This window comes from Rhodopseudomonas faecalis, from assembly GCF_003217325.1.
Taxonomy (GTDB): Bacteria; Pseudomonadota; Alphaproteobacteria; order Rhizobiales; family Xanthobacteraceae; genus Rhodopseudomonas; species Rhodopseudomonas faecalis.
On record NZ_QJTI01000013.1, the window covers coordinates 57,672 to 106,257 of the forward strand.

Consider the following 48,586-nt stretch of genomic DNA (forward strand, 5'->3'; position numbering starts at 1 on the left):
CCTCAGCACGATCGCGCGCCGGCTCGATACGCTCGGCGCTATCACGCGCGGGCAGCGCCAGACAGGCGGCCAGGGCCTATTCCGGCCGGAGGACAATCTGGAATCCTGCTACGCCCGCGACGCGCTACGCCAGCTCTATCTCCTGATCGTGCGCGGGAAGATCGAAGGCTGCTCGCTCCATCGCTTCGAAACCGCCACCGGCCTCAAGCTGATGGACGACAACGGCATCAAGGACGAACTGCCGCCGATCACGACATTCCTCAATCGGCTGCTGGCGCTCACGATCGAGCTGCAGAGCATCCTCTTCACCGCCTTCGAACAGCTTCTCGATGCGAAGGTGTCGGGCGCGATCGCCAGCGGCGTCTACGACGTCGGCCTCGAAACCCTGACGGCGGAGAGCTTCGTCGTCACCGATCGCACGACCATCTACACCCACCCGGCATCCGGTGCGCAGACCCGACTGCTGACCATCACCCAGCGGACCCGCAATCGTCCGCTGTCGCTCGACGACGCGCTCGGCTGGCTTGATGATCGTGGCGCAAAGCTGCTGATGAACGAACGATCCGGGCGAGCCGCCGTGCAGATCCCGGCGCCATCGCTCATGCTCGACGACGGCGAGATCGAGCGCCGCGTTCGGCTGATCCGCCCTATGGAGCATCATCATGCTTCGCTGAAGTCGATGGCGGAAAGCCATTGGCGGGAGGCCGATCGCAGCACCTTCGCCGCAGCATGGTCCAGCGAACTCGGCGATGTGCCCACCTTCAGCGAAAGCACCATCCACATCGTCGCGGGATTGCTGCTGCCGGTATGGAAGCGCCTGCCGAACGAGTCGACGCGGGTTTATCGGCTTCAGACCGACGATGGCGAGCGCATCATCGGTCGCCGCGTCTCCCCGGCCTGGGCCGCGAACGCCGCTTCGACCGGCACGACCAACCTGTCGGCCGACGACGCCTATGCGGCTTTGATCGACGGGCGGACGATTCTCGACCTCGCCGAGGGACTTCAGCTCCGTCGCGTGCGCGTCATGGGCGCCAACCGCATCGAACTGTCCGGCTTCACCGAAGCGATGCGGGACCGCCTTCGCGCCTATGGCCTCTTCACCGAGATCATCTCCTGGTCGCTGCGGTTCTTCGTGCCGATCGACAGCACGGGGCCGACCGTGCTCGCCAAGCTGCTCGACACCTATCCGGTGGCGCGCATCGGCGAGCGGGAGGCCGCGTAATGGCCCGCCACGACGCTTCCGATCTCGCATCCCGTCTCGGCCGTCAGGCCGAGGCGGTATGCAAACGCTATCTCGCTGCTGGCCGCCGACAGGGCAACTATTGGCAGGTTGGCGATGTTCGCAACACGCCGGGCAAGTCCATGTTCGTGCGCCTGAAGGACACCGCGAAAGGCCCCGCCGGCAAGTGGACGGACGCTGCGACCGGCGAGCATGGCGATCTGCTCGACGTGATCCGTGAATCGCTCGGCCTCATCGACTTCGCCGACGTTGCCGAGGAGGCCCGCCTGTTCCTCAGCATGCCGCCCGATCCCGAACCGCAACTGAGGCAGCACGCGCGCACGCCAGCACCATCGGGGTCTGCCGAGGCCGCACGGCGGCTCGTCGCCATGTGTCAGCCGATCGGCGGGACGCTCGTAGAGGCGTATTTACATGGACGCGGCATTACGGCTCTGCACGGATGCGGAAGCCTGCGCTTCCATTCCCGGTGCTACTATCGACCCGACGAGCACAGCCCGACCGAGACCTGGCCGGCCATGGTCGCCGCCGTCACCGATCTCGCCGACAGGATCACCGGCGCGCATCGGACCTGGCTCGCGCCCGACGGTTCAGGCAAGGCGCCGATCGACATCCAGCGCAAGGCGATGGGCGACCTTCTTGGGCACACGGTCCGCTTCGGGCTCTCCAGCGACGTGCTGGCGGCCGGCGAAGGGATCGAAAGCGTGCTATCGGCCCGTGAGGTCATGCCCGGCATGTCGGCGGCGGCGGCACTCTCCGCGGCGCACCTCGCTGCCATCCAGTTCCACGATGCACTGCGCCGGCTCTATGTCGTCCGCGACAATGATCGCGCCGGAGACGGTGCGAGGAACACGCTGATCGAACGGGCGAACGGCGTCGGGGTCGAAGCGATTACCCTGTCACCCATGCTCGGGGACTTCAACGAGGATCTCCGCACCTACGGTCGTGACGCGCTGATGGCGCATATCCGGGTGCAGCTCGCCCCGCAGGACGTCGCCCGCTTCATGCTGCTGGCGGCATAGATCGGCGGCTGAACGGCGGCGGCGCGCGGCCGCCATTATGCTCGCACGGATGCACGGTCCCTTGGAGAGGACCGCGCCTCGGCCTTCGAGAGGGCGATCGGCCCACAAGCGGTTCGGACAGGCAATGCCTACGGCCAGCTATTTTCCGGCGGCGGCCGAGGCCGCCTTTCCATCGCGAAACAAAATAGCCGGCCTCCGCCATCCTCCGCCTTGCTCCGGCCCGGCGCGCGCGCCGGGTGCAGGTCCGCTCCGCCCGTGGGCTCCGTCGCCATGAAGGCCGCGACGGTCGCGGTCCAACCAAGGGAGCATCCCATGAGCGAGCACGACGACTACGAACCCCACCACGAATCGTCACCCACCGATCACGTCCTCAACGAACTCCAGCTCCACGGCTACCGCCCCTTCGCCGACGAGCCGGACCAGCGTTTCCTGCCAGACGGCAATCAGGTCGCGGGCGCAATCGCCGACATCTTCGACGCCCTGATCTCGACCCTGGAAGACACCCGCCTCGAACCCGACCTCGACGATCTCCTCTGGTCGACAGTCAACGTCTTCCACCGCGCCACCGAACGGATCGCGCGCGAACTCGACGACAACGAGCAGGCGCAAAAACGCTCGCAGCGGCAGCAGGACGGCAGCGAGGTGAAGTCGGTCGAACTCGAGCGCCAGATCGCCGAGGGCAAGACTCTCATCGAACGGCAGAACGCTTTCGAGCTGATGCGCGACCAGGCCGCCGAGCACTACGAACGCCAGATCGGCAAGCCGTGGCTCCCTCGCACCGGCTCAAAGGTCAACCATCGCAACCTCACCTCGGCGATGATCGACAGCCGCGACTTCCTGATGGCCCGCAAACGCGCCGAACAGGAAGTCCTTCTTCCGCCCGGCCCGAAGATCGTCGTCACCGGCGGACTGGACTTCAATGACCATCGGCTGATCTGGGCCAAACTCGATCAGGTCCACGAAAAGCACCCCGACATGGTGCTGATCCACGGCAAATCCCCGAAGGGCGCCGAAAAGATCGCCTCTCTCTGGGCGAAGAACCGCAATGTCCCGCAGATCGGCTTTGCACCCGACTGGACGAAGCATGGCCGCGCAGCGCCGTTCAAACGTAACGACGCAATGCTCGACATCGTGCCGAAGGGCGTGGTGCACTTCCCCGGCACGGGCATCAACGACAACCTCGCCGACAAGGCGAAGAAGCTCGGCATCCCGGTTTGGAAATTCGGCGGCGCGTGAGCGCCGCCGCTTCACATCACGAGGCACTTTCCGACATAGTGATCATACGATGTATGATCTTGATTCGAGTGTAGAACTATTACTTCAACCCGCCGCAGCGTTGTCCAAAGGCGATGATAACATCTGGCGGCGGCATCATTTCGTCTGGAAGCAACCAGAGACCTGGGTGCCTCAGCTTACTGCTTGGCTGCTTCCTCACTTTCGAAGAGATGGCTTCAGGCGACTAAAGCCCGGCCGCTTTCGCGACCTATGCTGGGACGATTTCGAGTGGCGCGATGTGCTTGGACGCTGCCTGCTCGCCGATATCGATTATCATACCGATCAGCTCGCGGACGTGTTGGATCGTGCAACGCTGCGGACCTACCATGGTTGCCGAACGGATGATGCCGGCAGCTACTTCCGCGAAGGGCTTCTTGTTCACGATCGCGCTCATATGACCGCAAGACTGCGCTCGATCGTTGAGCAGAATCAGGAACTCAACTGGTTTGCTCCGCGATTGGATGCAGCAATTGCCGAGATCGACAACACGCTCGATATTGGCAGGCTCTATGTTGTCGCCGAAGACACGTTCCTCCTCAAACATGCTGCACATTATCTGATCTATGGCAGCGAGTGGATCGCTGCGGTCCTCGGCTCGACCGGGAGAAAAGTCCTCCTGAAATCCGGCGCTCCGACGCTTCTCGAAATCGACCTTCCGCTTCGTGTCGCAACGCCCGGCACGTTGCGGGAACTCTCTGCAAAGCTTCTCGCCGAATGGACACGAAGGGCCTGCAATCAGCCCGATTGGCACGCGCCGATCGACTTCTCGTTTTGTTTACGCACAGATATTCCACCGGACTGGATAGTCGATCATTCTCACCCGGCAGAACTCAACGACCCCCTGGAGCAACGGAGGCTGTACAAGGCTGCGGTCGCGGGCTGCGCATACTGCTCCCCGGCTCCTGAGTGAGGCGAACCACCCCCGCTTCATATCGCTGATCCTTGGTCCGGCCGATGGCCTGACGCCATCAACCCGTAAAGGGTCGGACTACGCATAGCGTGCCGCCGCGCCGGCTTCGCCAGCACGGTGATTGCGGCCATCGGCCGAACACATCGGGCGCCTGTCAGCGGGGGATGGTCCTCCGCCCCAGCAGGAGCCGGATCGATGTCCTTCCCCGACGCACATGCCTTCGCCTTCAGCCTCGCCGCTACCCTGATGGTCGCCATCGTGATCTTCCGCGCCGGCGACGGCACGCTCTCAGTCGTCCCCGCCACCGAATACGATGGCGATGACGCCGAGATCGTCGGCGAAATCGACCCCTTCGCCTCATGACGAGGCGAAGATCGTGTCCGCCGACGCGAAAACCTCTGCGGTTTTCGCTCCCGCCGGCACTCATCTTTTGCTATGCTCTGCGTTGCGCCGCGGTGGTGGTGGAAGGCGCAGCCGTTAGAGCTTTGCTATCGGAGACACCACCATGATTATTCTCGGCATTCTCGTCTGCATGGTAGCAATCGGCTTCCTTTGCTGGTTGCTCTTCACGCTCGCCGTTTTCGCGCTTCCATTCTTTGTCGGTGTGAACGCAGGCATGTGGGCCATGAGTTCCGGCGCAGGCTGGCTTGGCGCCATTCTCGTCGGTGCGCTGGCCGCAGGTTTCACCTTCGGAGCTGGCCAGCTTTTGCTCGGAACCGTTCGCCCGCTCTGGGCGAAGCTGGCGATCGCGCTCATCTTCGTCGCTCCAGCCGTTGTTGCCGGCTATCACGCCACCCACGGCATCGCGAAACACTTCATGCCTTCCGAGGGCTGGCAAATCGCATTCTCCATCATCGGCGCGGTTGCCGTCGGCATCGCGGCATTTCTTCGCATCGTCGGAATGGCAGGCGACGACCAATCCGGCCGAGGCCTTGCTCGGGCTTGATCGCACAGCTCGACACGGCGGATCAGACGAGGCGATTGGCACCGTCCCGTCTCAAAGGGTGTCGGCACAGTGCGGCGGTGGGCTGCATCGTCGAATAGGCCGATGACCGCAGCCATGTGGCGCTCGTAAACACCCGCAGGCCGATCGGCGCAACCCGAACGAACGGGATCGGGTGGGTCGTTTCGGGCGGAGCACAAGCGAGGAAGGCGGACGCCTGCGCCACGGACACGGAGTGAGATCTGCGGAAACCGCGTTGCGGCCGGTTTCAGGCGAGAATGGTCGCCACATCTCCGTCTGCCATCCGTTCAGCGAGCGCTCCAAACGGCCTCTCCAATGGGCTGATCTGGCCGAAGGACGGCTGACGCCTCGACCGCCTATGCCGCAACGGCGCGTCTCGACTTTCTTCCCCTGCCGGCACCCACCCCATGCAGCAAGCTGCATGGGGACCCCGGGATGGCCGTCATTCCTCGCGAGACAACAAAGTCGATCCTGTGCCGTCCTCCGCTTTGCTTCGGTCGCAAGCGATGCGTCGTCGGTCGCCTCCGGCCCACCGATCGCCATCGAGGCCGCATGGTGCGGTCTCGGGAACGGAAAACGGAGAATTACCATGGCGACCATCGGCACCTTCAAGAAGACCGGCTCGAACGAGTTCACCGGCGAAATCGTCACCCTCAGCGTCAAGGCCAAGGGCGTGCGCATCGTCCCCGACACCCGCGCCACCGGCGAAAACGCCCCCAGCCACCGGGTTCTGGTCGGCCGCGCCGAAATCGGCGCCGCCTGGTCCAAGCGCTCCAACGAGGGTCGCGACTATCTGGGCCTCAAGCTCGACGATCCGAGCTTCAACGCCCCGATCTACGCCAACCTCTTCGACGACGAGGAAGGCGACACCTTCTCCCTCATCTGGTCCCGCCCGAACAGTCGGCGGGGCGACTGAGCCCCAACCAAGGCCCCGGCCGGATCGGCCGGGGCCTTCTCGCGCTGGGCCGAATCAACCCTGCCGCTCCGAGGTCGGTGTCATGAGAATGCCGTCGAATCTCCTCGCCAGCAGCACCAAGAGCGACTATTATAGTCGTAGTTCTAGCAAGTGCGTTCGCGTCGGTGGGAGGTGATCATGCATGATCACCGCCCGACAATCGCGGGCCGCGCGCGCGTTGCTGGGTTGGACGCAGGAGACGCTCGCTGACAAGGCCCGGACATCGCTGACAGCGCTCAAGCGCCTCGAGTCCGAAAGCGGATTGGAGGTGTACGAAACGACGCGTGATCAGGTTCGCAGGGCGCTCGAGGCAGCAGGCATCGTTCTGCTTTCTACCGATAAGGGCGAAGGGGTACTGCTGCTTCATGACCGGGACGATCGGCCAGCAAGGCGGTGACTGCGATCCAGCCGCATCCGACACACTCTTGATCGCGCATTGGCACTGCAATGCCAGCGGCAAGTGTTAACGAATGCCTTACGCGCGAATATAGTCGTCTGATGGAATCCGCGATGCAGCCGTTTCTCGACGAACCCCCGATCAGCCAAACGCTCACGGCCTATGACCGTGAGCATATGGTTCTCTATCTGCGCTTGCTCGATTCCTCGCGCGACGGCGCCGATTGGCGCGAAGCCGTCCAGATTCTCTTTGGCCTCGATCCGGCACGCGAACCGCAACGTTGCCGCCAGGTCCATGACACGCACCTCGCCCGGGCGAAGTGGATGACTGAGCAGGGCTATCGCGAGTTGGTTCGCACGGCGCAGTGATCACCGCGATGCCGTTTCGGCATCACCCTTTGCCGGTGCCCTGACTTCCGCCGAACAACCCAACCGGGAATTCTGACTCTCCCACAAGTTCAAGGACTAAGGGAGGATCGCAATGACACCAGATGCTTCCGGCTGGCGCTCATTGATACGCTATACGCATGTTGCGGACATGACTGCGTCCGACGTCGCGTGGGAATGGCTGCGCCGCAACGAATCCTACGACAGGGATTTTCGAGCGCTGGCCGACGGCACAGGAGATCCACGCGCGCTGAGCGAAAAGATCGGGCAGCGGTGGGGGTTGCGATTTCCCGGTGGACCCGATGCAGGCTCCGACCGAAGCGCGGCTGATCTGGCTTCCCCAGGACGATACAAGCGTCGTCGTCCTTGGCGCGCCGCCCGATATTCTGTCCGTAGACGCTGACCAGCAGCCAGCGATCTACGCCGCGACAAGCGTTGACGCTGATGGCGGGACCTATCTGGTTTTCGACCTGGGCAACGGCCAGCGCGTGGAGCTTGTTCATCCCTCCGCGACACGACCTGCCAAACCGCTCGGCGCCTTCATCCCACTCAGCCTGGAAGGCTTCGACCGGCTTGAGTCCGTCGCCCGCCTGCTGGCCGCCCTGCATGGACGCGCCATACCTCCCGATACCCGCCTGACGCGGCAGCAACGCGCGCGATCGTGCCGGATGCTGCAAGCATTCGACGGTCATCGTGCTGGAGCCACGCAGCAGGAGATCGCGCAGGTCGTACTCCGGACCCCGGCCCTTGATCGCGACGAGTGGCAGGCGTCCTCAGCGCGCCATGCCATCAAATCCCTCCTTCGAGACGCTCGCGCCATGATTGCCGGCGGCTATCGCACGCTGCTTCGTCATCGCCGGCAATCGTAGCGAGCTTCTGTCTGGATGATGGTGGGCGAATTTAGGCCCCCCTGAATTCGCCCTGCATCTCGCCGGTCCTGCTTCGCCATCGTGGCCTTCGTCACCCGCCGCTTTCCGGCGGCCACAACGAACCCACGGAGGCCCGATCCATGCGACCCGAACTCGCCGTTTTGCCGCCGCGCTTCCTGCGCACCAAGGAAGCGGCTGAATTCCTCAGCCTCTCCGCCCGCACCCTCGAAAAGCACCGCACCTACGGCACAGGCCCGGCCTACCGGAAGCTTGGTGGCCGCGTCGTTTATGCCATCGACGACCTTCAGGCCTGGGCGGAGCGCGGCGCCGTCACCTCCACGTCCGATCCGCGCGGCAGCGTGCTCCCGGCCAAGCGCCACACGCCTCAGTCGCCGGCCCATGCCGGCCGTTACGCACGCTGACCGGATTTCAGAATGGCGGCGCGACCCCGGTCCCTTTCGGAGCGCGGACAGCTCGACCTGTTTCGAGCGCTCCCCGGCGACTTCGCGCCACGAGACGCGCAGGATCTCATGGCCTATCCGTTTTTTTCCCTCTCGAAATCCCATCGCGTCGCCCCGATCGATTTCGCCGCAGGCAACATCTCGATCCGAGTCGAGGCCGTGCCAGACCACGGCATGGCGACCATCTGGGACGCCGACATCCTCATCTGGGCTGCCAGCCAGATCGTCGAGGCTCGTGACGCCGGCCTTCGCACCTCCCGGCTGATGGCGGCCACCCCCTACGAAATCCTCATGTTCGTCGGACGCGGCACCAGCTTGCGCGACTATCAGCGCCTGAAGGCAGCGCTCGATCGCCTGCAATCGACCACCGTCTCGACATCGATCCGGCAGCCTGCCGAAGGCCGGCGACATCGCTTCTCCTGGATCAACGAATGGCAGGAGCGGACGGATCGCGACGGAAACCCGGCCGGGATCGAACTGATCGTTCCAGACTGGTTCTATCGCGCGGTTCTCGATGACGCGCTCGTGCTGACCATCGACCGGGCTTACTTCGATCTCACCGGCGGACTCGACCGCTGGCTCTATCGCCTGGTCCGCAAACACGGCGGTCGCCAGCGTAACGGCTGGCGGTTCGACTTCCGCCACCTCCATCAGAAGTCTGGCAGTCTGTCGCCATTCAAGCGCTTCGCCTTCGAGCTGCGCGACATCATCCGCCGACAGCCTCTACCCGGCTACACGCTGTTCCTAGAAACGGAGATCGGAGGCCGTGTTCTGCTCGCCTTCGAGCCGTCCCCGGCCTGTGGACCGGCTGTGGATAGCCTCGTGCTATCGGGAACCCGGACTATCGTGCCATCGGGAACCCGAGGCTCGTGCTATCGGGAACCGAAACAGGGTCTAACCCACGGAAACAAAACCCGGAATCGCGCCCTTAACTTAGAGTCTAACCAAGAATCTAACTTTGAAGAGCGCGCCCGCGATGTGCAAAAGCTCATCCGCGACACCGCCCGCAACCTCAGCACAGCCGCGAAGAAGAGCGCCGGATCAGTCAGCGCGTCAGCGCCGCACGCGCCGGAAACCGCACCTGAACTGCCGCTTCGTCCGCGGTCGGGAGGTGCGCGATGATCATTGCGCTCCTCAACCAGAAGGGCGGTGTCGGCAAGACGACGCTGGCGCTGCATCTCGCCGGCGAATGGGCCGGCCGCGGCAAGCGCATCACGCTGCTCGACGCCGACCCGCAGGGCTCCGCGCTCGACTGGTCGCAGCAGCGCAGCCGCGGTGGCCTTCCGCGCCTGTTCGGCGTTGTCGGCCTGGCGCGCGACACGCTGCATCGCGAGGCGCCCGAGCTGGCGCGCGACGTCGATCACGTCGTCATCGACGGACCGCCGCGCGTCGCCGGGCTGATGCGCTCAGCACTGCTCGCCGCTGACCTCGTGCTGATCCCGGTACAGCCATCACCGCTCGATGGCTGGGCCTCGGCCGAGATGCTGACGCTCCTGTCGGAGGCGCGCATCTACCGGCCCGAGCTGCGCGCCCGCTTCATCCTCAATCGCTGCGGCGCGCGCACCGTGATTGCCCGCGAGACGGCCGAAATCCTCGCCGATCACGATCCGCCGGTGTTGCGCAACATGATCGGCCAGCGCGTCATCTATGCCGACGCGGCGCAGTCCGGTCGCCTCGCTTTCGAGATCGACGACGACGGTCCCGCCGCGCGCGAGATCGCCGCGCTCGTCACCGAGATCGAAAGGATCGCGCCATGAGCGAGCGATCCGAACGGAGCGGCTTTGCATCCCGCCCGACCAATGCCGACGCCTGGATCAGGTCCGCCGAGGTCGAACCTGCGCGGATCGCCGACGCCGCGACGGCCCGCCTGACCATCGACATCACGCCGGAGCTGCGGGGGCGGATCAAGATCATCGCCTTCCAGCGCGGCGTCACCGTCGCCGACATGCTGCGCGAGTTGCTGGCGCGCGAATTCCCTTCAACATCAGGAGACACGCCATGACCGGCATCGCGGCCTCCGGCATGCGCGGCGGCCCGTCGCCGGCCGCGCTCCCCCACGACACGCTCACCCATGTCGAGCTGACCTGGGTCGAGAAGAAGATCGAGAACTGGATTCGCTTCGGCACGCACGCCCACGAACAAATTCTCAACCGTCGGCGGCGCGTCCTATCATTCCGCCCCGGCACAGTCTTCGCCTTCGTGCGATGGGCGTCGAACGACTTCGGCACGATCATCTCGCGCGTCGATATCGTGCGCGCCGTGGCGCGCGGCGAAGCCTACCAGACGCTGCCCTTCGTGCGGCCAGGCGGCGACATCCTGCTGAAGGTCGAGAGCTGGCCCAAGGTCGAGCGGGTGCTGCAGGCGATCGACGCCATCGAGCGCCTTGGCGTCGACCCGGAAGCGGTCTCGCCCGATCACTGGCGGCACATCCACAACCGACTCGCCGCCGGCCATGAGCCGCGCGCCTACACGCTCGAACATCATCGCGCCTTCCTGTTGCGCCGGAGGGCCGAGCCGTGAGCCGCGCCGGGCTCCTCCTTGCGACGACGCTCGCCGCGCTCGGCGTCGGCTATCCCGGCCTCACGCCGATGCCGACCAAGCTGGTCTGGAACGCATCGGCCAGCGCGCCGATCGGCCTCTACACAGTCGATTTCGACGGGCCGTTCGAAGTCACCGATCTGGTCGCCGTCGACGCGCCGGAGCCGCTTGCGTCGTTCCTCGCCGAGCGCGGCTATCTGCCCAATGGCGTGCCGCTGATGAAGCGCATCCTCGCCATATCAGGCCAGACCGTTTGCCGCTCGAACCTCACCATCACGGTGGACGGTGTCGAGGTCGGCGCCGCGCTCGACCGCGATCGCGCCGGTCGCGATCTGCCCGTCTGGCAGGGCTGCCGCCGTGTCCAGACTGGCGAAGTCTTCCTGATGAACTGGCAGATCCGCGACAGCCTCGACGGCCGCTACTTCGGCCTGATCTCGACGGACCAGATCATCGGCCGCGCCATTCCCTTGTGGACCGATGAAGACGGCACTGGCCGCTTCGAATGGCGAGCGCCGACGCGCTGACCGCTTCCCCGTCGACGGGAGCGGTGCTCGCCGATGGTTTTCCCAACCTCACCGCCAAGGAGAAAGTCATGCCCCAGATTGGCGAATTCACACGCGATGAAGCCGGTTTCATCGGAAACCTCGCGACGCTCTTACTGCATCAGGACATCATCATCATCGCGGCCGAACCGTCTGACGCGGAGAACGCGCCAGATTATCGCGTTCACCTCTTTGACGGCATGAGCAACGAGACAGGCCCGGAGATCGGCGCGGCCTGGAAGCGCACCGGCGAGAAGGCCGGCGAATACGTCGCGCTGCTGATCGACGATCCGACATTCCCGCATCCGATCCGCGCCAATCTGTTCCGCGACGACGATGCCGGCAAGGCTTGGTCGCTGCACTGGTCGCGCCCGCGCGATCGCGCCGAGAAGGATTGAGCGATGTCTGCTCGCCGTCAACCGACGAGCCGCTCGACGGCGTCCGGGCCGCGCTGCGCTGCCCGGCGCATGGCTCTCCTTCTCCTTTCCGGCCTTACCTTTGCGAACGCGATGCCGGCGGTCGTGATGGCGCAGGACGCGCCCGTCGATCGACCGACGACGCACGATACCTACGCCGATTACATCGCCGAGGCCTCGCGCCGCTTTGGCGTTCCCATCGCCTGGATCAGGGCGGTGATGCGCGCCGAAAGCGCCGGAGAATCGCGTGCGGTTTCCTCAGCCGGTGCGATGGGCCTGATGCAGATCATGCCCGCGACCTGGGCGGATTTGCGCGCGCGGCATGGCCTCGGCCGCGATCCCTACGATCCGCGCGACAACATCCTCGCGGGCACGGCGTACCTTCGCGAGCTGCACGATCGCTACGGCTCGCCGGGATTTCTCGCGGCCTATAACGCCGGACCAAGGCGCTATGAAGCGTCGCTCGCCGGCCGGCCGCTGCCGGCGGAAACACGCGCCTACGTCGCCTTGCTCGCGCTGATCATCGACGGTTCGGACGGCACGAGCCGAACCGCGATAGCTGCGATCGACCGATCGGCGTGGACACGCGCGCCGCTGTTCATCGCTCAGTCCAATCGCGCTTCAGCCACCGCTTCCGTGCCGGCCGAGCATCCTGCCGATGACACCGCGGCTGCGGCCACGGCGCGCGATGTTTCGGCTATCGTGCCGCATTCGAACGGGCTGTTCGTCGCGCGAGCCTCTTCGGAGGAGCCGCAATGATGGCAGATGGCGGCATTCGCAGCATATCGCACCCCAGCGTGTCCAAGAGGGCGCGGAGGTGGGAGGCAGGCACCACAACCGGAGGATGGCAGGATAAAAAGCCGCGAGGTGCGGCGTCGGTCGGTTGTGGTTTTTCAACAGGTTATGAGGCGATTTCGCGAGGTGCGGGATTTCCTCGCACCTCGCGGCTACGCCGATTTTCCTGCGGTTTCCTGCGCTTGGCGCGATGCGCGGGGCATCGGCCATGACCGGCGACAGTGATTTCCGCATCCGGCCAGGCCGCATACGTTCGTCTCGTGCGCAGCAGGCCCGTCCCTTCATCGCGCAGGCTCTCGCCGCGGCGAAGAAGGCCGGAGCCGGCGTCTCGCGCTCTGGCCGGATCGCATCGGGAAACCGCTCGCGCTTCGGGCGCGGACAACGTGCAAGCATCCAGGCGAACCGGCTGCTCACGGCCCGCTCGCGTGGCGCCGTCATCAAGGCGCGCGTCGTGCGTCACTCTGCTCGCGCCGCGCCTCTCGCCACCCACCTCAACTATCTGCGCCGCGAGGGCGTGACCCGTGATGGAGAGAAAGCCCATCTCTTCGGACCGGGCGGTGACGACGCCGATCCAAAGGCCTTCGCGGAGCGGTGCCAGGACGACCGCCACCATTTCCGGTTCATCGTCTCGCCCGACAATGCGACCGACATGGCCGACCTGCGGTCCTTTACCCGCGATCTCGTCACGCAGGTGGAAAAGGATCTCGACACCAGGCTCGACTGGGTGGCCGTCGATCACTGGAACACCGAGCATCCCCATGTCCACCTGATCGTGCGCGGTGTTCGCGACGATGGGCAGGACCTCGTCATCTCGCGCGACTACATCAAGGAAGGGATGCGCGATCGGGCGCGCGACCTCATCACGCAGGAGTTGGGGCCGCGCACTGATCTCGACATCCAGCGCAGCCTGGAGCGCCAGGTCGACGCCGAGCGCTTCACGCAGCTTGACCGCCAGCTCATCCGCGATGGCCATGCCGCGGGCGTCGTCGACATGGCCATCGATCCGAACGCAAGGCCCGACGAATTTCACGCACTGAAGGTCGGACGGCTCCGCAAGCTGGAGAATCTTGGCCTCGCCGAACAGGTCGGCCCCGGTCAATGGGCGATCGACGCGAAGGCTGAGGCGACCCTGCGCGAACTCGGCGAGCGCGGCGACATCATCAAACGCATGCACCGGGCTTTGACGGATCGCGGCATCGAGCGCGGCTCGGCGAGCTATGTGCTTGCCGCCGAGAGCCTCGACACGCCGATCGTCGGCCGGCTGGTCGACCGCGGTCTTGATGACGAGCTGAAGGGCACGGCCTACGCCGTGGTCGACGGCGTCGACGGCCGCACCCATCACATCAAGCTGCCCGACCTTGACGCCGCCGGCGACAGCGCGCCGGGCTCGATCGTCGAGCTGCGCAAGTTCGACGATGCGCAAGGCCAGCGCCGCGTCGCGATCGCCGTGCGCTCCGATCTCGACATTGATCGCCAGATCACGGCAACCGGCGCAACCTGGCTCGACCGGCAGAACATCGCGCGCGAGCCGGCCGCCCTGTCCGAGGGCGGCTTCGGCGCTGAGGTGCGGCAGGCGCTCGATCGGCGCGCGGATCATCTGGTCGCGCAAGGCTTCGGCGAGAGGCAGGGCCAGCGCGTCAGCTTCAATCGTGGTCTGATCGACACGCTGCGTCGTCGCGAGTTGGACGCCGTCGGCGAAAAGCTCGCGGCCGACACCGGCCAGCCATTCAATCGGGCTGGCGGCGGCGAATATGTCGCCGGCACCTACCGGCAGCGTATCGCACTCGCCTCCGGCCGCTTCGCCATGTTGGGCGACGGCCTCGGATTCCAGCTCGTGCCTTGGTCGCCCTCTCTCGAAAAGCAGCTCGGCAAACACGTCTCTGGCGTCGCCCGCGACGATGGCGGCGTCGATTGGAGCTTCGGCCGCAAGCGGGGGCTCGGCCTCTAATCTCTCTCGGAAAGGACCGTCGCCATGTCGGCAACAAAAATCCTCTGGGGCCAGATCCTCACCGTCTTCCTGATCGTGCTCGCCACCACCTGGGGCGCCACCGAATATGTCGCGTGGAATCTCGGCTTTCAGGCGCAGCTCGGCCCGGCCTGGTTCTCAATCTTGGGCTGGCCGTTCTACTATCCCCCCGCCTTTTACTGGTGGTGGTATTTCTACGACGCCTATGCGCCGTCGATTTTCATCGAGGGCGCATTCATCGCCGCGTCCGGCGGCTTCATCTCGATCGCGATCGCCATCGGCATGTCGGTCTGGCGCGCACGCGAGGCCAAGAAGGTCGAGACCTATGGTTCGGCGCGCTGGGCCGAGAAGAAAGAGGTGGAGGCGGCCAGCCTTCTCGGTCCCGATGGCGTCGTGCTGGGGCGCTACGATCACGCCTATCTCCGCCACGACGGGCCGGAGCATGTGCTATGCTTCGCGCCAACGCGCAGCGGCAAAGGCGTCGGCCTGGTCGTCCCCTCGCTGCTGACCTGGCCGGGCAGCGCTATTGTCCATGACATCAAGGGCGAGAACTGGCAGCTCACCGCCGGCTTTCGCGCCAAGCACGGCCGCGTCCTGCTGTTCGATCCGACCAACACCAAATCCGCAGCGTACAATCCACTGCTAGAGGTGCGCCGCGGCGAATGGGAAGTCCGCGACGTCCAGAACATCGCCGACATTCTGGTCGATCCCGAAGGTTCGCTTGAGAAACGGAACCATTGGGAGAAAACCAGCCATGCGCTGCTCGTCGGCGCGATCCTCCATGTCCTCTACGCCGAGGATGACAAGACACTCGCCGGCGTCGCGGCATTCCTCTCCGATCCGAAGCGCCCGATCGAGTCCACCTTGGCCGCCATGATGAAAACCGCCCACCTCGGCGAGGCCGGGCCGCACCCCGTCATCGCCAGTGCGGCGCGCGAGCTGCTCAACAAATCGGACAACGAGCGCTCGGGCGTGCTCTCCACAGCCATGTCGTTTCTCGGCCTCTATCGCGATCCCGTCGTCGCCGAGGTGACGCGGCGCTGCGATTGGCGGATCGCGGACATCGTGGGCGACAAGCGGCCGACGACGCTCTACCTCGTCGTGCCGCCCTCCGACATCAACCGCACCAAGCCGCTCATCCGTCTGATCCTCAATCAGGTCGGTCGCCGACTGACCGAGGATCTGCAGGCGAAGGCCGGACGGCACCGGCTGTTGCTGATGCTCGACGAGTTCCCCGCGCTCGGCCGTCTGGATTTCTTCGAGTCAGCGCTGGCGTTCATGGCCGGATATGGCCTGAAAAGCTTTCTCATCGCCCAGTCGCTCAACCAGATAGAAAAGGCCTACGGGGCGAACAACTCCATCCTCGACAACTGCCATGTCCGCGTCAGCTTCGCCACCAACGACGAACGCACGGCGAAGCGCGTGTCGGATGCGCTCGGCACGGCCACCGAGATGAAGGCGATGAAGAATTATGCCGGCCACCGGCTTTCACCCTGGCTCGGCCATCTGATGGTGTCGCGCTCGGAAACGGCGAGGCCTCTGCTGACCCCCGGCGAGATCATGCAGCTTCCGCCTGCGGACGAGATCGTCATGGTGGCCGGCACGCCGCCGATCCGCGCGAAGAAGGCTCGCTACTATGAGGATGCCCGCTTCAAGGAGCGCCTGCTGCCGCCGCCGTCGCTTGCCGTGCCGACTCAGGGACGACCTGACGATTGGACGACATTGCCGCGTCCAACGCGCCCGGACCTGCTCGATTCCAACTCTGCCGGCGACGCATCCGACGAAGATCCGACCGAGTCGGAACGTCGGCATCAGCCCGAGCTAAGCCGGGTGCAGCCGGTGGAGAAGAAGCCACCCGTCGAAAACGAATTCGAGATCGATGTCGAGCGCGATGAGGATGAGGACGCTGCCGCCCGTAACCGCCGCATGACGCGGATGATGCAGGGCGTGGCGCGGCAGGTTTCGCTCGACCCCAACGACGGCATGGAGCTGTGAAGCGCCGATGTCGAAATCACCGAGAAAGCAGCGCCTCTCCGTCTACCTCGACCCTGCCGTAATGGGACGATTGGCGGAACATGCTGCGCGCCGCGATCATTCGCGGTCCCTGATTGCAGAGGCCGCCATCGAGTCCTTCCTGTCACCAGATGCAGCGGAACGACAGGAGGCCGTCGTCACTAAACGTCTGGACCAGCTCGATCGTCGCATGACGCGGTTGGAGCGGGATGTCGCTATCTCGGTTGAGACGCTCGCCGTGTTCATCCGCTTCTGGCTATCCACGACGCCGGCGCTTCCCGAACCAGCCGCGCAGGCCGCGCGCGCTAAGACCGGAGAGCGTTATGACCAGTTCGTGACGGCGCTTGGCCGACGACTCGCCAAGGGGCCGAAGCTCCGGCAGGAAATTTCCGAGGATGTCAGCCCTCAAGGGGATGAAGGGTAGCTAGTTGGTCGTCGTTTCTCGAACAATTCCGAAAAGAGCAGCAGAACCACTCTGCCGGTGAGGCTTTCTGGCCCATCTTGGTCATCTTCCGTCGCCCGAGAGAACTTCGCTGCGACGCTCGGTTTATCGAGAATTTCGGATACTCCCGTGACTACGATGACTTTTCGCATGATCCGGGCAAACCTGAAGCGTCGTTCACTTGCTAAGAAGGTGTTGATCACCTCGGTTAGATTCTTTTGCGCCGATCCGACCGGCTTGCCCTCAACGAACGACAAAATCGCATTGATAAGTGCTCCGATATCGGTCTCCTCCAGCGTTGAAGCATCAATCGAGTCGTCGACGAACTTCTCTGCCAGTTCGGAAAGCAGTGTGTTTCGAGCTGGCCACGGTGTCCCTTGCGGCTTCGTCGCTCCCAACCAGCGTGCCCGAAAGTCGCGATGCCAAGGCGGAGGGGGAGCGACCGCATAAGGCAAGCCAGACGAAGGCCATTCAAGATCAGGAAGCGCCGTGGTCTTCGAGTTCCAACCAGAGCCATGCTCCCAAAAGGCGCGAACGAGGAAGGTTCCTTTTTCCCTGCTTTCAGAGACCACCGCATCGTCAAGCGAGAACAGATTCTTGTTGTGAGAGTAGAAAATATCCTCGAATGCCGTGAGCAAATGCGCCCGCTCAACGGGTACGAAATTCCAAGTCAACCAAATGAGATGCCGTCCTTCGCGCTGATAGAAATCCTCACGCGCGACGATGATCGGTATCTGGGTTGTTGCGAGTTGAATTTCGATGGCGATTGGCTTTCCATCGTAGACCGCACGCACATCAGGGCGGCGTCGACTTTCTCCGCAAACGACATATTGGTCGACTACGACAGATTCTGGTTCCGTTCGAGGATCAGCCGCCAGTAGCTCAGCAACCAGATGTTTGACGCGCAGATGCAACGGACTTTCTTGCGCGCCTTGGAACTGCGAAGCACTTACTTCGTCAGTTGAGCCGGGCTCGCCTGTCCACCACGGACAACTGCGGGGCGCACCCTTATGATGTCGCCAAAATGGCAAACGTGTCTTGGGCTCCCGCGGAGCATAAACTGCGAAGCCGCAGTGGTCGCAGACGAAGGCTGGCTGCCCTTCGTTTCGAGCCCGCGTGGCGGCACGCCTGATTTCTTGGTAGCCATCTGCATCGATCTGAAGCAGATCATCACTCGAAATCACGGTCATGTCTTGGAGGCGAACGGCGCGCTTCAATGTTCGTTGCAATCGTGCCGTCATTCAGCTCTCCGGTAACAGCGAATCAGTATGTCTCCTCAGGTGGCTGAGGATCATAGCAACGTCGCGATCTACGCTATCTCCTGTATTTGCGCGCTACACTACTACGCCACTGAATCCTTGTTGAATCGGCCCAAAATCAGGCCCTTTTAATCATCCCCGTCCGGGGAAGGTCTGTCTCAGCCCCGTTGGAATCGGGGTTGTATGGCGGCGTCTCACCAAAATTCAGAAGGCTTTGCGCGCGGCGCGCGGATGCTGCGCACCGCGCTCGGTCCCGCCATCGCGCGCTATCTCGACGACGCCAGCATCGTCGAGGTGATGCTGAATCCAGACGGACGGCTCTGGATCGACCGTCTTTCCGAGGGCCTGTCAGACACGGGCGAGCGGCTGTCGGCAGCGGACGGCGAACGCATCGTCCGCCTGGTCGCCCACCATGTCGGCGCCGAGGTTCATGCCGGGAGCCCTCGTGTCTCGGCCGAGCTGCCGGAAACAGGGGAGCGGTTCGAGGGTCTTTTGCCTCCCGTCGTGGCCGCGCCCGCCTTCGCGATCCGCAAACCTGCCGTCGCCGTTTTCACCCTCGATGACTATGTCGCGGCCGGCATCATGTCGGCCGAGCAGGCGGAAGCACTTCGCCAGGGCGTCGCCTCGCGCGCCAACATCCTCGTCGCCGGCGGAACGTCGACCGGCAAGACAACCCTCACCAACGCGCTGCTCGCCGAGGTCGCGAAAACCGCCGACCGCGTCGTCATCATCGAGGACACGCGCGAGCTGCAATGCGCCGCGCCGAACCTCGTCGCCATGCGAACGAAGGATGGCGTCGCGTCGCTCTCCGACCTCGTGCGCTCGTCGCTTCGCCTCCGCCCCGACCGTATCCCGGTCGGCGAGGTTCGCGGTGCGGAGGCGCTCGACCTGCTCAAGGCCTGGGGCACTGGCCACCCCGGCGGCATCGGGACGATCCACGCCGGCAGCGCCATCGGCGCACTGCGCCGTCTCGAACAGCTCATTCAGGAAGCCGTCGTCACCGTCCCGCGCGCCCTGATCGCCGAGACGATTGATCTCGTCGCGGTCCTGTCCGGTCGGGGCTCGCAGCGCCGGCTCGCCGAACTCGCCCGTATCGAAGGGCTCGGCCCCGACGGCGACTACCGCGTCAGCCCCATCACCCCGAAGCCCCAAGAAGGAGAATCCGCATGATCTCGCATGCCCGCAGCTTGCCTCGCCGTCTGATGATGACGGCATCGGCCATCGTCATGAGCGTGGCGATGGCGCCCGCCGCCCACGCCTCCGGCTCGTCCATGCCGTGGGAACAGCCGCTCCAGCAGATCCTCCAATCGATCGAAGGTCCGGTCGCGAAGATCATCGCAGTGATCATCATCATCGTCACCGGCCTGACGCTCGCTTTCGGCGACACGTCTGGCGGTTTCCGCCGGCTCATCCAGATCGTGTTCGGCCTGTCGATCGCGTTCGCGGCCAGCTCGTTCTTCCTCAGCTTCTTCAGCTTCGGCGGTGGAGCGCTGATCTGATGGTGGGCGTCGCCGATCAGGACGTTCCGGGCTTCACAGTCACGGTCCACCGCGCACTGACCGAGCCGATCCTGCTCGGCGGCGCCCCGCGCGCCATTGCCATCATGAACGGGACGCTCGCAGGCGCTGTCGGGCTCGGCCTGCGCCTCTGGCTCGTCGGCATCGCGATCTGGGCGATCGGGCACGTCGCGGCCGTCTGGGCAGCCAAGCGCGACCCGCTTTTCGTCGATGTCGTGCGCCGGCACCTGCGCATCCCTGCGCATCTCGCGGTTTGAGGGGAGCGTCGTCATGATGAACCTCGCCGAATACCGCAACCGCAACAGCCGGCTCGCCGATTTCCTGCCCTGGGTCGCGCTGGTCGGCTCCGGCATCGCCCTCAACAAGGACGGTAGCTTCCAGCGCACCGCGCAATTCCGCGGCCCCGATCTGGACTCGGCTGTTCCTGCCGAGCTGGTCGCGGTCGCCGGCCGTCTCAACAACGCCTTTCGTCGTCTCGGCTCCGGCTGGGCGATCTTCGTCGAGGCGCAGCGCCACCCCTCCAATCGCTATCCCGACAGCAGATTTCCCGATGCGGCCTCGGCCCTGGTCGATGCCGAGCGCAAGGCCGATTTCGAGGAAGCCGGCGCACACTTCGAGTCGAGCTATTTCCTCACCTTCGCCTGGCTGCCGCCTGCCGAAGACGCCGCGCGCGCAGAAACCTGGCTCTACGAGGGCCGCGAGAAGTCAGGAATCGACCCGCGCGAGGCGCTGACCGGCTTTGCCGACCGCACCGACCGCATCCTGCGCCTAGTCGAAGCCTTCATGCCGGAGTGCCGCTGGCTCGATGACGCCGAGACCCTGACGTACCTGCACGGCTGCGTCTCGACCAAGCGCCATCGCGTCCGCGTTCCCGAGACGCCGATCTATCTCGATGCGCTGCTCGCTGATCAGCCGCTCGCCGGCGGCCTGGAGCCCCGGCTTGGCGATCAGCATGTCCGCGTCCTCACGATCACCGGGTTTCCGACGGCGACGACACCCGGCCTGCTCGACGAGCTGAACCGGCTCGCCTTTCCCTATCGCTGGTCGACCCGCGCGATCCTGCTCGACAAGACGGACGCGACGAAGCTGCTGACCAAGATCAGGCGGCAATGGTTCGCCAAACGCAAGTCGATCGCGGCGATCCTCAAGGAGGTGATGACCAACGAGGCGTCCGTACTCGTGGACACCGACGCAGCCAACAAGGCCGCCGACGCCGATATGGCGTTGCAGGAACTCGGCGCTGACTATGCCGGCATGGCCTATGTCACCGCGACGGTGACGGTCTGGGACGCCGATCCGCGCGCCGCAGACGAGAAGCTGCGACTGGTCGAGAAGGTCATCCAGGGCCGCGACTTCACCGCCATAATGGAGACCGTCAACGCGGTCGATGCCTGGTTCGGCTCGCTGCCCGGCCATGTCTACGCCAATGTTCGGCAGCCGCCGATCTCCACGCTCAATCTCGCCCACATGATCCCGCTTTCGGCGGTATGGGCGGGACCGGAACGGGACGAGCATTTTGCAGCTCCCCCACTGCTCTTCGGCAAGACCGAAGGCTCGACCCCGTTCCGGCTTTCCATCCATGTCGGCGATGTCGGCCACACACTGATCGTCGGCCCGACCGGCGCGGGCAAGTCCGTACTGCTCGCGCTGATGGCGCTCCAGTTCCGCCGTTATGTCCGCTCTCAGGTCGTGGCCTTCGACTTCGGCGGCTCCATCCGCGCGGCCGCGCTCGCCATGGGCGGCGACTGGCACGATCTCGGCGGCGATCTCAGTGATGGCGCTTCCGATAGCGTTAGCCTTCAGCCGCTCTCGCGCATCCATGATGTGCCGGAGCGTGCCTGGGCTGCCGACTGGCTGGTCGCGATCCTGATCCGCGAAGGCGTGAGCATCACGCCGGAAGTGAAGGAGCACCTTTGGACGGCGCTTACCTCTCTCGCCAGCGCGCCGGTCGAGGAGCGGACCCTGACGGGCCTCGCCGTGCTGCTCCAATCGAACGACCTGAAGCAGGCGCTCCGACCGTATTGCGTCGGCGGTCCCTATGGCCGCCTGCTCGATGCCGAGCATGAGTATCTCGGCACGGCATCGGTCCAGGCGTTCGAGACCGAGGGGCTGATCGGCACCGGCGCGGCGCCCGCCGTCCTCGCGTACCTCTTCCATCGCATCGATGACCGGCTCGACGGCTCTCCGACACTGATCATCATCGATGAGGGCTGGCTTGCGCTCGACGACGAGGGCTTCGCCGGCCAGCTCCGCGAGTGGTTGAAGACGCTGCGCAAGAAGAACGCCAGCGTGATCTTCGCGACGCAATCGCTGTCGGACATCGACGGATCGGCGATCGCGCCGGCCATCATCGAAAGCTGCCAGACCCGGCTTCTGCTGCCGAACGAACGCGCGATCGAGCCGCAGATCACCGCGATCTATCGGCGTTTCGGTCTCAACGATCGCCAGATCGAGATCATCGCGCGGGCGATGCCGAAGCGCGACTACTACTGCCAGTCACGGCGCGGCAATCGCCTCTTCGAACTCGGCCTGTCCGACGTCGCGCTCGCGCTCTGCGCCGCGTCCGCCAAGACGGATCAGACGGCCATCGCTCGCATCGTCGCCGAGCACGGCCGCGACGGCTTCCTCACCGCCTGGCTGCACCACCGCGATGTCGGCTGGGCGGCAGATCTCGTTCCCACCCTCAACACCCAAGGAGAATTGACATGAAACTGCGCCATTCCCGCGCGGCGCGCTTTGCTGCCGCGCTGCTGACCGCTCCCATCGCGCTCGCGCCCATGCTGGCGACGCCGGCTCACGCCATCATCGTCTACGACCCGACGAACTACGCACAGAACGTCCTTCAGGCCGCCCGCGCTCTGCAGCAGATCACCAATCAGATCACCTCGCTTCAGAACGAAGCGCAGATGCTGATCAATCAGGCACGCAACCTGACGAGCCTGCCGTTCTCCGCGCTCCAGCAGTTGCAGCAGTCGGTTCAGAAGACTCAAACGCTCCTCAGCCAGGCGCAGAACATCGCCTACGACGTCCAGAAGATCGACCAGATGTTCCAGCAGAAATATGGGAGCGTCTCGATGTCGGCGAGCGACCAGCAGCTCGTCTCCGATGCGCGCTCGCGATGGCAGAACACCGTCGGCGGCTTGCAGGACGCAATGCGCGTGCAAGCCGGTGTCGTGGGCAACATCGACACCAACCGCGCGCAGATGTCGGCGCTCGTCGGCCAGAGCCAGGGCGCGACCGGCGCGCTGCAAGCGACGCAGGCCGGCAACCAGCTCCTCGCGCTTCAGGCCCAGCAGCTCGCCGATCTCACCGCCGTCGTCGCGGCGAATGGGCGCGCGCAGATGCTGACCGAGGCCGAACGCGCGGCCGCGGCCGAACAGGGCCGCGAACAGCGTCGCCGCTTCCTGACGCCGGGCACGGGCTACCAGCCCGGCAACGCCCAGATGTTCAACAGCCGGAACTGAGCGGGGGGCGATCGCCATGGACGGCAAAATGTTCGCCCGGCTCGGCGCCATCGTCTTCGTCGGCGTCGCCATCACCGCCACCGTCATCGAGCTGACCCGGAAAGAGGAGGAGCCGGAGGTTCGCTCGCTGGCCCTCCGGCCGGGCGTCGATGTCGAGGCTATCCAGCGTCAGCTTCGTGGTTGCCGGGATATGGGCGAGGCCGCGATCCGTGATCCGGCCTGCCTCAAGCTTTGGGCCGCCAACCGCGACCGCTTCCTAGGCCAGAACCCGGAAACGCCGCGGACGCCTGCGCCGGATGCGCCGACCCCGACCGCGACGATCGCGCCAACGCCGGCGCCGGACTCGGCACTCAAGGAAACCGCGCCGGTCATGCAGCCGGAGCCCGCGCGTCCGAGGACGCACTGACATGGGCGGCACCGGCGTCATCGACAACTTCCTGGGCGTCTTCACCCGCTACATCGATTCAGGCTTCGGCCTGCTCGGCGGGGAAGTCGCTTTCATCGCCACGACGCTCATCGTCATCGATGTGACGCTGGCCGCCCTGTTCTGGAGCTGGGGCGTCGATGACGACATCGTTGCTCGCCTCGTGAAGAAGACATTGTTCGTCGGCGTCTTCGCCTATCTGATCTCCAACTGGAATAATCTCGCCCGCATCGTCTTCGAGAGCTTCGCGGGCCTCGGCCTGAAAGCCTCGGGCACCGGCTTCTCCGTCACCGATCTCCTGCGCCCCGGCAAGGTCGCGCAGACCGGCCTCGATGCCGGACGACCGCTGCTCGAATCCATCTCGAACCTGATGGGCTGGGTCGCATTCTTCGAGAACTTCATCCAGATCGTGTGCCTGCTGTTCGCCTGGGCTCTGATCCTGCTCGCCTTCTTCATCCTGGCGGTCCAGCTCTTCGTCACCTTGATCGAGTTCAAACTGACGACGCTCGCCGGCTTCGTGCTGATCCCGTTCGGCCTCTTCGGCAAATCTGCCTTCATGGCCGAGCGCGTTCTCGGCAACGTCATTTCTTCCGGCATCAAGGTGCTGGTGCTCACCGTCATCATCGGCATCGGCTCCACCTTGTTCTCGCAGTTCACGCAAGGCTTCGGCGGCCAGACCCCGACGATCGACGACGCCATGGCGATCGTGCTCGCCGCGCTCTCGCTTCTCGGTCTCGGCATCTTCGGTCCCGGCATCGCCAACGGCCTGGTCTCCGGCGGCCCGCAGCTCGGCGCTGGCGCCGCAGTTGGTGCAGGCGTGGCGGCTGGTGGCATGGTCGCGGCCGGCGCTGCGGCTGTCGGAGCGGTCGCCTCCGGTGGCGCGGCCCTTGCCAGTGGCGCAGCCGCTGCAGCTCGTGGCGGCGCGGCCGTCGCTGGCGGCGCGTCCACCGCCTACAGCCTCGGTGCAGCCGGCCAGTCCGGCGCGTCGGGCGTTGCGTCCGGTCTCGGCCATGTCGCGAGCACCGGCGCGAAGGCCGCTGCCTCGCCGCTGAAGCGCGCCGTGTCCCGCGCGTCCGACAGCCTCAAATCCAGCTTCGATGCCGGCTCCCGCGCCGCGTCCGAGATCTCCGGCGGCGCATCCAGCGACGGCGGCGCGACGGAAGCCTCGCCCGCTGCTGCCGCGACTGCCACCCGCGACGGTCCGCCGGCCTGGGCCAAGCGCATGAAACGCTCGCAGCAACTCGCCCACGGCGTCCAGGCCGCGGCCCATGCCGTCAAGTCTGGCGACAGCCATGGCGGCGGCTCTTCCGTCAATCTTTCCGAAAGCGACTGACCATGAACTTCTTCAAACGACCATCGACTCATTACGGGAAAGCACCACAGCCAGAAACTGGGACGACCGGATTGGCTCCGCCCGCGTGCAGGCTCGCAACTGGCGCTATATGGCCTTCGGCTGCCTGGCCCTTTCGGCCGGCCTGTCGGGCGGCCTCGTCTGGCAGTCGGCCAGCGGCACCATCGTTCCCTGGGTGGTGCAGGTCGACAAGCTCGGCCAGGCGCAGGCGATTGCGCCCGCCGTCGCAGACTATCGGCCGTCCGATCCGCAGATCGCGTTCCATCTCGCCCGCTTCATCGAGCAGGTCCGCTCGATTCCTGCCGACGCGATCATCGTGCGGCAAAACTGGCTGCGCGCCTACGAGTTCACCACGCAGGGCGGCGCGCTCGCGCTCAACGACTATGCCCGCGCCAACGACCCCTTCACCAAGGTCGGCAAGCAACAGGTCGCCGTGGAGGTGTCAAGCGTCATCAGGGCCTCCCCGGACTCGTTCCGCGTGGCCTGGATCGAGCGTCGGTATCAGGACGGTTCTCTCGCCGCCACCGAGCGCTGGTCCGCCATCCTCACCATCGTCGTGCAAACGCCGCGCGACGCCGAAAAGCTTCGAGCCAATCCGCTCGGAATCTACGTCAACGCCATCAACTGGTCGAAGGAGCTTGGACAATGACGCCTGCCTTCCGCACAGCCGGAAAGCCGGCTCACCGTAAATCCTCGCTTGCGCTTCTGCTGGCCTGCACGTCGGCTCTCGCCGGCTGCGCGACCAACACGCCGCCGCCCGAGATCAGCTATGACAACGCCGCGCCCGCCGTTCAGACGGTCGACCCTCCGTCGCCGGTGCGCATCGTCGAACTGCCGAGGCCCTTGCCGCTTCCCGGCCAGATGAAGCCCGTGGACGGAGCGCGCCAGCCGGCCGAGGCGACGGATCCCGCCGCTCGCGTCAATCAGGCCAATGCGCAGGCGCGCGTTCAGCCGGTGCGCAACGGCTTCATCAACTCCATGCAGGTCTATCCCTTCACCCAAGGGGCGCTCTATCAGGTCTACACGGCGGTCGGGCAGATCACAGACATCGCGCTCCAGCCCGGCGAGCAGCTTGTCGGCGCCGGTCCCGTGGCGGCCGGCGACACCGTGCGTTGGATCATCGGCGACACCGAGAGCGGCACCGGCGCGGCGAAGCAGGTCCACATCCTGGTCAAGCCGACGCGGCCTGATCTGATGACGAACCTCGTCATCAACACCAATCTGCGCACGTATTATATGGAGCTGCGCTCGACGTCCTCGACCTACATGGCGTCGGTCTCCTGGCAATATCCGCAGGACCAGCTCATCGCCCTGCGCCGGCAGAATGCGCAGGCGGAGGCCGCGCAGCCCGTCTCGACCGGCGTCGACCTCTCCCGCGTCAACTTCCGCTACGAGGTGACGGGCGACCGTGCGCCGTGGCGGCCATTGCGCGCCTTTGACGACGGCCGGCAGGTGTTCATCGAATTCCCGCGCGGCATCGGCCAGGGCGAGATGCCGCCGCTGTTCGTCGTCGGCCCCGAGGGCGCGACCTCCGAACTCGTAAACTACCGCGTGCGTGGCAACTACATGGTCGTCGACCGGCTGTTCGCCGCCGCCGAACTGCGCTTCGGCGCCGGTCGCAACCAGAAGCGCGTGCGGATCTCGCGCACCGATGGAAGGCCGGCGTCATGAGCGAGATCGAACCCGGAAATGAGAAAGGGCCGGAGCCGTCCAGCGAGGACGGCGCCATGCCGCTGACCGGCGAGCCGGCCGCGCCGATGCGCCTGCGCCCGGAGCCGCCGCGCGTGACGCGGCTATCGCGCAAAGTGCTGGCCGGTCTCGGCCTGGTCGCCAGCGTCGGCATCGGTGGCGCGCTGATCTACGCCCTGCAAATTCAGGGCGGGCGCAAGGGCAACGAGGAGCTTTACGCGACCGACAACCGGGCGACCCCGGACGGCCTGAACAGCCTCCCGCGCGACTACACCGGGCCGGTGCTCGGCCCGCCGCTGCCGGGCGATCTCGGCCGGCCGATCCTCAACGCACAGAATGCCGTGCCGCCGCCGGCGATCGCGACGCCCAACCCCGGCATCAGCGCCGAGGAACAACGACGGCTTCAGGAGCTGGAATCAGCCCGGACGGCCCGACTGTTCGCATCGACCGAGACGCGCAGCGTCTCGACGCAACCTGCGGCGACCGCAACGCCGACCACCACTCCCACCCCCGATCTCACAAATCTCGGCCTGGCTCCGCAGCCGGCGACGCCGACCGCGCAGGACCGTCAGCTTGCGTTCCTCAACCAGGCGCCGGACAAGCGCACGTTTTCTCCCGACCGGGTGGCCGCACCGGCGTCGGCGAACGTGCTGCAGGCCGGCGCGGTCATCGCCGCGGCGCTCATCACCGGCATTCGCTCCGATCTTCCCGGCCAGATCACCGCCCAGGTAACGGAGAACATTTACGACAGTCCGACCGGCAAGATTCTGCTCGTTCCGCAGGGCACGCGCATCATCGGCCAGTACGACAACGGCGTCGGCTTCGGGCAGCGCCGTGTCCTGCTTGTCTGGAACAGGCTGATCCTCCCGAACGGTCGCTCGATCGTGCTGGAGCGACAACCCGGCGCGGACGCGGAAGGGTACGCCGGCCTCGAGGATGGCGTCGACTATCACTGGGGCGAACTGTTCAAGGCGGCTGCCTTGTCGACCCTGCTCAGCATCGGTGCGCAGACCGGATCATCGGGTGACGAGAGCGACATCGTCCGGGCTCTGCGTCAGGGCGCGGGCGACAGCATCAGCCAGACAGGACAGCAGATCGTCAGCCGGCAGCTCAACATCGCGCCGACACTGACGATCCGACCAGGCTTCCCCGTCCGCGTGATCGTCACGCGCGACCTCGTGCTCGAACCCTACGGAGGCTGACGTGGCAAAGCTGAAACTCGGGCCGCTAGCGGACGACAAGCCGGTGAAGGTGACGGTGGAGCTGCCGGCAGGCCTTCACCGCGACCTGATTGCTTATGCTGAGATTCTGGGGTGGGAGTCCGGCCGAACGGCTGACCCAGTCCGTCTCATTGCCCCGATGCTGGAGCGGTTTATAGCCACGGATCGGGGATTTGCGAAAGCGAGGAAATCAAAAGAACCGCTGAAGTCGTCCGGATGATCGCCGCGGCTGAACGTGACATCGAGCGTGCAAGACTTAACAAGCGGCGGCAGGCCGGATTATCGTTCCGAGACGACCACACCGCGCTAAAGGGCAGCACTTCGTTCACGACCGGCCGATAGTTGATCCCTGGAAACTGTGCAACCGTGGTTGCCTCGCTCGTCAGCGTTAGACCTCGACCGACCGCTACAAGCGAGAGAAGATTGTCTCGTCCAACATATTGTGTGTGAATTTCCGGATGGCGCCCAAGATCAGCGAGACGCTGCACCAAGTAGTCGTGAATCTCCGGTCCAGGCGCTCCATCGCTTACAATGAACCGCTCGCCGACGAGATCGTGCCAGTTGAGTTCATCCTTGCCGCAGAGTGGGTGGTTAGCGGGAAGGACGACAAATACCCGCTCCGACCAAAGCTGATCGACTTCGCAATCTGGCCACTGTGAAGTACCGGTGATGAATGCAACGTCAAGCCGCAACTGGCGAATCGCCGAAACATGATCGGCCGGATCACCGTCTATCAGCTCGATTCGAACTTGCGCGTGACCTTGGCCATAGGCACGCAGCAACTCCGGCAGGAAGCCCGAGGCGAGTGAGGAGAATATTCCGATCTTGATTCGACCGTCTTCGGAGCGTCCGATCGTGGCGACGTCCTTAGCACCAGACTCGATCTGCCGAAGTGCCTTTCGGGTGTGCCGCACGAAGCGCTGCCCGGCCAGCGTCAGGATGACACCGCCATTGTGCCGCTGAAAGAGCGATGCACCCAGATGATCCTCGAGGTCACGGATTCGACGGCTGACCGCTGATTCTTGGATGCCGAGCGCCGCCGCAGCTTTGCGAAAACTGCCATGTTCCGCCGCGGCAACGAAATATCGGAGGTGGCGTAGCTCCACTTATATCCCGCTGAGTTCATGACGTAACCGGCCCCTCCCACAGGGAGAAAGCAGGCGCCCTCGTTTCCATTCACATAGGATCGACCAGTACCGGGCGACCGGGATAACGGCCTTGCTGTCGATGACAATTACCCCCTCGCGGTTCCCTCTTGTGGTATGCACCCATAGCAGATAGATAGTAATAAATTACTTTCTTTTGCGAGTGCAAGCCATGAGTGGACATCCCAAGCATCTTCCCGCTGACGAGCGACGGGCGGCAACCGTGGAGGCTGTGGTCGATCTGGCTGCAGAACAGAATCCGAGCGACATCACAACGACGGCCATCGCGCAGCGAATGGGGCTGACCCAGGGGGCGCTGTTCCGCCACTTCCCGACCAAGGATGCCATCCTGGAGGCAGTCATGTCCTGGGTGGCCGAGCGCTTGCTCGCCCGTGTGGATGAGGCCGCAGAAGGAGCCACGTCTCCAATCGCAGCCCTTGAGGCGGTCTTCGTGACGCATATCGATTTCGTGTCTGAACACCCGGGGGTGCCAAGAATGCTCTTTGGGGAGTTGCAACGTCCGGGGGAGACTCTTCCGAAGCGGATGGCCCAGACGTTGATCCGCCACAACGGCGAGCGGCTTCGTGGCTTGCTCGAAGCAGGGAAGACACGGAGCGAACTGCATGCAGATCTCGATCCAGACGCCGCAGCTACCCTGTTCATCGGCACGGTCCAGGGACTCGTCATGCGATCCATGCTGGCGGGCGATGTCACACGCATCCGTGGCGATGCGCCCGGCGTATTTGCCATTTATCTGCGCGGTATCGGAACGGTGCAATGAAGAGTATCCGCCTATCCAGCGTCGCAAAGCGGGTCATCATTGTTGCCGCCGTCATCACGATAATTGGTGCTGGATGGCTGTGGATGCAGAGCGGCGACCGCGACGACAATGCACTGCGCCTGTATGGCAATGTCGACATTCGGGAAGTTCAATTGGCCTTCCGTCAGTCGGGCCGTGTAGTGCGGATGCACTTCGATGAAGGAGATCACGTCGAAGCGGGCGCGCGCTTGGCAAGCCTCGACGCACAGCCATTCGAGGAAGCACTCGCGGCTGCAGACGCGTCTGTGGATGTTTCACAGGCGGAACTCGACAAATTGCGCCGCGGCCTGCGGCCGCAAGAGATCGCACAGACGCAAGAGGTCCTCAATCAGGCATTGGCCGTCGCCAGGGAGGCGGAGCGCAATTTCGATCGTCAGAGCCAGTTGCTCACGTCGGGGGCCACGAGTCAAAAAGCGGCCGATACTGCTCGCGCCGCGCGCGATCAGGCCGTGGCCAGTGTCAATGCGGCCCGGGCAGCCCATTCGCAAGCTGCAGAGGGCTTCCGCAAAGAAGATATCGCAGCGGGGCAAGCCCGCCTGGCCGCCACACAAGCGGCACGAGCACAAGCTGCCACCGCCCTTGCAGACACCGTGCTGCTTGCGCCAAGCACTGGCACGATAATCGCCCGGGTGCGCGAACCCGGCAGCATGGTTGTCAGCCAGAGCCCGGTCTACAGTGTCAGTCTTGACGCACCGGTTTATGTGCGCGCTTACATCGGTGAACCGGATCTGGGGCGCATTGCGCCCGGGATGCGAGTGCGCGTTCGCAGCGACTCCTCCGACAAACTCTATCAAGGTCAGATCGGGTTCATTTCCCCGCGCGCCGAGTTCACGCCAAAAACGGTAGAGACCGCGGATCTGCGCACGGATCTCGTCTATCGCCTGCGGATCGTGGTGATCAATGCAGATGCAGCGCTGCGCCAGGGCATGCCGGTGACCATTGAGGTCGATGCCGGGAAAGCCTCCAACGCGCGCACCACAGGCCATTAACGTGTCGGGTAGCGTAACATCGGACCCGCCTCGCGACCCTAATAGTGAGGTCGCGGTCGTCATCGACGGGGTGAACAAGCATTTTGGCAGCGTGCATGCATTGCAGGGCTTGAACGCACATATCCGGTACGGCTGCCTTACCGGGCTGGTTGGACCGGACGGCGCAGGCAAGACCACCTTGATGCGCATCCTGACAGGTCTGCTGACACCGGACAGTGGCCACGCCACGGTGGCGGGTTTCGATGTGGTGGGCGACAATGACGCCATCCACGTCGCAACCGGCTACATGCCGCAGCGCTTTGGTCTCTACGAAGACTTGTCGGTCATGGAGAATATGCGGCTCTATGCGCAGTTGCGCGGCATGGATGCCGACAGGAACGCTGATCTTTTCGCGGAATTGCTCGACTTCACGCGCCTTGCCCCCTTTACCGAACGCCTGGCGGGCAAGCTCTCCGGCGGCATGAAGCAAAAGCTGGGTCTCGCCTGCGCCCTGATGGCCCGGCCTGCCGTACTGTTGCTTGATGAACCCGGCGTCGGCGTCGACCCGGTCAGCCGTCAGGACCTGTGGCGCATGGTGCAGGCGTTGACCGACGAAGGAATGGCTGTGGTCTGGTCGACCGCCTACCTCGACGAAGCCGAGCGCTGCGACAGCGTATTGCTGCTCAACGAAGGGCAACTCGCTTATGACGGACCGCCCGGAGAGTTGACGGCGCGCCTTACAGACCGAAGCTTTCGCCTGGAGCAGGTCGGCGATAGCCGCCGGGCCGTGCTTGCCGAAGCACTGAATCTGGAAAGCGTCAGCGATGGGGTAATCCAGGGTGCCGGCGTACGCATGGTGTTGCGTGCGCATTCGGGAACCGAACAGATAACCGCGCTTGCCGATCGGGTCGAGGCGCAGCTCAGGGCGGTGCCCGCCCGCTTCGAAGACGCCTTCATCGACCTTCTTGGCGGCGGCCCCGGCGGCACATCGGCGCTCGCCGAGGGGTTGCCTCCTGTCGAGCTTGCTTCGGACGTCGCCGTTTCCTGCCGCGATCTGACGAAGCGCTTTGGTGCTTTCACAGCCACCGACACTGTGAGCTTCGAGGTCCGCAAGGGAGAAATCTTTGGTCTGCTCGGGCCGAACGGCGCTGGCAAATCGACGACGTTCAAAATGCTGTGCGGCCTGCTCAAACCCACCAGCGGAGAGGCGCATGTGGTGGGCCTCGATCTGCGCCGGGCGACCGGCGCGGCCAAGGGCCAGCTTGGCTATATGGCGCAGAAGTTCTCGCTCTATGGTTTGCTATCCGTGCGGCAAAATCTGGAGTTCTCCGCAGGCGTATATGGCCTGGAAGGCGCAGCGCGGCAGGCGCGGATCGCGGAGATGGTCGAAATCTTCGGTCTGCAGACCTGGTTGTCGGCGGCGCCGGATTCGCTGCCGCTCGGATATAAGCAACGCCTAGCACTGGCCTGCGCGGTGATGCATCGCCCGCCCGTGCTGTTCCTGGATGAGCCGACTTCAGGCGTCGATCCCATCACTAGGCGCGAATTCTGGACCCATATCAACGGTCTTGCCCGCAAGGGCGTGACGGTGATGGTCACCACCCATTTCATGGACGAGGCAGAATATTGCGATCGGGTTGCGATGCTTTATCGCGCCCGGCTGATCGCGCTCGATACGCCGGACGCTCTCAAGCGCGGCGCTGTCAGTGATCTTCGGCCGGACCCGACCATGGAAGACGCGTTCATTCATCTGGTCGAAGCCGAAGATCTCGCTGACGACCCTCGCAGCGGGACGACCGCATGAACGGCGTGAACGAACCGCGCCCGCATCACCGGGTGCCTCTTGAGGCCATGCGCCGCTTCGACCCAAAGCGTCTTTGGGCGCTGGTGCTCAAGGAAAGCCTGCAGGCGATGCGCGATCCATCCACGCTGTTGATCGCCTTCGTCCTTCCGGTCGTACTGTTATTTCTGTTTGCCTATGCCGTGTCGCTGGACGTGCGTGCGGTGCGCATTGGCGTCGTGCAGGAATCCGAATCCGCGTCAGCTCAATCACTGGCCGCCGCATTCGCCGGCACACGCTATCTGGACGTTACCTTCGCCCATGACCGGCGCGAGGTCGCTGACCGGGTCGTCTCCGGCAGCCTGCGCGGCTTTGTCGTGATTCCGCAGGATTTCGAGCAACGGCTGGCCAATCGTGGAGCTCAGCCTCTCGTGCAGATCATCACCGATGGCTCGCAACCCAATACCGCCAACTATGTCACGAACTATGCGCAGGGCGTCGTGCAGACCTGGCGGAACGGCCTTGGTGTCGAGGCATCCCCGGCAGGCGTAACACTGGAACCCCGCTACTGGTTCAACGCAGAGCTGGAAAGCCGCCGTTCGCTCGTACCCGGCGCCATCGCCATCGTCATGACCATCATTGGCACCATGCTGACCGCCCTCGTGGTCGCACGCGAATGGGAACGGGGCACGATGGAAGCGGTGCTTTCAACGCCCGCTTCTGTCGTTGAAATCCTCATTGGAAAGCTCTTGCCCTATTTTGCGCTTGGTATGTTGTCCACGCTTGGCGCCACGGTGCTGGCGGTCTTCGTGTTCGACGTGCCACTGCGCGGATCGCTGGCTGCTCTTCTTTTGCTTTCGGCCACGTTCATGGTTCCTGCGCTCGGCCAAGGGTTGCTGATCTCCTCTGTTACGCGCAATCAGTTTCTGGCTGCACAGATTGCACTGTTCTCCGGCTTTCTTCCGGCATTCATGCTGTCGGGCTTTCTCTATGAGATCGACGCCATGCCAGCGCCGATCCGGGCCATCACCTGGCTGATCCCGGCACGTTATTTCGTGTCTTCGCTGAAGACCATCTTTCTGGCCGGAGACATCTGGGCGGTCTTTGTGCCAAACCTCTTGGCGATGGCCGGAATCGGAATCCTGTTTTTCCTCCTGGCGAAACGCGCCACGCGCAAGAATCTGGAGTGAGAGGCCGTGGCGCAACACAATAGCTATTTCGCTTTCACCCGACTGCGGGCGCAGTTCATCAAGGAAGTCCTGAGCATCCTGCGCGACCCGCGCAGCCGGATGGTCGTGTTCGTGCCGCCACTGTTGCAATTGCTGGTGTTTGCTTTCGCCGCCACGCTTGAAGTGCGCAATGTCGATATCGCCGTGCACAATCAGGATGCGGGCCGCTGGTCGTATGAACTGATCACACGGCTGGACCGGGCCGAGTTCATTGCCAAAGTCCATCACGTGACCGACAGCCAGGCGTTGCGCCAGCTTATCGACCAGGGCAAGGTGATCGCGGCGCTCGATATCCAGCCAGACTTTTCGCGCTCCATTGCTGCCGGCGACAACGGTCGCATCCAGGTGCTGATCGATGGCCGGCGGAGCAATTCAGGGCAGATCACCACCGGTTATCTCTCTGCCATCGCTGCCGAGGTTGGAGCGGAGGCCAACGCCGACGCCGGTCCCGCAACGCCAGCGGCGGTGCGCAACTGGTTCAATCCCAATCTGACGTACCGCTGGTTCATCGTACCGGGTCTCTCCGGCATATTGGCCTTCTTCAGCGCGCTGCTTATTACCTCGCTGTCGATCGCCCGCGAACGCGAACTGGGTACGTTCGACCAGTTGCTGGTGTCACCGACCTCCACGCCGGAAATCATCGTGTCCAAGTCGCTGCCGGCGCTGGTCATCGGCACCATGCTCGGACTTCTGATGATGGCGGCAGCGGCCGGGCCGTTCCAGATTCCGTTTAACGGCTCGTTTGGGTTGCTTTTTGTCAGCCTGGTCCTGTTCATCCTGTCGGTGGTGGGCATCGGCTTGATGATTTCCGCGATCAGCGCGACCCAGCAGCAGGCCATCCTTGGCGCCTTCGCCATCGGCGTGCCCGCCGTTCTGATGTCGGGCTTCGCCACGCCGGTCGAGAACATGCCCACAGTGCTGCAATGGCTGGCGCAGGCGATTCCACTCACCCATTTCCTGATCATCGTGGAAGGCAGCTTTCTCAAGGCAATGTCGCCCGGCGATATTCTTGCCAGCCTTTGGCCATTGGCGCTGATCGCCCTGGTGTCGCTGACCATGGCCATCATCTTCGTTCGAGGACGTCTGCAATGAGTTTGATCCACTATCGCCAGTCAGAATCTTTGGCGGATCCGGGCGGACCTTCCTCTCGATGGCCGAATTTCATAGTATTGATCTTCGGCTGCACCTCGTTGACCGCCTGCGTCGTCGGTCCCGACTATCGCGTGCCACCTTCCATTGATACGGGCAGCGGCTGGACCCGGCCCGTTCCGAAGGCGCCTGCGCCAACGGACCTTACGCGCTGGTGGACAACACTTGGCGATCCTGAATTGGAGCGATTGGTCGACACCGCCCTCGCTGAAAACCTGGATATCCGCCAGGCGGCGGCGCGTATCGACGAAGCGCGCGCGCTGCGGGATCGGGCCGCTGGTCAGCAACTGCCCGCTGTTTCCGCGGGCGCTAGCGTGAACCGGCGTCGGCAAAGTGAAAATGGCCCGCTGCCCATTGGCGTCATTCCCGGCCTCGAAGCGTCGCAGACAATCTACGATGCCGGTTTTGACGCGGCCTGGGAACTCGACCTGTTCGGCGCCAACCGGCGGGCGTTGGAAGGCGCAAGCGCCCGCTTGCAGGCAACGGAAGCCGAAGCGCTGGGCGTTCGCATGCGGATCGCGGCCGAAGTCGCCCGCACGTGGTTCGAGGCGACCGGCGCCAGAGAGGAATTGCGTACGCAGCAGGCGACGGTCGTAACCCTGCAACAGACGCTGGACCTCATGCGCAGCCGTGCCGCCCTCGGCGACGTTTCCGGTGCCGACGTGGATGCAGCCTATGAGCGATGGGCCGCGGCCAGTGCCATGCTACCAGGCATCGAGGCTCGACAGCGCGGGGCGGTGCTCGGTCTTGGTGTCCTGCTCGGCTCGCCTCCGGAACGGGAACTGAAGCTGCTCGAGGCCGCCGCGTCGAACGTCATGCTGCCGGCGCTGCCCGTGGGCGAGCGTGCAGACATTTTGCGTCGTCGCCCCGATGTTCTGGCTGCTGAACGGCGACTCGCTGCCAGCACCGCCGATATCGGCGTGACTACCGCGGAGCTGTTTCCCAAGCTGTCCATTGGCGCTGGGGGCGGATTCCAGGCGCTCAGTCCCAGCGACTGGTTCGACTCATCCAGCAGCCGCTTCTCCATCCTCCCACTCATTTCGTGGCGATTGTTCGATGGAGGCCGTGTGCGCGCAGAGATCCGTGCCCGGGAGGCTGCTCAGCGGCAGGCCGCGCTGGGCTATGAGCAGGCCGTGCTGACAGCGCTGGGCGATGCGGAGCGTACTTTGGGCGACTATGAAGCGGGACTGGATGCGCTTGTACTTCGTCAAGCGGCGCTGGAGGCGTCACGCCGCAGCTTTCGTCATGCTGAAGCGCGCTTTACTGCCGGCGACATCGCGCGAGTTGAATGGCTTGCGGCCCAGCGTCTCCTGCACGAGGCGGAAATTGCAAATGTACGCGCGCAGACGACAGCTGCCGTTCAGTTGGTAGCATTGTACAAAGCGATCGGAGGCGGCTGGAGCGCGGCCGAAGTAACCTCATCCACCCCCATTTCGTAACAGGTTCGGTGGCCGACCTTTGGGCAGCGATGTGTTGTCGGCTACCATTCTACAGTATATTGTCATCGCCGTGACGCGGCATCTCCTTCCCAGGACACTCGGGATTATTTGATCTCGAACCAGTTTCCGTAATTGGCGAAGTTGAATAAGCACTGCGCGCGACCAATGCGACAATGCTCACGATGCACCAAAATGTGGTCCGCAGGCTCATGGCAACGAGAGTTCGCATTTCGTAAGCGCCACCCTGGAAGATCCACACACCAAAGCCAGCAAAGACAATGACAGTAGCAACAGCTACAGCGACCGCGGATGCAGGCGCCCATCTGCTTCGCAAAATCAAACCAATCCCGATGATGATGTATGTAAATCCAGCAAGAAAATTAAAATACAAGACGAATGGTACAATTTTCTCGCTAGATTCGAGTATCCCGTGAAGACCGAGAATAGCGTTTCCACCCGAAACGACCGTGGCTATTCCAAATAGGATTGCCGCTATACCGGAGGCTTTTATAGCCACATTTAGTCTATGTTTAGACATCGACCTCGCCCCATTCGCTCTTGTGAAGCGTAGCCTATCGTTCCAACTTGAAGAGCTGCTCGCCAGCCCTCATGCCGATATATCCATTGTTGGATCGCACCAATTGCACGCACCGCTCGGGAAGCAGGGTGCCGGGTTTGAGGCATAGGCCATCTGGCGTCGCTCTCCATTTCGGAGACAATTCCACAGGCCCGCCGGTCATCTTGCCTTTGCCGTTTTCAAAAAGGACAAGGGTGGTAACGCGGCCATCGTCCATCGTCATCTTCCACGGACGCCCGTCCGTAATATTGTAGGCAGGCGACATCTGCTCTGCCATTATAGGGGCAACCGAAATCCCCATCACAAATGTTGTGAACACTGAAATTAGTAGCACGAAGCGATTTACTTGATCGCTTCGGCGATAATTAATCAGGGTGTCCTTCATTTATATCTACTCCAGAGGTTGCAGAGGCACATGTCAACATGGCGCTACTACACTCACGCCGACCCACGATTCCTGGGGCGGTCGATCAAAGCGTCCTTGGATAACTCCCAACCGTTTGGCGACAGCTTCGGTCGTGAGGTCCGTAGAATCTTGTTTGCGGGCAAGGTCAACGACGGTTTGGACCGTCGCTTCACGTCGGTCACCCGGGCGAAGACGAGCTTGCCGACGGACCATATATGCCGTCATTAGAAAGTAACTTATTACTATCTAATGACGGCGCGATTTGTCAAGTATGTCCAGTCCGGAACAGGAAAGCTCTCGTGCCCTAGCCTTCTATGGCAGTAGCAAAGAGAGGATCAGCGGCAGCCCGAGACCGGACGCAAAGGGCGTTGCCGAGCAAAGGTTGACGCTGGTGCGCCTTAACCCCGGAAGCAGAGAGCTTTCATTGCGCAGCTTCAATGCCACGGCGATAGATGGCATACACGGCTGGGGCGTCACGGCGAATCCGACTAACCTTGCCGGCCAACAATGACTGCATGACCAATCCCTGAATGGTGCCGATGAACAACACGGCCGCGGCATCCACATTCAGTTCCGCATTCAGTTCGCCTTGCGCCTTGCCTGCTTCCATCAGGCGACGCAGCCGCTGTTCGTACTGACGGATCAAGGTCTGGACCATTCGCTTCGGAAGGGTCTCGCCCGGTCGTTGCAACTCCCCGAACAGCATTCTTGGCACACCCGGGTGCCTTGCCACGAAATCGATGTGCGTCATGAACATGGCTTCGAGGGCCGCCGCTGGGGTCGCCGCGCCTTCGGCCGCCTTGTCCACGCGGGCCAGCAGGCGTTCACTGACCCAGGACATGGTTGCTTCCAGGATCGCGTCCTTGGTGGGGAAGTGGCGAAACAGCGCGCCCTGCGTCAAGCCCATTCGATCCGCAATTGCGGTGGTCGTAATCTCGGCCGGGTTTTGCTCGGCCGCCAGATCCACAACGGCCTGTACGGTGGCGGCTCGCCGTTCTTCGGCGCGCAGGTATTGAGGGCGTTCGTTCACTGTTCAGATCTCCGCATAGTGAGTGATGTATTACTTCAATAATCGTCAAATGTCTTCCCGGAAGAAGGTCAATCTGACGATTCGGGACAGAACGAGCGAGGCCGTGATCATAGGTAACGGTGGTCTGGTTCGGCTTGGTTCGATGCGTTGCGACGTCACTTGCGTGGGGAGTCGCTGAGCGCGACTCGGCGGCGTCAGCCAGAAACCCGCGCGTGCCGATGTCCCAGAAGAACTGTCGTCGGCGACGTGGGTTGCACATTCGCGCAAAGACGATTAGATAGTAATATGTCACTTACTAAACGGGGCTGGCGATGACCACTACTGCCATGATTGACAAGCCCGCGTCGGCATCAACTGAAAATACACCACCCGACGCCTTGGATGCGCTTGCTAACGCCTTGCGGGCACGTGGCACTGGTGGGTTATCGCCCGCGGCGGCCCTGCTGGCGTGGTATGATTGGGCCTTGCACCTGAGTCTTTCGCCGGGCAAGCAGCGCCATCTGCTGGAAAAGGGACTGCACAAACAGCAGCGACTCGCGCGTTATGTACTGCGCGCGGCATGTGCGCGCGACTGCCCGACTTGTATTGAGCCGCTGGAGCAGGATCGGCGCTTCGCCGATCCTGCTTGGCAGCAATGGCCTTTCAACGCGATCCACCAGGGCTTCTTGCTGCAGCAGCAGTGGTGGCACAATGCCACCACTGGCGTACGGGGCGTGTCCCACCATCACGAGAGATTGGTCACTTTCGCCGGGCGGCAGTGGCTCGACATGTGGTCTCCGGCCAATTTCATCTGGACCAACCCCGAGGTACTGCGCGCCATTACGGACAGCGGTGGCGCCAATCTGTGGCGCGGTGCAATGAACTTTCTCGACGACGCGCGGCGTCTTGCGCTGAACGATCTACCAGCAGGGGTCGAAGGGTTCGAGGTTGGCAAAGACGTGGCGGTCACGCCTGGAAAGGTGGTGTACCGTAACCACCTGATCGAACTGATCCAATACACACCCACGACGCCCGATGTGTATGCCGAGCCGGTCCTGATCGTGCCGTCCTGGATCATGAAGTACTACATCCTCGACCTGTCGCCGCACAACTCGATGGTGAAGTACCTGGTCGACCAAGGGCATACGGTTTTCATTATTTCATGGAAGAACCCGACCGCAGCCGATCGTGACCTCAGCCTGGAGGACTACCGGCGGTTGGGGGTCATGGACGCGTTGGACGCGGTCACGGCCATCGTGCCCGAGCGTAAGGTGCAAGCGGTCGGCTATTGCCTGGGCGGCACCTTGCTGGCGATCGCCGCTGCTGCGATGGCCCGCGATGGTGACGAGCGTCTGCAAAGTTTGACGCTGCTGGCGTCTGAGACTGACTTTCGTGAATCAGGCGAGATTGCGCTTTTCATCGACGAAAGCCAACTGGCGTGGCTCGAGGCCGGCATGTGGGACAAGGGCTATCTTGACGGCAGGCAGATGGCCGGCGCGTTCCAGATGCTCAACTCGCGTGACCTGATCTGGTCGCGACAGGTTCGCGAATACCTGTTGGGTGAGCGGCAAGCCTTCAACGATCTGATGGCCTGGAATGCCGACGTGACCCGCATGCCGTATCGCATGCACAGCGAGTACCTGCGGCAACTGTATCTGGACAACGATCTGGCGGAGGGACGCTATCAGGTCCGCGGGAGGCCGGTGGCGCTCGCCGATATCGACGTGCCCATGTTCATCGTCGGCACGGTGCGCGATCACGTCGCTCCTTGGCCTTCTGTGTACAAGATGCACCTGCTCAGCGATGCGGAGTTGACCTTCGTGCTGACCAGCGGCGGGCACAACGCCGGCGTGGTCAGCGAGCCGGGGCATCCCCGGCGCAGCTTCCAGATTGCCGCCCGTGCCACCCGCGAGCGCTACGTCGATCCGCAGATGTGGCGCGCCGAGGCGCCTTTACACGAGGGTTCCTGGTGGCCGGCCTGGCAGCAGTGGTTGGCGCAGCGCTCGACCGAGCGCGTAGCGCCGCCTGCCATGGGCGGCAGCGCGTACACACCACTCGGCGACGCGCCCGGAGCCTACGTGGCAATGAAGTGACATGCCCCCGCGGCGGAGAGAGAGCCGCCGCGGTTCGATCGGGCCACATCACAAGGAATGGCCCACCTGCCCCCATGGGGCACAACATGACCGTGGAGCACTGCAATGAACAACGAACTGCCCATCCAACTCTACAAAGCCAATGCCGAGCTACAGCTACAGCTCACCCGTTTGCTGCAAGAGAGCGGACATCGCTGGCTAGAAGCCATGCAACAGCTCAGCGCTGGCGGCGTACAGGAGACCACCGCGCGCATCCAGGGTCTTCAGCAGGCGGCAGACTGGCAGGCGCTCGCGACCCTGCCGTCCGAGGTATTCCGGCGGCTGTATCAGGACCGCGTTGACGATGCCCAAGCAATCACTCAAACCGCTGCCAAGAGCCAGTCCGCCTTCGTCGATGGCCTGCGCCAGGCGCTCACGACTTGGCAGAGCTCTGTATCCGAGGCATTCGGAGCCAGCGGTGACGCAGCTTCTTTTGCGCAGCTTTGTCAGCCATGGACACAGCCTTGGTCTGCGCTAGTCGCCACGCCCCAGAGCAAGGCCGAAAAGTGAGGAGGTCGCCATGAGTACCTCTCAACGAACGGCCCTGGTGACCGGAGGCAACCGGGGATTGGGCGCTGCGATCGCCCGTTCCCTGCACGATGCCGGCCACCGCGTGATCGTGACACATACGCCAGGCAACACCACGATTGGCCAATGGCAGCAGGCGCAAGCAGCACAGAATTACACATTCGCCGCCTACGGGGCGGATGTGTCCGAATACGAGTCGACGCAGCAACTGGCGCGGCGCATCCACGCCGATGGTCATCGGATCGACATTCTGGTGAACAACGCCGGCATCACCCGCGATGCCACGCTGCACAAGCTCGACAAGGCCGGCTGGGATGCCGTGCTGCGCACCAACCTGGACTCCCTGTTCAATGTCACCAAGCCGTTCATTGATCCGATGGTGGAGCGAGGTTGGGGACGCATCGTAAACATTTCTTCGATCAATGGCAGCAAGGGCCAGTTTGGCCAAACCAATTACTCGGCGGCCAAGGCCGGCGTGCATGGATTCACCAAGGCGTTGGCGCAAGAGGTGGCGCGCAAGGGCGTGACGGTCAACACCGTCTCGCCTGGCTACCTAGCCACCGAGATGGTGATGGCGGTGCGCGAGGACGTACGCCAGAAGATCATCAATGCGATCCCAATCGGCCGCCTTGGTCAGCCGGATGAGATCGCAGCGCTGGTAGCATTCATCACGAGTGATGCCGCTGGCTTCATGACCGGCAGCAACGTCGCCATGAACGGCGGTCAGCACATGTACTGACACGCCGGGAAGCAACGCTTTAACCGCAGAGCTGGCGCGCCGGGAACCTATGTTTATCAACACTGAGGCAGACTTGGATCAATCTCTACTCAGGAATCGCACCTTCGACGACCTCGCGATCGGCGAGAGCGCTTCCCTCGTGCGCGTCGTTGGCCGCGACGACATCGATCTTTTCGCCACCGTGTCCGGCGACGTAAATCCCGCTCATCTCGATCCTGTCTTCGCGTCGACAGATTTCTTCGGACATGTCGTCGCCCATGGCATGTGGACTGGCGCGCTGGTCTCGGCCGTGCTCGGCACGAAACTGCCAGGCCCCGGCACGATTTATCTCGAGCAGGACCTGCGCTTCCGCAAACCGGTCTCCCCCGGCGACACGATTACCGTCACCGTCACCGTCCGGGAGAAGCGGCCGGAGAAACGCGTCGTCATACTCGATACCCGCGGCGCAAACCAGCACGGCGAGGAGGTGTTGAACGGCTCCGCGACCGTGATCGCTCCTGACCGCGCCATCGAATGGCCGCGCACGCAGCTTCCCGACGTTGCACTGGTGCGGCATGATCGATACGAGCATTTCATCAACGAGGCTCGCGCCCTGCCGGCGCTCAGGGCGGCGATCGTCCATCCTTGCTCGCCTGATGCCATACTTACCGTGGTGGAGCTCCGTAACGAGGGTCTGCTCTCGCCGCTTCTCGTCGGCCCCGAGGTCAAAATCAGGGTCGCTGCTGAGGAGGCCGGCGTCTCGCTTGATGGAATCCCGATTGAAGCCGTCGAGCACAGCCATGCGGCGGCCGCCCGCGCCGTCGAGCTTGCCGCCGGCGGTCACGTGACCACGCTCATGAAGGGCAGTCTGCACAGCGACGAACTGCTCGGAGCCGTTGTCGCCGAGAATTCCAGACTGCGGACAGATCGCCGCGTCAGCCATGTCTATGCGATGAGCGTGCCCGCCTATTCGAAGCCGCTTGTCGTCACCGATGCGGCGATCAACATTCAGCCGACTCTCGATCATAAGCGCGACATCTGCCAGAATGCAGTCGACTTTCTGCACACGCTCGGCGTCGCCGAACCGCTCGTCGCCGTCCTTGCTGCGGTGGAGACCGTCAATCCCCGTATGCCATCGACGCTCGACGCCGCCGCGCTTACTGTCATGGCGGCTCGCGGCCAGATCACGGGCGCACGCGTCGATGGGCCGCTCGCCTTCGACAACGCCATCAACTCCGACGCAGCGCGAACCAAGGGCATAATCTCGCCGGTCGCCGGTCAGGCGGATATTCTGCTCGTACCGGATATCGAGGCCGGAAACATGCTGGCGAAGCAACTGATCTATTTCGGCGGCGCGGACGCAGCCGGGCTCGTGCTCGGCGCCCGCGTGCCGATCATCCTGACGAGCCGAGCCGATTCCCTGCGCACCCGCATCGCCTCCGCTGCGCTCGCCAAGCTCGTCGCATTCCGCTGGTCGCGGGGAGCCAAACCCGCATGAGCCAGCGCATGCTTGTCACGTTCAATGCGGGATCGTCCACGGTGAAGCTCGGCCTGTTCGCCCTCGAAGGGGATAGGGCGCGGCGCATCGGCAAAGGGATGATCGACTTCCGCAAGCCGCCGCTGAGATTTCATCTTCTCGAAGGGCCGGACACGTTCGACGTGGCGCTTGAAGCTGATCCGGGAGCTGAGCTGCACGACGTGTTCGGCGAAGCCTTCCGCCGCCTGTCGTGGCACTACGATATGGATCGACTCGCCGCTGCCGGCCATCGCATCGTCCATGGCGGTGACACTTTTGCCGGACCGATCCCGCTCAACGACGCTGCGCTTGAAACCTTGCAAGCCCTGACGCCGCTCGCGCCGCTGCATCAACCGCAAGGGTTACGGCTCGTCCGTGCGGTCAGCCGCTTACGACCCGGGCTGCTGCAAATTGCCTCTTTCGACACGGCTTTCCATCGCACCCAGACGGACCTCGTCCGTCGCTTCGCGATCCCGCGCGCCCTGCATGACGAAGGCGTGAAACGCTACGGTTTCCACGGACTCTCCTACAAGTTTATCGCGGGCGAAATCGCGAAAAGCGAACCCGAACTCGCCGGCGCGCGCGTCGTGGTCGCCCATCTTGGAAGTGGCGCTAGTTTGTGCGGACTGGCGGGCGGTCGCAGCCGCGACACCAGTATGGGCTTCTCCGCCTTGGATGGTGTTCCGATGGCGACCCGCTGCGGCGCGCTGGATCCGGGTGTCGTTCTGCATTTTATCACGCAGAAAGGCATGAACCCGGCCGCGGTCGAGGATCTGCTCTATAGCCGCTCCGGGCTTCTCGGCATCTCCGGGATCAGCGCCGACAGTCGTGAGCTGATCGAAAGTATGGCTCCTGAAGCCGCCGAAGCGCTTGAACTCTTCTGCTTTCGGATCGCCGGCGAAATCGCCCGGCTTGCGGCCACGCTTGGCGGGCTCGACGCTGTCGTCTTCACGGCGGGCGTGGGCGAAAATCAGCCGTCGGTGCGCGCCGCGGTGGCGCGTCGTCTCGGATGGCTCGGGCTCGAACTGGACGAAGCCGCGAACGCCCTCAATGCCCGGTCGATTGGTGCCGCCGGCGCGCGCATCAAAATACTGGTCGTTGCGACGGACGAAGAGAGCATCATCGCCGACGAGGCGCTGTCGGTTCTACAACATGCCACGCCCGCTGCGTGGAACTCGTAGTCCGGTGCTTCAACAGATCCCAATTTCTGTGGTCCACGCACCTGTACGGCACCTAGTTTCACGGCAGCGTCACCGTCCTATGTGCACGCCATAGCCCTCTAATTTCCGATTGATCAATCGTGAGGGCTTCCACAGTTCGCGATCTATTGTTTTCTATTTCCTCACCCGCCCATCAAGAGGAGATGCGACATGAACGCGACAGCGAACACACACATCGGAAGGACAATCAGACGACAGCAGTTGCGCGAGATGGTCCCGTTGGCTGACAGCACCATCTATGAGATGGAGCAGCGGGGAGAATTTCCGCGACGCTTCGCTTTAACTCCAAGATGTGTGGTCTGGGATCTTGGCGAGGTTCAGGCATGGCTCTCCGCGCGGCGTGCGAAACCCATTCTCCGGGCGCCAAGTCCAGACGTGAAGCAACGCCGGACCCGTCCCGTCAAAGGGCAGGATCGGGCTGCAAGATCGGCATCGACGCCGGGATGAGCGTCGGCACATACTTCTTGCCATTAACCCAGGCGTCCACGGTATCCGACCATTCCTGCATCATGTGCCGACGCTGAATTTCGTATTCGGCCTTGTTGTAGACGCCACGTGATGAGCGGCCGTCCTCATGCGCTAGGCACTTCTCGATCCAATCTCCGTTGAACCCAAGCTCGTTCAGCAACGTCGATCCCGTCCGGCGCAGATCGTGAACTGTAAACGGTTCGAGCGGCAAGCCTTCCTTCTTAGCCTGCTCGACCACAGAATAGGTCACTCGATTGAACGTCGCTCGGGACATCGGTGCATCGGCATCGTAACGGGACGGCAAAACGTAGCGCGAGTTTCCTGAGCACGTCTTGAGAGCGATGAAAATATCCAAGACCTGGCGTGACAGGTAGACATTATGCGCCTTCGAGCGCTTCATCCGCTCTTTCGGAATCGTCCAAACGGCATTCTCGAAATCCACTTCATCCCACGTCGCGTCCTGAAGTTCGCTTTTGCGAACTATCGTGAGCAGAAACAGGCGAAGACCCAAGCGGATGGTGGGCAGCGTGGCGACATGCTCAATCTGCTTCAGCATCACACGAATTTCCGATGGCGAGAGCGATCTATCCCTCGGCACGAAATTCGCGATCGAGGCCGGCCCTACATCGTCAGCAGGGTTGGCCACCTTCTCACCATGGAGGACCGCAAATCCGTAGATCTGCTTGAGAATATCACGAACGTGGATCGCGGTAGCTGGCGCACCTCGCTCGACAATTTTGCCGCAGTGTGCCCGGAGATCGTCAGGGGTAATTTCCGTGAGTAGCCGGTTGCGCCAGACCGGAAGTAACTCGCGCTCAAAGATCGAGCGTCGCATGGCCCTGGTGCTGTCCGCCATCGGGGCATTCACCAACCACTTCTCGCCAAACTCGCCGAAGCTTTTAGCCTCCTTCAAGCGGCGCTTCTCGCGCTGCTTTTCGATCGCGGGGGACTGCCCTTCCCTGACCGCACGCCTTGCGTCTAGGCACAGTTCCCGCGCACGAGCGAGCGAGATGCCATCACGCCCATACTTGCCGAGATAGACCGTTTCGCGTCGCCCGTTCAGCCGGTAATCCAGCCTGAAAGAGATCGCTCCCGATGGCATAACGCGGACATACATGCCGTCGCGATCCGCGACCTTGTACACTTTGTCTTTTGGTTTCAGCGACTTAATCGCAGCGTCCGTCAACATTTTTGCGCCACCTCCAAAAAGTACCGTCAAGCGGTTTTGGGAGGCTCACAGCGATAAAATAATCACTTTTTCAATGGCTTACGCCAAAAAAAGTACCGTCATGAGCCTCAATTCTCGTGACGGTACTTTCAAAATTGTCGGGGATCAATATGGGCTAGGTCCGTCAACGGTGACGGTACATTCAATCTCTGCCCAGCGATAGGTATCGATAGACAGTAGATAAAAAATTATTTTATTTCAGCTAGTTATATCGAATTCTGGCGTAAAGTCGGCGGTGTTCGGATAGGCCTGAATCATTCCCACTCGATCGTCCCCGGCGGTTTTGAGGTCACGTCATAGACCACGCGGTTGACGCCCTTGACCTCGTTGATGATCCGCGTCGCGGTGGCGGCGAGGAAGCTCATCTCGAACGGATAGAAGTCGGCGGTCATGCCGTCGGTCGAGGTGACGGCGCGGAGGCCCACGACGTAGTCATAGGTGCGGCCATCGCCCATCACGCCCACGGTCTTGACCGGCAGCAGCACCGCAAACGCCTGCCAGATCGTGTCATAGAGCCCGGCCTTGCGGATCTGATCGATATAGACCGCGTCGGCGTTGCGCAGGATTTCCAGTTTCTCCGCGGTGATCTCGCCGGGGCAGCGGATCGCCAGCCCGGGACCCGGGAACGGATGGCGGCCGACAAACACGTCCGGCAGACCAAGCTCACGGCCGAGCGCGCGCACCTCGTCCTTGAACAATTCGCGCAGCGGCTCGACCAGCTTCATGTTCATGCGCGCCGGCAAGCCGCCGACATTGTGATGCGACTTGATAGTCACCGACGGCCCGCCGGTGAACGACACGCTTTCGATCACGTCGGGATAGAGCGTGCCCTGCGCCAGGAAATCAGCGCCGCCGATCATCTTGGCTTCGCCCTCGAACACGTCGATGAACAGTTTGCCGATGGTCTTGCGCTTCTGTTCCGGGTCGGTGACGCCTTCGAGCTGGCCGAGGAACAGTTTTGCGGCGTCCACATGGACCAGCGGAATGTTGTAGTGGTGGCGGAACAGATCGACCACGCTCTTGGCTTCGTCCTTGCGCAGCAGGCCGTGGTCGACAAACACGCAAGTGAGCTGATCGCCGATCGCCTCGTGGATCAGCACCGCCGCCACCGCGGAATCGACGCCGCCCGACAGGCCGCAGATCACCTTGCCCTGCCCGACCTGGGCGCGGATCTTCTCGATCGCTTCCTCGCGGAACGCGCGCATGGTCCAGTCGCCGACGCAGCCGGCAATGTTGCGCACAAAATTGCGCAGCAGCTTGGCGCCGTCCGGGGTGTGCACCACCTCGGGATGGAACTGCATCGCGTAGAATCTGCGGGCGTCGTCGGCGATCACCGAGATCGGCGAACCGGGCGCCTTGGCGACCGCGCGAAAACCGTCGGGCATCTTGGTGACGCGGTCACCATGGCTCATCCAGACCTCGTACTGGCCGCCCTTGTGCCAGACGCCGTCGAACAGCGCGCAGTCGTCCGTGACTTCGATGGTGGCGCGGCCGAACTCGCGATGATGGCCGCCCTCGACCACGCCGCCGAGCTGCTTGGCCAGCGTCTGTTCGCCGTAGCAGATGCCGAGGATCGGCACCCCGGCGTGCAGGATCGCGTCTGGCGCGCGCGGCGCATTGTCGTCCAGCACCGAGGCCGGGCCGCCCGACAGGATCACCGCCTTGGGCTTCATGGCCTGGAAGGCGGCTTCGGCCTTCTGGAACGGCACGATTTCGGAATAGACGCCCTCCTCGCGCACGCGGCGCGCGATCAGCTGGGTGACCTGGGAGCCGAAATCGACGATCAGGATTTTGTCGTGCACCGCGGCCGGATGGGGCGACGGCTGGGACGGCGAAACGGGGGTTTTGCTGGGTGCTGGCATGGCAGGGAATTACGCGACCAGGGTCCGGCTCGCAACCCCGCAAAGCGGTGGAGATGGCCGCGCGGGCGCCGGCCCACAGCCGCAAGCCCCTCGCCCCGCATGCGGGCTGCTGACCGGCGAAGGGCAGCTAAGCCGGTCGTAAGGGCGCGCTTACCCTCAGGCGCGCGGTGGTGGCAGATCGAAACGCCCCCTTGTATCTGCCCATCGACGGAGATGTGCGATGGAAGCGACGAAGCGCTTTGGCCGGTGGCCACCGGCCAAAGCGCGCGGCGACGTCGCC

Annotated in this window: 51 protein-coding genes and 1 pseudogene (1 of these 52 running past the window's edge); 45 read left to right on the forward strand and 7 right to left on the reverse strand. The window is 63.6% G+C overall.

Going from position 1 to position 48,586, the window contains the following annotated elements; genetic code table 11:
* From BJ122_RS11760 to BJ122_RS11865, 22 genes are all read left to right on the forward strand, one after another.
* Positions 1-1,222, forward strand: partial view of a strawberry notch family protein gene (locus tag BJ122_RS11760; RefSeq protein WP_110781205.1) — the final stretch only. 3,107 nt of this gene lie to the left of the window's left edge; 1,222 of the gene's 4,329 nt are visible here — the last part of the coding sequence; its start codon lies beyond the left edge, outside the window; it ends in the stop codon at positions 1,220-1,222.
* Positions 1,222-2,259 carry a DUF7146 domain-containing protein gene (locus BJ122_RS11765; RefSeq protein ID WP_110781206.1) on the forward strand — a complete coding sequence of 346 codons (1,038 nt, stop codon included), beginning with the start codon at positions 1,222-1,224 and terminating at the stop codon, positions 2,257-2,259. Before BJ122_RS11760 ends, BJ122_RS11765 begins: the two co-directional genes overlap by 1 nt.
* Positions 2,260-2,571: 312 nt before the next feature.
* Positions 2,572-3,495 (forward strand): DUF2493 domain-containing protein, encoded by a 924-nt coding sequence (locus BJ122_RS11770; RefSeq protein WP_110781207.1) that lies wholly within the window; start codon positions 2,572-2,574, stop codon positions 3,493-3,495.
* A 49-nt stretch (positions 3,496-3,544) separates the two neighbouring features.
* The gene (locus BJ122_RS19025; protein ID WP_146227185.1) at positions 3,545-4,444 is read left to right on the forward strand and encodes a hypothetical protein; all 900 of its coding nucleotides are present in this window, start codon (positions 3,545-3,547) and stop codon (positions 4,442-4,444) included.
* A 195-nt stretch (positions 4,445-4,639) separates the two neighbouring features.
* The gene (locus BJ122_RS19285; protein ID WP_181418944.1) at positions 4,640-4,807 is read left to right on the forward strand and encodes a hypothetical protein; all 168 of its coding nucleotides are present in this window, start codon (positions 4,640-4,642) and stop codon (positions 4,805-4,807) included.
* A 142-nt stretch (positions 4,808-4,949) separates the two neighbouring features.
* Positions 4,950-5,390, forward strand: coding sequence for a hypothetical protein (locus tag BJ122_RS11785; RefSeq protein WP_110781210.1), 441 nt, complete (start codon positions 4,950-4,952; stop codon positions 5,388-5,390).
* A gap of 607 nt (positions 5,391-5,997) precedes the next feature.
* Positions 5,998-6,324, forward strand: coding sequence for a DUF736 domain-containing protein (locus BJ122_RS11790; protein ID WP_110781211.1), 327 nt, complete (start codon positions 5,998-6,000; stop codon positions 6,322-6,324).
* A gap of 181 nt (positions 6,325-6,505) precedes the next feature.
* A complete protein-coding gene (locus BJ122_RS11795) occupies positions 6,506-6,760 on the forward strand; it encodes a helix-turn-helix domain-containing protein (protein ID WP_110781212.1) in 255 nt (84 codons plus the stop codon).
* Between the two features lie 50 nt (positions 6,761-6,810).
* On the forward strand, positions 6,811-7,128 hold the full coding sequence (locus BJ122_RS11800; RefSeq protein ID WP_430694779.1) for a DNA -binding domain-containing protein: 318 nt from the start codon (positions 6,811-6,813) through the stop codon (positions 7,126-7,128).
* A gap of 112 nt (positions 7,129-7,240) precedes the next feature.
* On the forward strand, positions 7,241-7,549 hold the full coding sequence (locus BJ122_RS19625) for a transcriptional regulator domain-containing protein (RefSeq protein ID WP_110781252.1): 309 nt from the start codon (positions 7,241-7,243) through the stop codon (positions 7,547-7,549).
* Entirely contained in the window at positions 7,449-8,015 is a 567-nt protein-coding gene (locus BJ122_RS11810) for a DUF2285 domain-containing protein (RefSeq protein WP_110781214.1), read from the forward strand. Before BJ122_RS19625 ends, BJ122_RS11810 begins: the two co-directional genes overlap by 101 nt.
* A 140-nt stretch (positions 8,016-8,155) precedes the next feature.
* Positions 8,156-8,437, forward strand: a complete 282-nt coding sequence (locus BJ122_RS11815) for a helix-turn-helix transcriptional regulator (protein ID WP_110781215.1) — start codon at positions 8,156-8,158, stop codon at positions 8,435-8,437.
* Positions 8,438-8,449: 12 nt separating this feature from the next.
* Entirely contained in the window at positions 8,450-9,598 is a 1,149-nt protein-coding gene (locus tag BJ122_RS11820; RefSeq protein WP_110781216.1) for a replication initiator protein A, read from the forward strand.
* Entirely contained in the window at positions 9,595-10,233 is a 639-nt protein-coding gene (gene parA / locus BJ122_RS11825; RefSeq protein WP_110781217.1) for a ParA family partition ATPase, read from the forward strand. Before BJ122_RS11820 ends, parA begins: the two co-directional genes overlap by 4 nt.
* Positions 10,230-10,478 (forward strand): ribbon-helix-helix protein, encoded by a 249-nt coding sequence (locus BJ122_RS11830; protein ID WP_110781218.1) that lies wholly within the window; start codon positions 10,230-10,232, stop codon positions 10,476-10,478. Before parA ends, BJ122_RS11830 begins: the two co-directional genes overlap by 4 nt.
* The gene (locus BJ122_RS11835; protein ID WP_110781219.1) at positions 10,475-10,996 is read left to right on the forward strand and encodes a DUF2840 domain-containing protein; all 522 of its coding nucleotides are present in this window, start codon (positions 10,475-10,477) and stop codon (positions 10,994-10,996) included. The genes BJ122_RS11830 and BJ122_RS11835 overlap by 4 nt, the downstream gene beginning before the upstream one ends.
* On the forward strand, positions 10,993-11,538 hold the full coding sequence (locus BJ122_RS11840) for a S26 family signal peptidase (protein WP_110781220.1): 546 nt from the start codon (positions 10,993-10,995) through the stop codon (positions 11,536-11,538). The genes BJ122_RS11835 and BJ122_RS11840 overlap by 4 nt, the downstream gene beginning before the upstream one ends.
* Before the next feature lie 68 nt (positions 11,539-11,606).
* A complete protein-coding gene (locus BJ122_RS11845; protein ID WP_110781253.1) occupies positions 11,607-11,954 on the forward strand; it encodes a DUF736 domain-containing protein in 348 nt (115 codons plus the stop codon).
* Positions 11,955-11,957: 3 nt separating this feature from the next.
* Positions 11,958-12,731: a lytic transglycosylase domain-containing protein gene (locus BJ122_RS11850; protein WP_110781221.1), complete on the forward strand. Its 774-nt coding sequence runs from the start codon at positions 11,958-11,960 to the stop codon at positions 12,729-12,731.
* A gap of 244 nt (positions 12,732-12,975) precedes the next feature.
* Positions 12,976-14,715, forward strand: a complete 1,740-nt coding sequence (locus BJ122_RS11855; RefSeq protein WP_110781222.1) for a relaxase/mobilization nuclease domain-containing protein — start codon at positions 12,976-12,978, stop codon at positions 14,713-14,715.
* Positions 14,716-14,739: 24 nt separating this feature from the next.
* Positions 14,740-16,728: a conjugal transfer protein TraG gene (locus tag BJ122_RS11860; RefSeq protein ID WP_110781223.1), complete on the forward strand. Its 1,989-nt coding sequence runs from the start codon at positions 14,740-14,742 to the stop codon at positions 16,726-16,728.
* Positions 16,729-16,735: 7 nt separating this feature from the next.
* Complete coding sequence (locus BJ122_RS11865) at positions 16,736-17,170, forward strand: ribbon-helix-helix protein, CopG family (protein WP_110781224.1); 435 nt, start codon at positions 16,736-16,738, stop codon at positions 17,168-17,170.
* Here BJ122_RS11865 and BJ122_RS11870 read toward each other — a convergent pair.
* The gene (locus BJ122_RS11870; RefSeq protein WP_110781225.1) at positions 17,152-18,429 is read right to left on the reverse strand and encodes a DUF6035 family protein; all 1,278 of its coding nucleotides are present in this window, start codon (positions 18,427-18,429) and stop codon (positions 17,152-17,154) included. The genes BJ122_RS11865 and BJ122_RS11870 overlap by 19 nt on opposite strands.
* A 201-nt stretch (positions 18,430-18,630) precedes the next feature.
* Here BJ122_RS11870 and trbB point away from each other — a divergent pair, with 201 nt between their 5' ends.
* From trbB to BJ122_RS11925, 11 genes and pseudogenes are all read left to right on the forward strand, one after another.
* On the forward strand, positions 18,631-19,617 hold the full coding sequence (gene trbB, locus BJ122_RS11875; protein ID WP_110781226.1) for a P-type conjugative transfer ATPase TrbB: 987 nt from the start codon (positions 18,631-18,633) through the stop codon (positions 19,615-19,617).
* A complete protein-coding gene (locus tag BJ122_RS11880) occupies positions 19,614-19,946 on the forward strand; it encodes a TrbC/VirB2 family type IV secretion system protein (protein WP_110781227.1) in 333 nt (110 codons plus the stop codon). Before trbB ends, BJ122_RS11880 begins: the two co-directional genes overlap by 4 nt.
* Positions 19,946-20,221, forward strand: coding sequence for a VirB3 family type IV secretion system protein (locus BJ122_RS11885; RefSeq protein WP_110781228.1), 276 nt, complete (start codon positions 19,946-19,948; stop codon positions 20,219-20,221). The genes BJ122_RS11880 and BJ122_RS11885 overlap by 1 nt, the downstream gene beginning before the upstream one ends.
* 13 nt (positions 20,222-20,234) lie before the next feature.
* Positions 20,235-22,673 (forward strand): conjugal transfer protein TrbE, encoded by a 2,439-nt coding sequence (trbE, locus tag BJ122_RS11890; protein ID WP_110781229.1) that lies wholly within the window; start codon positions 20,235-20,237, stop codon positions 22,671-22,673.
* Complete coding sequence (trbJ, locus tag BJ122_RS11895) at positions 22,670-23,428, forward strand: P-type conjugative transfer protein TrbJ (RefSeq protein ID WP_110781230.1); 759 nt, start codon at positions 22,670-22,672, stop codon at positions 23,426-23,428. The genes trbE and trbJ overlap by 4 nt, the downstream gene beginning before the upstream one ends.
* A 16-nt stretch (positions 23,429-23,444) precedes the next feature.
* Complete coding sequence (gene trbK-alt, locus BJ122_RS11900) at positions 23,445-23,834, forward strand: putative entry exclusion protein TrbK-alt (RefSeq protein ID WP_110781231.1); 390 nt, start codon at positions 23,445-23,447, stop codon at positions 23,832-23,834.
* Position 23,835: 1 nt separating this feature from the next.
* On the forward strand, positions 23,836-25,185 hold the full coding sequence (gene trbL, locus BJ122_RS11905) for a P-type conjugative transfer protein TrbL (protein ID WP_110781232.1): 1,350 nt from the start codon (positions 23,836-23,838) through the stop codon (positions 25,183-25,185).
* 2 nt (positions 25,186-25,187) lie between these two features.
* Positions 25,188-25,852 (forward strand): annotated as a pseudogene (gene trbF / locus BJ122_RS11910) (conjugal transfer protein TrbF).
* The gene (trbG, locus tag BJ122_RS11915; protein WP_110781233.1) at positions 25,849-26,874 is read left to right on the forward strand and encodes a P-type conjugative transfer protein TrbG; all 1,026 of its coding nucleotides are present in this window, start codon (positions 25,849-25,851) and stop codon (positions 26,872-26,874) included. Before trbF ends, trbG begins: the two are co-directional and overlap by 4 nt.
* The gene (locus BJ122_RS11920) at positions 26,871-28,094 is read left to right on the forward strand and encodes a TraB/TrbI/VirB10 family type IV secretion system protein (RefSeq protein WP_110781234.1); all 1,224 of its coding nucleotides are present in this window, start codon (positions 26,871-26,873) and stop codon (positions 28,092-28,094) included. Before trbG ends, BJ122_RS11920 begins: the two co-directional genes overlap by 4 nt.
* 1 nt (position 28,095) lies before the next feature.
* Positions 28,096-28,332 (forward strand): DUF2274 domain-containing protein, encoded by a 237-nt coding sequence (locus BJ122_RS11925; RefSeq protein WP_110781235.1) that lies wholly within the window; start codon positions 28,096-28,098, stop codon positions 28,330-28,332.
* Here BJ122_RS11925 and BJ122_RS11930 read toward each other — a convergent pair.
* Complete coding sequence (locus BJ122_RS11930; RefSeq protein ID WP_110781236.1) at positions 28,265-29,218, reverse strand: LysR family transcriptional regulator; 954 nt, start codon at positions 29,216-29,218, stop codon at positions 28,265-28,267. The two genes, BJ122_RS11925 and BJ122_RS11930, sit on opposite strands and share 68 nt — an antisense overlap.
* A gap of 211 nt (positions 29,219-29,429) precedes the next feature.
* Here BJ122_RS11930 and BJ122_RS11935 point away from each other — a divergent pair, with 211 nt between their 5' ends.
* Genes BJ122_RS11935 through BJ122_RS11960 form a run of 6 tightly spaced genes read left to right on the forward strand, consistent with a single transcriptional unit; the run spans position 29,430 to position 36,642 of the window.
* The gene (locus BJ122_RS11935) at positions 29,430-30,038 is read left to right on the forward strand and encodes a TetR/AcrR family transcriptional regulator (RefSeq protein WP_029075201.1); all 609 of its coding nucleotides are present in this window, start codon (positions 29,430-29,432) and stop codon (positions 30,036-30,038) included.
* Positions 30,035-31,066, forward strand: a complete 1,032-nt coding sequence (gene hlyD, locus BJ122_RS11940) for a secretion protein HlyD (protein WP_110781237.1) — start codon at positions 30,035-30,037, stop codon at positions 31,064-31,066. The genes BJ122_RS11935 and hlyD overlap by 4 nt, the downstream gene beginning before the upstream one ends.
* Positions 31,026-32,849: an ATP-binding cassette domain-containing protein gene (locus tag BJ122_RS11945; protein WP_210205452.1), complete on the forward strand. Its 1,824-nt coding sequence runs from the start codon at positions 31,026-31,028 to the stop codon at positions 32,847-32,849. Before hlyD ends, BJ122_RS11945 begins: the two co-directional genes overlap by 41 nt.
* A 47-nt stretch (positions 32,850-32,896) precedes the next feature.
* The gene (locus BJ122_RS11950; RefSeq protein WP_245407713.1) at positions 32,897-34,015 is read left to right on the forward strand and encodes an ABC transporter permease; all 1,119 of its coding nucleotides are present in this window, start codon (positions 32,897-32,899) and stop codon (positions 34,013-34,015) included.
* Positions 34,016-34,021: 6 nt separating this feature from the next.
* Positions 34,022-35,146 carry an ABC transporter permease gene (locus tag BJ122_RS11955; RefSeq protein ID WP_029075197.1) on the forward strand — a complete coding sequence of 375 codons (1,125 nt, stop codon included), beginning with the start codon at positions 34,022-34,024 and terminating at the stop codon, positions 35,144-35,146.
* Complete coding sequence (locus BJ122_RS11960) at positions 35,143-36,642, forward strand: efflux transporter outer membrane subunit (protein WP_110781239.1); 1,500 nt, start codon at positions 35,143-35,145, stop codon at positions 36,640-36,642. Before BJ122_RS11955 ends, BJ122_RS11960 begins: the two co-directional genes overlap by 4 nt.
* A gap of 49 nt (positions 36,643-36,691) precedes the next feature.
* Here the strand turns inward: BJ122_RS11960 and BJ122_RS11965 are convergent, their stop codons facing one another.
* The 3 genes from BJ122_RS11965 to BJ122_RS11975 form a co-directional block, all read right to left on the reverse strand.
* Positions 36,692-37,180, reverse strand: a complete 489-nt coding sequence (locus BJ122_RS11965; RefSeq protein WP_181418945.1) for a hypothetical protein — start codon at positions 37,178-37,180, stop codon at positions 36,692-36,694.
* A 34-nt stretch (positions 37,181-37,214) separates the two neighbouring features.
* On the reverse strand, positions 37,215-37,604 hold the full coding sequence (locus BJ122_RS11970; RefSeq protein ID WP_110781240.1) for a hypothetical protein: 390 nt from the start codon (positions 37,602-37,604) through the stop codon (positions 37,215-37,217).
* 442 nt (positions 37,605-38,046) lie between these two features.
* Positions 38,047-38,655 carry a TetR/AcrR family transcriptional regulator gene (locus BJ122_RS11975; protein ID WP_029075195.1) on the reverse strand — a complete coding sequence of 203 codons (609 nt, stop codon included), beginning with the start codon at positions 38,653-38,655 and terminating at the stop codon, positions 38,047-38,049.
* Positions 38,656-38,966: 311 nt separating this feature from the next.
* Here BJ122_RS11975 and BJ122_RS11980 point away from each other — a divergent pair, with 311 nt between their 5' ends.
* The 6 genes from BJ122_RS11980 (at position 38,967) to BJ122_RS12005 (ending at position 45,195) form a co-directional block, all read left to right on the forward strand.
* On the forward strand, positions 38,967-40,727 hold the full coding sequence (locus BJ122_RS11980) for a PHA/PHB synthase family protein (RefSeq protein ID WP_110781241.1): 1,761 nt from the start codon (positions 38,967-38,969) through the stop codon (positions 40,725-40,727).
* A gap of 105 nt (positions 40,728-40,832) precedes the next feature.
* Positions 40,833-41,276 (forward strand): phasin family protein, encoded by a 444-nt coding sequence (locus BJ122_RS11985; RefSeq protein ID WP_110781242.1) that lies wholly within the window; start codon positions 40,833-40,835, stop codon positions 41,274-41,276.
* Positions 41,277-41,286: 10 nt separating this feature from the next.
* Positions 41,287-42,033 carry an acetoacetyl-CoA reductase gene (phbB, locus tag BJ122_RS11990; RefSeq protein WP_110781243.1) on the forward strand — a complete coding sequence of 249 codons (747 nt, stop codon included), beginning with the start codon at positions 41,287-41,289 and terminating at the stop codon, positions 42,031-42,033.
* A gap of 49 nt (positions 42,034-42,082) precedes the next feature.
* Positions 42,083-43,510: a bifunctional enoyl-CoA hydratase/phosphate acetyltransferase gene (locus tag BJ122_RS11995; protein WP_110781244.1), complete on the forward strand. Its 1,428-nt coding sequence runs from the start codon at positions 42,083-42,085 to the stop codon at positions 43,508-43,510.
* Complete coding sequence (locus BJ122_RS12000) at positions 43,507-44,709, forward strand: acetate/propionate family kinase (protein WP_110781245.1); 1,203 nt, start codon at positions 43,507-43,509, stop codon at positions 44,707-44,709. The genes BJ122_RS11995 and BJ122_RS12000 overlap by 4 nt, the downstream gene beginning before the upstream one ends.
* Before the next feature lie 189 nt (positions 44,710-44,898).
* Positions 44,899-45,195, forward strand: a complete 297-nt coding sequence (locus tag BJ122_RS12005; protein WP_110781246.1) for a helix-turn-helix transcriptional regulator — start codon at positions 44,899-44,901, stop codon at positions 45,193-45,195.
* Here the strand turns inward: BJ122_RS12005 and BJ122_RS12010 are convergent.
* Together BJ122_RS12010 and guaA are read right to left on the reverse strand one after the other, a co-directional pair.
* Positions 45,149-46,405 (reverse strand): tyrosine-type recombinase/integrase, encoded by a 1,257-nt coding sequence (locus tag BJ122_RS12010; protein ID WP_110781247.1) that lies wholly within the window; start codon positions 46,403-46,405, stop codon positions 45,149-45,151. The genes BJ122_RS12005 and BJ122_RS12010 overlap by 47 nt on opposite strands.
* A gap of 293 nt (positions 46,406-46,698) precedes the next feature.
* Entirely contained in the window at positions 46,699-48,306 is a 1,608-nt protein-coding gene (guaA, locus tag BJ122_RS12015) for a glutamine-hydrolyzing GMP synthase (RefSeq protein WP_110781248.1), read from the reverse strand.
* Positions 48,307-48,586 lie beyond the last annotated feature (280 nt).

What these genes read in the sequence shown, in the direction of transcription:
- phbB (WP_110781243.1), top strand. Translation starts at nt 41,287, where the DNA reads ATGAGTACCTCTCAACGAACGGCCCTGGTGACCGGAGGCAACCGGGGA.
- BJ122_RS11985 (WP_110781242.1), top strand. Translation starts at nt 40,833, where the DNA reads ATGAACAACGAACTGCCCATCCAACTCTACAAAGCCAATGCCGAGCTA.
- BJ122_RS12010 (WP_110781247.1), bottom strand. Translation starts at nt 46,405, where the DNA reads ATGTTGACGGACGCTGCGATTAAGTCGCTGAAACCAAAAGACAAAGTG.
- BJ122_RS11795 (WP_110781212.1), top strand. Translation starts at nt 6,506, where the DNA reads ATGATCACCGCCCGACAATCGCGGGCCGCGCGCGCGTTGCTGGGTTGG.
- BJ122_RS11885 (WP_110781228.1), top strand. Translation starts at nt 19,946, where the DNA reads ATGGTGGGCGTCGCCGATCAGGACGTTCCGGGCTTCACAGTCACGGTC.
- BJ122_RS11785 (WP_110781210.1), top strand. Translation starts at nt 4,950, where the DNA reads ATGATTATTCTCGGCATTCTCGTCTGCATGGTAGCAATCGGCTTCCTT.
- BJ122_RS11920 (WP_110781234.1), top strand. Translation starts at nt 26,871, where the DNA reads ATGAGCGAGATCGAACCCGGAAATGAGAAAGGGCCGGAGCCGTCCAGC.
- BJ122_RS11965 (WP_181418945.1), bottom strand. Translation starts at nt 37,180, where the DNA reads ATGTCTAAACATAGACTAAATGTGGCTATAAAAGCCTCCGGTATAGCG.
- BJ122_RS11880 (WP_110781227.1), top strand. Translation starts at nt 19,614, where the DNA reads ATGATCTCGCATGCCCGCAGCTTGCCTCGCCGTCTGATGATGACGGCA.
- trbJ (WP_110781230.1), top strand. Translation starts at nt 22,670, where the DNA reads ATGAAACTGCGCCATTCCCGCGCGGCGCGCTTTGCTGCCGCGCTGCTG.
- BJ122_RS11810 (WP_110781214.1), top strand. Translation starts at nt 7,449, where the DNA reads ATGCAGGCTCCGACCGAAGCGCGGCTGATCTGGCTTCCCCAGGACGAT.
- BJ122_RS12000 (WP_110781245.1), top strand. Translation starts at nt 43,507, where the DNA reads ATGAGCCAGCGCATGCTTGTCACGTTCAATGCGGGATCGTCCACGGTG.
- BJ122_RS19025 (WP_146227185.1), top strand. Translation starts at nt 3,545, where the DNA reads ATGTATGATCTTGATTCGAGTGTAGAACTATTACTTCAACCCGCCGCA.
- trbE (WP_110781229.1), top strand. Translation starts at nt 20,235, where the DNA reads ATGATGAACCTCGCCGAATACCGCAACCGCAACAGCCGGCTCGCCGAT.
- hlyD (WP_110781237.1), top strand. Translation starts at nt 30,035, where the DNA reads ATGAAGAGTATCCGCCTATCCAGCGTCGCAAAGCGGGTCATCATTGTT.
- BJ122_RS11860 (WP_110781223.1), top strand. Translation starts at nt 14,740, where the DNA reads ATGTCGGCAACAAAAATCCTCTGGGGCCAGATCCTCACCGTCTTCCTG.
- BJ122_RS11790 (WP_110781211.1), top strand. Translation starts at nt 5,998, where the DNA reads ATGGCGACCATCGGCACCTTCAAGAAGACCGGCTCGAACGAGTTCACC.
- BJ122_RS19625 (WP_110781252.1), top strand. Translation starts at nt 7,241, where the DNA reads ATGACACCAGATGCTTCCGGCTGGCGCTCATTGATACGCTATACGCAT.
- BJ122_RS11945 (WP_210205452.1), top strand. Translation starts at nt 31,026, where the DNA reads ATGCCGGGAAAGCCTCCAACGCGCGCACCACAGGCCATTAACGTGTCG.
- BJ122_RS11970 (WP_110781240.1), bottom strand. Translation starts at nt 37,604, where the DNA reads ATGAAGGACACCCTGATTAATTATCGCCGAAGCGATCAAGTAAATCGC.
- guaA (WP_110781248.1), bottom strand. Translation starts at nt 48,306, where the DNA reads ATGCCAGCACCCAGCAAAACCCCCGTTTCGCCGTCCCAGCCGTCGCCC.
- BJ122_RS11950 (WP_245407713.1), top strand. Translation starts at nt 32,897, where the DNA reads ATGCGCCGCTTCGACCCAAAGCGTCTTTGGGCGCTGGTGCTCAAGGAA.
- BJ122_RS11765 (WP_110781206.1), top strand. Translation starts at nt 1,222, where the DNA reads ATGGCCCGCCACGACGCTTCCGATCTCGCATCCCGTCTCGGCCGTCAG.
- BJ122_RS11855 (WP_110781222.1), top strand. Translation starts at nt 12,976, where the DNA reads ATGACCGGCGACAGTGATTTCCGCATCCGGCCAGGCCGCATACGTTCG.
- trbL (WP_110781232.1), top strand. Translation starts at nt 23,836, where the DNA reads ATGGGCGGCACCGGCGTCATCGACAACTTCCTGGGCGTCTTCACCCGC.
- BJ122_RS11820 (WP_110781216.1), top strand. Translation starts at nt 8,450, where the DNA reads ATGGCGGCGCGACCCCGGTCCCTTTCGGAGCGCGGACAGCTCGACCTG.
- BJ122_RS11830 (WP_110781218.1), top strand. Translation starts at nt 10,230, where the DNA reads ATGAGCGAGCGATCCGAACGGAGCGGCTTTGCATCCCGCCCGACCAAT.
- BJ122_RS12005 (WP_110781246.1), top strand. Translation starts at nt 44,899, where the DNA reads ATGAACGCGACAGCGAACACACACATCGGAAGGACAATCAGACGACAG.
- BJ122_RS11870 (WP_110781225.1), bottom strand. Translation starts at nt 18,429, where the DNA reads ATGACGGCACGATTGCAACGAACATTGAAGCGCGCCGTTCGCCTCCAA.
- BJ122_RS11770 (WP_110781207.1), top strand. Translation starts at nt 2,572, where the DNA reads ATGAGCGAGCACGACGACTACGAACCCCACCACGAATCGTCACCCACC.
- BJ122_RS11865 (WP_110781224.1), top strand. Translation starts at nt 16,736, where the DNA reads ATGTCGAAATCACCGAGAAAGCAGCGCCTCTCCGTCTACCTCGACCCT.
- trbK-alt (WP_110781231.1), top strand. Translation starts at nt 23,445, where the DNA reads ATGGACGGCAAAATGTTCGCCCGGCTCGGCGCCATCGTCTTCGTCGGC.
- BJ122_RS11850 (WP_110781221.1), top strand. Translation starts at nt 11,958, where the DNA reads ATGTCTGCTCGCCGTCAACCGACGAGCCGCTCGACGGCGTCCGGGCCG.
- parA (WP_110781217.1), top strand. Translation starts at nt 9,595, where the DNA reads ATGATCATTGCGCTCCTCAACCAGAAGGGCGGTGTCGGCAAGACGACG.
- BJ122_RS11835 (WP_110781219.1), top strand. Translation starts at nt 10,475, where the DNA reads ATGACCGGCATCGCGGCCTCCGGCATGCGCGGCGGCCCGTCGCCGGCC.
- BJ122_RS11995 (WP_110781244.1), top strand. Translation starts at nt 42,083, where the DNA reads ATGTTTATCAACACTGAGGCAGACTTGGATCAATCTCTACTCAGGAAT.
- BJ122_RS11960 (WP_110781239.1), top strand. Translation starts at nt 35,143, where the DNA reads ATGAGTTTGATCCACTATCGCCAGTCAGAATCTTTGGCGGATCCGGGC.
- BJ122_RS11935 (WP_029075201.1), top strand. Translation starts at nt 29,430, where the DNA reads ATGAGTGGACATCCCAAGCATCTTCCCGCTGACGAGCGACGGGCGGCA.
- BJ122_RS11980 (WP_110781241.1), top strand. Translation starts at nt 38,967, where the DNA reads ATGACCACTACTGCCATGATTGACAAGCCCGCGTCGGCATCAACTGAA.
- BJ122_RS19285 (WP_181418944.1), top strand. Translation starts at nt 4,640, where the DNA reads ATGTCCTTCCCCGACGCACATGCCTTCGCCTTCAGCCTCGCCGCTACC.
- trbB (WP_110781226.1), top strand. Translation starts at nt 18,631, where the DNA reads ATGGCGGCGTCTCACCAAAATTCAGAAGGCTTTGCGCGCGGCGCGCGG.
- BJ122_RS11845 (WP_110781253.1), top strand. Translation starts at nt 11,607, where the DNA reads ATGCCCCAGATTGGCGAATTCACACGCGATGAAGCCGGTTTCATCGGA.
- trbG (WP_110781233.1), top strand. Translation starts at nt 25,849, where the DNA reads ATGACGCCTGCCTTCCGCACAGCCGGAAAGCCGGCTCACCGTAAATCC.
- BJ122_RS11815 (WP_110781215.1), top strand. Translation starts at nt 8,156, where the DNA reads ATGCGACCCGAACTCGCCGTTTTGCCGCCGCGCTTCCTGCGCACCAAG.
- BJ122_RS11800 (WP_430694779.1), top strand. Translation starts at nt 6,811, where the DNA reads ATGCCAGCGGCAAGTGTTAACGAATGCCTTACGCGCGAATATAGTCGT.